The 57,671-nt window shown below is 32.2% G+C and carries 53 protein-coding genes (1 of these 53 running past the window's edge); 22 read left to right on the plus strand and 31 right to left on the minus strand.

The window, feature by feature from the left end:
• Positions 1–313: 313 nt before the first annotated feature.
• From HMPREF2897_RS09675 to HMPREF2897_RS09695, 5 genes are all read right to left on the minus strand, one after another.
• Entirely contained in the window at positions 314–850 is a 537-nt protein-coding gene (locus HMPREF2897_RS09675) for a GNAT family N-acetyltransferase (RefSeq protein WP_058703029.1), read from the minus strand.
• A 442-nt stretch (positions 851–1,292) separates the two neighbouring features.
• A complete protein-coding gene (locus HMPREF2897_RS09680) occupies positions 1,293–2,114 on the minus strand; it encodes a formate/nitrite transporter family protein (RefSeq protein WP_058703030.1) in 822 nt (273 codons plus the stop codon).
• Positions 2,115–2,348: 234 nt separating this feature from the next.
• The gene (locus HMPREF2897_RS09685; protein WP_002490658.1) at positions 2,349–2,819 is read right to left on the minus strand and encodes an SRPBCC family protein; all 471 of its coding nucleotides are present in this window, start codon (positions 2,817–2,819) and stop codon (positions 2,349–2,351) included.
• 278 nt (positions 2,820–3,097) lie between these two features.
• Positions 3,098–3,694, minus strand: coding sequence for a DsbA family protein (locus tag HMPREF2897_RS09690; RefSeq protein WP_070593077.1), 597 nt, complete (start codon positions 3,692–3,694; stop codon positions 3,098–3,100).
• A 23-nt stretch (positions 3,695–3,717) separates the two neighbouring features.
• Positions 3,718–4,080 carry a DUF4467 domain-containing protein gene (locus tag HMPREF2897_RS09695; RefSeq protein ID WP_002447187.1) on the minus strand — a complete coding sequence of 121 codons (363 nt, stop codon included), beginning with the start codon at positions 4,078–4,080 and terminating at the stop codon, positions 3,718–3,720.
• 360 nt (positions 4,081–4,440) lie between these two features.
• Between HMPREF2897_RS09695 and HMPREF2897_RS09700 the strand changes: the two genes are divergently transcribed.
• Entirely contained in the window at positions 4,441–5,688 is a 1,248-nt protein-coding gene (locus HMPREF2897_RS09700) for an aminoacyltransferase (protein ID WP_002447186.1), read from the plus strand.
• A 170-nt stretch (positions 5,689–5,858) separates the two neighbouring features.
• Here the strand turns inward: HMPREF2897_RS09700 and HMPREF2897_RS09705 are convergent, their stop codons facing one another.
• From HMPREF2897_RS09705 to HMPREF2897_RS09715, 3 genes are read right to left on the minus strand one after another with little or no spacing between them, the layout of a single operon-like run.
• Positions 5,859–6,590 carry an amino acid ABC transporter ATP-binding protein gene (locus tag HMPREF2897_RS09705; RefSeq protein ID WP_002468189.1) on the minus strand — a complete coding sequence of 244 codons (732 nt, stop codon included), beginning with the start codon at positions 6,588–6,590 and terminating at the stop codon, positions 5,859–5,861.
• On the minus strand, positions 6,587–7,306 hold the full coding sequence (locus HMPREF2897_RS09710) for an amino acid ABC transporter permease (protein WP_002468258.1): 720 nt from the start codon (positions 7,304–7,306) through the stop codon (positions 6,587–6,589). The genes HMPREF2897_RS09705 and HMPREF2897_RS09710 overlap by 4 nt, the downstream gene beginning before the upstream one ends.
• Positions 7,287–8,075: a transporter substrate-binding domain-containing protein gene (locus HMPREF2897_RS09715; protein ID WP_001831492.1), complete on the minus strand. Its 789-nt coding sequence runs from the start codon at positions 8,073–8,075 to the stop codon at positions 7,287–7,289. Before HMPREF2897_RS09715 ends, HMPREF2897_RS09710 begins: the two co-directional genes overlap by 20 nt.
• A 214-nt stretch (positions 8,076–8,289) precedes the next feature.
• On the opposite strand from HMPREF2897_RS09715, the gene HMPREF2897_RS12575 reads away from it, so the two are divergent.
• Positions 8,290–8,394 carry a putative metal homeostasis protein gene (locus HMPREF2897_RS12575; RefSeq protein ID WP_002438284.1) on the plus strand — a complete coding sequence of 35 codons (105 nt, stop codon included), beginning with the start codon at positions 8,290–8,292 and terminating at the stop codon, positions 8,392–8,394.
• A 185-nt stretch (positions 8,395–8,579) separates the two neighbouring features.
• On the opposite strand, the gene HMPREF2897_RS09720 is transcribed toward HMPREF2897_RS12575, so the two are convergent.
• The 4 genes from HMPREF2897_RS09720 to HMPREF2897_RS09735 all read right to left on the minus strand — a co-directional run bounded on the left by HMPREF2897_RS09720 (position 8,580) and on the right by HMPREF2897_RS09735 (position 12,593).
• Positions 8,580–9,266: a 2,3-diphosphoglycerate-dependent phosphoglycerate mutase gene (locus tag HMPREF2897_RS09720; protein ID WP_001831569.1), complete on the minus strand. Its 687-nt coding sequence runs from the start codon at positions 9,264–9,266 to the stop codon at positions 8,580–8,582.
• Between the two features lie 275 nt (positions 9,267–9,541).
• Positions 9,542–10,423: a cation diffusion facilitator family transporter gene (locus HMPREF2897_RS09725; protein ID WP_002456052.1), complete on the minus strand. Its 882-nt coding sequence runs from the start codon at positions 10,421–10,423 to the stop codon at positions 9,542–9,544.
• 290 nt (positions 10,424–10,713) lie between these two features.
• Positions 10,714–11,100 (minus strand): GtrA family protein, encoded by a 387-nt coding sequence (locus HMPREF2897_RS09730; RefSeq protein ID WP_002470207.1) that lies wholly within the window; start codon positions 11,098–11,100, stop codon positions 10,714–10,716.
• A gap of 20 nt (positions 11,101–11,120) precedes the next feature.
• Positions 11,121–12,593, minus strand: a complete 1,473-nt coding sequence (locus tag HMPREF2897_RS09735) for a hypothetical protein (RefSeq protein ID WP_002470204.1) — start codon at positions 12,591–12,593, stop codon at positions 11,121–11,123.
• Positions 12,594–12,876: 283 nt separating this feature from the next.
• Between HMPREF2897_RS09735 and HMPREF2897_RS09740 the strand changes: the two genes are divergently transcribed.
• The 4 genes from HMPREF2897_RS09740 to HMPREF2897_RS09755 all read left to right on the plus strand — a co-directional run bounded on the left by HMPREF2897_RS09740 (position 12,877) and on the right by HMPREF2897_RS09755 (position 17,132).
• Entirely contained in the window at positions 12,877–14,028 is a 1,152-nt protein-coding gene (locus HMPREF2897_RS09740; RefSeq protein WP_002470186.1) for a glycerate kinase, read from the plus strand.
• Between the two features lie 30 nt (positions 14,029–14,058).
• Entirely contained in the window at positions 14,059–14,760 is a 702-nt protein-coding gene (locus tag HMPREF2897_RS09745) for a membrane protein (RefSeq protein ID WP_001831448.1), read from the plus strand.
• 257 nt (positions 14,761–15,017) lie between these two features.
• Positions 15,018–16,217, plus strand: coding sequence for a putative multidrug effflux MFS transporter TcaB (locus HMPREF2897_RS09750; RefSeq protein WP_046044597.1), 1,200 nt, complete (start codon positions 15,018–15,020; stop codon positions 16,215–16,217).
• A 306-nt stretch (positions 16,218–16,523) separates the two neighbouring features.
• Positions 16,524–17,132 carry a C39 family peptidase gene (locus HMPREF2897_RS09755; RefSeq protein ID WP_002447176.1) on the plus strand — a complete coding sequence of 203 codons (609 nt, stop codon included), beginning with the start codon at positions 16,524–16,526 and terminating at the stop codon, positions 17,130–17,132.
• 62 nt (positions 17,133–17,194) lie between these two features.
• Here HMPREF2897_RS09755 and HMPREF2897_RS09760 read toward each other — a convergent pair whose 3' ends face one another.
• Positions 17,195–18,004, minus strand: a complete 810-nt coding sequence (locus tag HMPREF2897_RS09760) for a metallophosphoesterase (RefSeq protein ID WP_070593078.1) — start codon at positions 18,002–18,004, stop codon at positions 17,195–17,197.
• Positions 18,005–18,320: 316 nt separating this feature from the next.
• Between HMPREF2897_RS09760 and HMPREF2897_RS09765 the strand changes: the two genes are divergently transcribed.
• Positions 18,321–19,697, plus strand: a complete 1,377-nt coding sequence (locus tag HMPREF2897_RS09765; protein ID WP_002458150.1) for an amino acid permease — start codon at positions 18,321–18,323, stop codon at positions 19,695–19,697.
• A 148-nt stretch (positions 19,698–19,845) separates the two neighbouring features.
• Here the strand turns inward: HMPREF2897_RS09765 and HMPREF2897_RS09770 are convergent, their stop codons facing one another.
• The gene (locus tag HMPREF2897_RS09770; RefSeq protein ID WP_002447173.1) at positions 19,846–21,675 is read right to left on the minus strand and encodes an APC family permease; all 1,830 of its coding nucleotides are present in this window, start codon (positions 21,673–21,675) and stop codon (positions 19,846–19,848) included.
• Positions 21,676–21,960: 285 nt separating this feature from the next.
• Here HMPREF2897_RS09770 and HMPREF2897_RS09775 point away from each other — a divergent pair, with 285 nt between their 5' ends.
• Positions 21,961–23,496 (plus strand): serine hydrolase domain-containing protein, encoded by a 1,536-nt coding sequence (locus HMPREF2897_RS09775; RefSeq protein ID WP_070593080.1) that lies wholly within the window; start codon positions 21,961–21,963, stop codon positions 23,494–23,496.
• Between the two features lie 140 nt (positions 23,497–23,636).
• Positions 23,637–24,473, plus strand: coding sequence for a membrane protein insertase YidC (gene yidC / locus HMPREF2897_RS09780; RefSeq protein ID WP_002475833.1), 837 nt, complete (start codon positions 23,637–23,639; stop codon positions 24,471–24,473).
• Between the two features lie 123 nt (positions 24,474–24,596).
• On the opposite strand, the gene HMPREF2897_RS09785 is transcribed toward yidC, so the two are convergent.
• Together HMPREF2897_RS09785 and HMPREF2897_RS09790 are read right to left on the minus strand one after the other, a co-directional pair.
• Positions 24,597–25,529, minus strand: a complete 933-nt coding sequence (locus tag HMPREF2897_RS09785) for a 2-dehydropantoate 2-reductase (protein WP_070593082.1) — start codon at positions 25,527–25,529, stop codon at positions 24,597–24,599.
• Positions 25,530–25,947: 418 nt separating this feature from the next.
• The gene (locus HMPREF2897_RS09790) at positions 25,948–27,348 is read right to left on the minus strand and encodes an MFS transporter (protein WP_070593084.1); all 1,401 of its coding nucleotides are present in this window, start codon (positions 27,346–27,348) and stop codon (positions 25,948–25,950) included.
• Positions 27,349–27,769: 421 nt separating this feature from the next.
• On the opposite strand from HMPREF2897_RS09790, the gene HMPREF2897_RS09795 reads away from it, so the two are divergent.
• From HMPREF2897_RS09795 to lrgB, 4 genes are all read left to right on the plus strand, one after another.
• A complete protein-coding gene (locus HMPREF2897_RS09795) occupies positions 27,770–29,545 on the plus strand; it encodes a sensor histidine kinase (RefSeq protein ID WP_002495949.1) in 1,776 nt (591 codons plus the stop codon).
• A complete protein-coding gene (locus HMPREF2897_RS09800; RefSeq protein ID WP_002447167.1) occupies positions 29,526–30,284 on the plus strand; it encodes a response regulator transcription factor LytR in 759 nt (252 codons plus the stop codon). Before HMPREF2897_RS09795 ends, HMPREF2897_RS09800 begins: the two co-directional genes overlap by 20 nt.
• Positions 30,285–30,427: 143 nt before the next feature.
• Positions 30,428–30,877, plus strand: a complete 450-nt coding sequence (gene lrgA, locus HMPREF2897_RS09805; protein ID WP_001831627.1) for an antiholin-like murein hydrolase modulator LrgA — start codon at positions 30,428–30,430, stop codon at positions 30,875–30,877.
• A gap of 3 nt (positions 30,878–30,880) precedes the next feature.
• Complete coding sequence (gene lrgB / locus HMPREF2897_RS09810) at positions 30,881–31,582, plus strand: antiholin-like protein LrgB (RefSeq protein ID WP_001831408.1); 702 nt, start codon at positions 30,881–30,883, stop codon at positions 31,580–31,582.
• Between the two features lie 181 nt (positions 31,583–31,763).
• Here lrgB and HMPREF2897_RS09815 read toward each other — a convergent pair whose 3' ends face one another.
• From HMPREF2897_RS09815 to HMPREF2897_RS09830, 4 genes are read right to left on the minus strand one after another with little or no spacing between them, the layout of a single operon-like run.
• Entirely contained in the window at positions 31,764–32,459 is a 696-nt protein-coding gene (locus HMPREF2897_RS09815) for an ABC transporter permease (protein ID WP_002447165.1), read from the minus strand.
• On the minus strand, positions 32,459–33,403 hold the full coding sequence (locus HMPREF2897_RS09820; protein ID WP_070593086.1) for an osmoprotectant ABC transporter substrate-binding protein: 945 nt from the start codon (positions 33,401–33,403) through the stop codon (positions 32,459–32,461). Before HMPREF2897_RS09820 ends, HMPREF2897_RS09815 begins: the two co-directional genes overlap by 1 nt.
• Before the next feature lie 16 nt (positions 33,404–33,419).
• On the minus strand, positions 33,420–34,055 hold the full coding sequence (locus HMPREF2897_RS09825) for an ABC transporter permease (RefSeq protein WP_001831629.1): 636 nt from the start codon (positions 34,053–34,055) through the stop codon (positions 33,420–33,422).
• A gap of 2 nt (positions 34,056–34,057) precedes the next feature.
• Complete coding sequence (locus tag HMPREF2897_RS09830; RefSeq protein ID WP_002447162.1) at positions 34,058–35,314, minus strand: betaine/proline/choline family ABC transporter ATP-binding protein; 1,257 nt, start codon at positions 35,312–35,314, stop codon at positions 34,058–34,060.
• A 489-nt stretch (positions 35,315–35,803) separates the two neighbouring features.
• Here HMPREF2897_RS09830 and HMPREF2897_RS09835 point away from each other — a divergent pair, with 489 nt between their 5' ends.
• Positions 35,804–36,856 (plus strand): 2,3-butanediol dehydrogenase, encoded by a 1,053-nt coding sequence (locus HMPREF2897_RS09835; RefSeq protein WP_002447161.1) that lies wholly within the window; start codon positions 35,804–35,806, stop codon positions 36,854–36,856.
• A 62-nt stretch (positions 36,857–36,918) separates the two neighbouring features.
• Here HMPREF2897_RS09835 and HMPREF2897_RS09840 read toward each other — a convergent pair whose 3' ends face one another.
• Entirely contained in the window at positions 36,919–37,515 is a 597-nt protein-coding gene (locus tag HMPREF2897_RS09840; protein ID WP_070593088.1) for a YdeI/OmpD-associated family protein, read from the minus strand.
• A gap of 183 nt (positions 37,516–37,698) precedes the next feature.
• Here HMPREF2897_RS09840 and HMPREF2897_RS09845 point away from each other — a divergent pair, with 183 nt between their 5' ends.
• Both HMPREF2897_RS09845 and HMPREF2897_RS09850 read left to right on the plus strand, forming a co-directional pair.
• Positions 37,699–39,381, plus strand: coding sequence for an APC family permease (locus HMPREF2897_RS09845; protein WP_002499888.1), 1,683 nt, complete (start codon positions 37,699–37,701; stop codon positions 39,379–39,381).
• A 315-nt stretch (positions 39,382–39,696) separates the two neighbouring features.
• Complete coding sequence (locus HMPREF2897_RS09850) at positions 39,697–41,052, plus strand: carboxylesterase family protein (RefSeq protein WP_070593090.1); 1,356 nt, start codon at positions 39,697–39,699, stop codon at positions 41,050–41,052.
• 82 nt (positions 41,053–41,134) lie between these two features.
• On the opposite strand, the gene HMPREF2897_RS09855 is transcribed toward HMPREF2897_RS09850, so the two are convergent.
• From HMPREF2897_RS09855 to lnsB, 5 genes are all read right to left on the minus strand, one after another.
• On the minus strand, positions 41,135–42,313 hold the full coding sequence (locus HMPREF2897_RS09855; RefSeq protein ID WP_070593091.1) for an MFS transporter: 1,179 nt from the start codon (positions 42,311–42,313) through the stop codon (positions 41,135–41,137).
• A gap of 138 nt (positions 42,314–42,451) precedes the next feature.
• The gene (fetB, locus tag HMPREF2897_RS09860) at positions 42,452–43,228 is read right to left on the minus strand and encodes an ABC transporter permease (RefSeq protein ID WP_002458165.1); all 777 of its coding nucleotides are present in this window, start codon (positions 43,226–43,228) and stop codon (positions 42,452–42,454) included.
• On the minus strand, positions 43,221–43,883 hold the full coding sequence (locus HMPREF2897_RS09865) for an ABC transporter ATP-binding protein (protein ID WP_002495950.1): 663 nt from the start codon (positions 43,881–43,883) through the stop codon (positions 43,221–43,223). Before HMPREF2897_RS09865 ends, fetB begins: the two co-directional genes overlap by 8 nt.
• A 295-nt stretch (positions 43,884–44,178) precedes the next feature.
• On the minus strand, positions 44,179–44,643 hold the full coding sequence (locus tag HMPREF2897_RS13175) for a CPBP family intramembrane glutamic endopeptidase (RefSeq protein ID WP_002475847.1): 465 nt from the start codon (positions 44,641–44,643) through the stop codon (positions 44,179–44,181).
• A 334-nt stretch (positions 44,644–44,977) separates the two neighbouring features.
• Positions 44,978–45,760: a CPBP family lipoprotein N-acylation protein LnsB gene (lnsB, locus tag HMPREF2897_RS09875; RefSeq protein ID WP_002447153.1), complete on the minus strand. Its 783-nt coding sequence runs from the start codon at positions 45,758–45,760 to the stop codon at positions 44,978–44,980.
• A gap of 144 nt (positions 45,761–45,904) precedes the next feature.
• Between lnsB and HMPREF2897_RS09880 the strand changes: the two genes are divergently transcribed.
• Positions 45,905–47,482 (plus strand): FMN-binding glutamate synthase family protein, encoded by a 1,578-nt coding sequence (locus HMPREF2897_RS09880; protein WP_002495091.1) that lies wholly within the window; start codon positions 45,905–45,907, stop codon positions 47,480–47,482.
• Positions 47,483–47,534: 52 nt separating this feature from the next.
• Here the strand turns inward: HMPREF2897_RS09880 and HMPREF2897_RS09885 are convergent, their stop codons facing one another.
• Positions 47,535–48,002: a YehR family lipoprotein gene (locus HMPREF2897_RS09885; RefSeq protein WP_002447151.1), complete on the minus strand. Its 468-nt coding sequence runs from the start codon at positions 48,000–48,002 to the stop codon at positions 47,535–47,537.
• Positions 48,003–48,185: 183 nt separating this feature from the next.
• On the opposite strand from HMPREF2897_RS09885, the gene HMPREF2897_RS09890 reads away from it, so the two are divergent.
• Positions 48,186–49,262, plus strand: coding sequence for a M42 family metallopeptidase (locus HMPREF2897_RS09890; RefSeq protein WP_002475837.1), 1,077 nt, complete (start codon positions 48,186–48,188; stop codon positions 49,260–49,262).
• Positions 49,263–49,278: 16 nt separating this feature from the next.
• Positions 49,279–49,467 carry a hypothetical protein gene (locus tag HMPREF2897_RS09895; RefSeq protein ID WP_002447149.1) on the plus strand — a complete coding sequence of 63 codons (189 nt, stop codon included), beginning with the start codon at positions 49,279–49,281 and terminating at the stop codon, positions 49,465–49,467.
• Between the two features lie 191 nt (positions 49,468–49,658).
• On the opposite strand, the gene HMPREF2897_RS09900 is transcribed toward HMPREF2897_RS09895, so the two are convergent.
• Positions 49,659–50,477 (minus strand): SDR family oxidoreductase, encoded by an 819-nt coding sequence (locus tag HMPREF2897_RS09900; RefSeq protein ID WP_002490675.1) that lies wholly within the window; start codon positions 50,475–50,477, stop codon positions 49,659–49,661.
• Between the two features lie 318 nt (positions 50,478–50,795).
• Between HMPREF2897_RS09900 and ppx the strand changes: the two genes are divergently transcribed.
• Positions 50,796–52,328, plus strand: coding sequence for an exopolyphosphatase (ppx, locus tag HMPREF2897_RS09905; RefSeq protein ID WP_002490615.1), 1,533 nt, complete (start codon positions 50,796–50,798; stop codon positions 52,326–52,328).
• A gap of 62 nt (positions 52,329–52,390) precedes the next feature.
• Positions 52,391–54,556 (plus strand): RNA degradosome polyphosphate kinase, encoded by a 2,166-nt coding sequence (locus HMPREF2897_RS09910; RefSeq protein ID WP_070593093.1) that lies wholly within the window; start codon positions 52,391–52,393, stop codon positions 54,554–54,556.
• A gap of 166 nt (positions 54,557–54,722) precedes the next feature.
• Here HMPREF2897_RS09910 and HMPREF2897_RS09915 read toward each other — a convergent pair whose 3' ends face one another.
• Positions 54,723–55,979 (minus strand): acetylornithine deacetylase, encoded by a 1,257-nt coding sequence (locus tag HMPREF2897_RS09915; RefSeq protein WP_002447145.1) that lies wholly within the window; start codon positions 55,977–55,979, stop codon positions 54,723–54,725.
• Between the two features lie 88 nt (positions 55,980–56,067).
• Complete coding sequence (locus HMPREF2897_RS09920) at positions 56,068–56,760, minus strand: SDR family oxidoreductase (RefSeq protein ID WP_070593095.1); 693 nt, start codon at positions 56,758–56,760, stop codon at positions 56,068–56,070.
• Positions 56,761–56,972: 212 nt separating this feature from the next.
• Here HMPREF2897_RS09920 and HMPREF2897_RS09925 point away from each other — a divergent pair, with 212 nt between their 5' ends.
• Complete coding sequence (locus tag HMPREF2897_RS09925) at positions 56,973–57,272, plus strand: DUF1413 domain-containing protein (RefSeq protein WP_002447143.1); 300 nt, start codon at positions 56,973–56,975, stop codon at positions 57,270–57,272.
• Between the two features lie 282 nt (positions 57,273–57,554).
• On the opposite strand, the gene HMPREF2897_RS09930 is transcribed toward HMPREF2897_RS09925, so the two are convergent.
• Positions 57,555–57,671 carry the 3' portion of a hypothetical protein gene (locus HMPREF2897_RS09930; protein WP_001831457.1) on the minus strand. It continues 75 nt past the right edge of the window, so 117 of the gene's 192 nt are visible here — the last part of the coding sequence; its start codon lies beyond the right edge, outside the window; its stop codon occupies positions 57,555–57,557.

Raw genomic sequence — 57,671 nt, forward strand, 5'->3', positions numbered from 1 at the left:
AAACGAGACTTTAAATTAATATGAATGTGATGATGGTTCAGAATGTCCTCTAAAACAACAATGTATGAACTTCAAATCAAAATCAAATAAAAAAATAATAAAAAAAAGACAATTTCTATATTATTTCAATAGAAATTGTCTTTTTTTATTTATCTTGGAACTTTATGTTCCAGCCTCTTTTTGTTAGTCAAATAACTTTATGCCCCAAACTCTATAGATTGTTATCAAGTATTGTACAAATTATACAATTAGGGTCACTAAGACATTAGAATTCTATTTCATTAAGTTATCATTCTAGAACACAAAAATATTTCTAAAATGGCGGTCGGCCCAAAATGTCCTCATTAAATTGTTCTGGTATTAAAATTTTACGCATTATGACTCCTAAATCACCATCATCATTTTCATGTTTAGCGTATATTTCATAACCCCGCTTTTCATAAATGTTTAATAACCAAGGGTGCAAACGTGCTGATGTTCCTAAGGTTACCGCAGCAGCTTTTAAAGTATCGCGTATAAAGGTCTCCTCTACATATTTTAAAAGTTGACTACCATACCCTTGTCCATCATATGTTGGTCGTGTTGCAAACCACCAAACGAACGGATAACCTGAAATGGGTTTTACACTACTCCATGAATAACAGACCGTAATCGTTGAAATAATTTCTTTTTCATTTTCAAGTACAAATGTAGTATTTTGTCTTAAATTATCCCTAACCATTTCAAGATCAGCGTGAACTGATGGCCAATCAATACCAAGTTCTCTTAAAGGGGTAAAAGCAACTTGCATGATGCTATGTAATTCTTCAGCATCTTGTTCATGTGCCACCCTAATATTAATATTCGACATATTTTTCACTCCTTAAGTACTGAACATCCACATGAACAATAGATTAAATTTTTTATAAGTGCGCGTCAATAAATGTTTATTATCATTTTTATAAAGTGTCAAGATTCTATTACTGATAAAAAAACCTGGAATATCTGTAAATATCCCAGTTTTATAAACGTATAGAAGCATAAGACAGAATTCTAAATATAATAACTTTATTTTTTAAAATCTAAAATAGATTTCGAGTTTGAAGTAGGGCAACGTAACTACAGAACTAAAGCCTCACTCATCTTCTCTATTTCGAGATTTCATCTCTTTAATCTATATATCACTTCAATGATGCAATGATACTTTATAATTTAAACACTTTCAACATGAAGCAAGACATCCATTTCTATCACACTTGAAGATGTCAATATGATAAAGACTAGTGATTAAATCTCAATTACTTAATAGTCCCCTATGGTTGAAGACTGTCACGTTTACCGTTCAAATATGCATACATTAATCCAATAAAAATGCCTCCACCGATATAGTTTCCAAGGAATGCAAAAACAATATTTTTCAGCACACCCAACCAAGATAATCCATCCATATTAAAGAACATCATACCTGCATATAATCCAGCATTAAAAACAACGTGTTCATAACCCATAAATACAAAGACTATCACTCCACAAGCTATAAAGAATGCTTTGGCTAATCCTTCTTTAAACTGCATTGAAATAAAAATACCGATATTAATAAAGAAATTACAAAAAATACCTTTAATCAAAATGTTTAACCAAGTCGATTCTACTGTTTTTTTATGTACTAATGCTGTTAAGCTATCTGTCATTTCTGGCGTCATAACATGTGCATATTTCATTAGGAAAAATAAAATAAATCCACCTAAGATATTACCTATAAAACAGAAAATAAAAATCCATATCATTTTACTTACACTAATTGCTCTATAATACCAACCAACAGTCAGATACATAAAATTACTTGTTAATAATTCAGAGTTGGTTAACACAACTAATACGAGACCTAAACTAAACGCAATAGCTCCCATCAGATTGATTAAACCGTCGTTATGCGTTGAAGCGAATTGTGTTTTAATTGCTAACATAAAAACTGTAACGATTGATAATAGAAACCCAGCCATGATTGCTTTCAACGTATATCTCATGGGTGTTTGTTTTGCCATCACTTGTTTGATTTGTGCCTGACCAACGATATTCTGAATAATAGATTTTGTTGCATAAGTATCTTCAATACTTTTGTTGTTCTTGAACATGTCTTCTCATCCTATCCACATTGTTATTTTCACACTTATTATATAAGTAAGAATGACATATGTGTATATTAAATTTTATTTATAGGATATAGAAATTTTAAAAAAAGTTTATATACATAGCATTTTCAATAATTAAACAATATAACTGAAAACTTTATGACATTTCATCAAAGTGTAACGATTTACTCAAATTTTTTCACGTTTCTTTGGTTAGGTATACGATCGAGATGTATGTCACTTTTGATTTAGTAATTTCTCTAACTGATTAAGAGTTGAATTCATACCTTGTTCTACACCCATATCTATCGCTTGCTGGGCAGCACCTTCAGTTGGAAAAGTCGATGTCGATGTTACAGTAGTCTTTCCTTTTACTTCTTCAAAATTCAAAGTAATATGCATACCAGGCATACTTGTGTCTTTTTCCCCTTTTGAGTTAGCAAAATAGTCTAAATACTCTATATAATATGGTGCATCCACTTGCAGATATTCAGCAATAGTATAACTTGTCATCTGAGGCGCTTGAATAGCATAAAAAGCGCTTCCACCTTTCGTAGCATTAAAATTATAAACTGTGACAGATGCGTCTTGAGGATGAAACCATTGTTCAAATAGTTCCCGCTTTGTATAAGCATCAAATACCTTATTAATTGGTGCACTAAAAGTTCTAGTAAAAATAATCTTATTTTTCTTTTTTTCTATCGTCATATATGTACCTCACATTTTAAAAAATCAATTGCCTCTATATTAACAAAAATAATACGCTTAAGATAATTTCATTAATTCTAAAATATCGAAGAAAATTCAGGAAAACATCACGCTTAATTTGTAGTTCTTGTTGCTAAAAACAAATTAAATATGATTAATACACGCCCGTTTTTGATTAGCAAGCGACTGTCAAAATTAAAAAACACCCGAGACAATGATTAGTCTCAGGCATTTTAAATAAATAAAGATTAATATATTAACTAATATTACAGATACTTTCACTTTTCGTTTTCTAGCAACATCTCGTAGCTAGAAAAGTCATATGGATCTTCAACCTTGGTATCATTAACAAACGCTGTAGGTGTTTGCTTGATGTGATTTTTTTTCGCAATTTGTTGATCTTCCTTGGCTTTTTTCCACGAGATGGAACCTTTAGTTTTATAATCAGTCTTTATTTTTTTCTTTGTGTCATCACTGATACTTAATTCATCAATTTGCTTATCAACAAGACGTGTTGTAATCCATTGCTTATGCTCATCTTTTTGTTGATTAAACATTAACTTCTGAAATTCAAGTGACTTCTTGGGAGCATAATGATTTACCGCATGCTGCGCTCTTGAACCTACAATTGAATCTTTTCCTAAGAATGCCAAATTCACATATTGATATTTAATTTTGTTTGTATCAATATACTTCTTCTTAAGCTTTGGCATTACGCGATCTTCTGTTTTTTTACAATAAGGGCACTTATAATCACCGTATATTACCACTACAGGTTTGCTATTATTAGAATGCTTTGGAGAGTCCATTGGACCTGAGCAACTGTATAGCAAAACCATACATAAAATCATCAATAATACGATTAATTTTTTCATCGTTTCTCCTTTTCCTAAAACGATTAATACATATTCTCTTCTTTGTAGTCAGGCTCATGAGATTGGTAGTATGCTTTTGCATTAAAGTCTTTATTATAATATGCTTTTTTATCTTTAAATTCATAAGTATAGTAACGCGCTTCAGCATCATCACTAAGTGGTTTATACTCCAATACAACATATTTTCCTTTGTCAAACACATAAATATTGGCATCTTTTTTATCAAAATGTTTAACTTCATCACCTGAATCGTTTTTGGCAATTTTTTGTTGCTTTTTCTCTTGTAGTTTAACCGCTTTATCTATTTTGTCTGCGTACTCGTGGCTCATGCAACCTGCTAATAATAAAGTTAGTACACTAACCCCGACTAATAACTTCCTCAACATACTCACTCCTACTCACGCTATCTATATCTATGTCATAGAACTTCAAGTTAATCTCTTTTTACACTTAACATATCAAACAATGTCAATATATCTTTAGCTCTACGTTTACAATTAGCATGTTATTTAATCTAAGCAATTCTTTCAACTTAAATTTTATCACATTCTCTTTAAAGGTACGATCTTCATTAACTTATTTTTTTATACCTCTTACTTTTTAAATCTATTCTCTTTTAAATAAAACGGCCTCATACGAAAGTATGACACAATTTTTTATGTTATGATGTGTAAGGATGTTTAGGGTTTGGTAATATATATCATGACGATAAAACATGGAAATTGACTTAGAGGTGAAGAAATATAATGAAATTTGTAAATTTAACTTCTGAAGAATTCGAGCAATTTACTTCAGAAAATTTCTCGCATTACACACAATCCAGTATACATTATAATAATAGATCGAAAACAAAAGGTGACGTACATTTAGTAGGAGTTAAAGATGATCAAGAAGATGTCATTGCTGCGTGCTTATTAACAGAGGCACGTTCTCTAAAATTCTTTAAGTATTTCTACACACATAGAGGACCAGTCATGGACTTTAACAATTTAGTTTTAGTTCGCTTCTTTTTTAAATCACTTACTGCTTATTTAAAAAAACACAATTGTTTATATGTACTCGTTGACCCTTATGTATTAGAAAATTTACGTCAACCTAATGGAGAAATCATTGAATCCTTTGATAATCGCGCATTGATTAAAACAATGGAAGAATTAGGCTATAAACACCAAGGATACACTGTAGGTTATGATACAATGAGCCAAATCCGCTGGTTATCAGTACTTAACCTTAAAGATAAATCTGAAGATCAATTATTAAAAGAAATGGATTACCAAACACGTCGAAATATTAAAAAGACTTATGAAATGGGTGTTAAAGTTAAAACATTACCCATTGAAGAAACAGATACATTTTTTGAATTATTCAAAATGGCTGAAGAAAAACATGGCTTTAAATTCCGTGAAGAGCCTTATTTTGTTGAGATGCAAAAAACGTATGAAGATCATGCTATGTTAAAACTTGCTTACATCGATTTACAAGATTATTTAGATACGTTGCAAACTAAACATCAAAACCTTAATCAACAACTAAAAGATGTTGAAAAAACATTAGAAGAAAATCCAAATTCTAAGAAAAATAAAACGAAACATACACAAGTCAAGCAACAATTCGATAGTAATGCGCGTAAAATCAGACAAACTAAAGAGAAAATAGCAGAAGAAGGTCAAGTTCTTCATCTTGCTGCAGCATTATATATATATAATGATCACGAAGTGTATTACTTATCAAGTGGCTCTAACCCTAAATATAATGCTTATATGGGAGCATATCGATTACAATGGGATATGATTCAATTTGCAAAAGAACATAATATCGATAGATATAATTTCTATGGTGTTACCGGAGACTTTAGTGAAAATGCTGAAGATGCTGGCGTTCAAAAATTTAAAGAAGGATTTAACGCTAAAATTTATGAATATATTGGTGATTTTATTAAACCAATTAAACCACTTTTTTATAAAGTTAAACAAGAGTTAGAAAACCGTAGATAATTATTAATTAGCAAATAGGAATCGAATTCTAATCAATTCGATTCCTCCAACCTAGATAAAAAACTAAATATCAATGCACACGAGTTTAAGTCATTGACTTTCTATACATTCAAAGGAGCCTGAGACATTGCAATTAATGTCTCAGGCTCCATTTCTATAATATTACTATTCTATTTTTCATTAATCACATTTAAAAATCGCTGAAGCTCTTCTGTTTTGGGGTGATTAAATATATCTTCAGGCGTACCTTGTTCTGCAATGACGCCCTCATGAATAAAAGCAATTTGATTGGAAACTTCTTTGGCAAAACGCATCTCGTGAGTCACAATGACCATTGTCATCCCTTCGTCAGCCAATTCTTTAATGACTTTTAATACATCATTGACCAATTCAGGATCAAGTGCAGATGTTGGCTCATCAAATAACATCACTTTAGGATTCATAGCTAATGCACGTGCAATTGCGACACGTTGTTGTTGCCCTCCTGATAAAGCATGTGGCCGTTGATCTTTAACATGTACCAATCCAACCTTAGCCAATAAATTCATTGCTTCTTCATTAGCCGTTGCTTTATTCATCTTTTTAACTGTTATAAGACCTTCCATAACGTTTTCTAATGCAGATTTATGTGGAAATAAATTATAATTTTGAAAAACCATTCCTGATTGTTGTCTTACTTTAATTTGAGATTTCTTATCTTTAGTGTTATATGTCATGCCATTAACATACACTGTACCTTCAGTAGGTATCTCTAAAGCATTAATCATTCTAAGTAAAGTTGTTTTACCTGAACCTGAACGTCCAATTAGTGTCACAACTTCACCTTGATTAATTTTCAAATCAATACCTTTAATCACTTCAGTTTCATTAAAAGACTTATGGATATGAGACAATTCAATCATGAGCGATACCCTCTTTCAATGCGTGATTCATACCATCCTTGGATAATTGAGATGATAAAACATACGACCCAATACATTAAAGCTACTAACAAATAAATAGTTAGATACTCATACGTTGTCGAAGCAACTTCTTGTGCCTTTCTAAACATCTCTGCAACAAGAATAAATCCAAGTAATGATGTATCTTTAATTAAACTTAAAAATGTGTTTCCTAGTGCTGGTATAGATACACGAATAGCTTGTGGTAAGATAATACGTTGCACAGTTTGTCTATAGTTCATACCTATAGAATAAGCCGCTTCTGTTTGTCCTTTAGGAATAGACAATATACCTCCTCGTATAATTTCAGAAGCATAAGCACCAACATTTAAAGATAAACCAATGACTGCAGCAATAACAGGTGCAAGTGTCCATTGATTATCAGCATTGTTAGTTACCAATCTTCCAAGCTCCGGTATACCATAAAAAATAATAAATAACTGTACAATCATAGGTGTACCACGAATAATTGATACATAGACACGCGCAATACCTCTAAGCAATTTACTGGTTGATATACGCATAAGTGCAGTAAACAATGCAATGATTAAACCTAGAATGAAAGTGACCAAAGTAATAGGGATTGAGTATTTCACCAATCCCTCTAACATTGGACCAAATGCTTGTTTGGCTGCATCTAATGCATGTTGTTGTTCATTATTCAGGTTTAGAAACATCTTGACCAAACCATTTCTTACCAATTTTAGCTAATTCACCATTATCTCTAATTTTTTCTAAGCCTTTATTAAATTTCTCAATCGTTTTTTCATCAACCTTCTTAGAGAATGCAAATGCTGATTTATTTTGCTCTGCATGTCCTTTGATTGCTTTAATTTTAGCATTAGGCTTTTGTTTTCTGTAATCTAAGTAAGATAAACTGTCGTTAAATGTACCATCTACACGTTTAGATAATAGTAAGTCCATTGATTGATTAAATCCATCTACCTTAGTAACGTCCGCACCCTTATCTTTAGCCAATTGACCATAATTAGACGTAAACGTTTGTGCTAACTTTTTACCTTTTACATCATTGAATGATGTAATATCTTTTTCATTTTCACGAACAACAAGTACAGCACTTGAATATGTGTAAGGTTCAGAGAATTTATATTTTTTCTCTCTATCTTTATTCACACCCACTTGATTTGCAATAACATCAAAACGACCAGCATCTAATCCTGCAAACATTGAATCCCATGACGTTTCATTAAACTTAAGTTTAAGATTTTCTTCTTTTGCAACTGCTTTAATCACATCAATATCATAACCTGTTAATTGATCTTTTTTATTATGGTAAGTAAAGGGCGCATATGTACCTTCCGTACCAACTCTTAACGTATCCTTGTCTTTACTGCTTGATTGATTATCTTTATTGTTAGATGAATTGTTGCCACAGGCTGCTAAAACAAAAACAAGTGCAACAATGCAAAGTAAAAGTCTTTTCATTTAATCAAACCCCTTATTCTTATTATTCTAATCGGAATAAAAATATTTTATCCCGTTATTACATAATAGTCAATAAAGAGTTACTTGCTAACAAGTGTTCAGAAAGTTCAAACTCTATTAACTATTATTTTAAACGATTTACAAATCGTAATAATTACTATTTACAAATAACTTAATTTCTTTCATAATAGTGTTATACAAGGAGGAAGATAAAATGAAACAGAATTTACAAACAGCAAGACGCAACCTCAATAGTCCTAACATCAAAACACGAAAACGTGCTTTAAAAATAATAAAACAGCATCAACGTTCGAAATAAATGTAACATTCGTCAATTATTTTAATTTAATTCGCTCAATAACTTAGGTTTCATAAATTTATCTATAATTTAATTGTTTTAAATATCACTTCACGCAAAAAACAAGCCATTCAATGAAATCAATACTGACCATTGAATGGTTTATTTATTATGATATGAAAATGTTTTAAACTATATACATCTTGTTATAAATAATATTTATCCTTAACAACTAAATCATCTGTGAGTTCATATACTAGCGGTGCACCCGTTTTAATTTCATATCCGACGATATCTTCTTCTGATAAACCTTCCAAATACTTAATTAATGCGCGAATGGAATTTCCGTGGGCCGAAACAAGTACAGTTTTATCATCTAATAGGTGTTGTGAAATATGATCAGTCCAGAACGGAACAACTCGTTCTAATGTATCTTTCAAACTTTCACAATAAGGCATCATACGGTGATCAATATGTTGATAACGACGATTTTTTAAATATGCTTCTCGTTGTTCTTCACTTTCTCTAGGCGGACGTACATCATATGAGCGTCTCCATTGATGCACCTGATCTTCCCCCCATTTTTTTCTCGCATCATCTTTATTTAAACCTTGTAAACCACCATAATGTCGTTCATTTAAACGCCAACTTTTATAAACAGGAATCCACTGTTGGTCAGAACCTGCTAAAATATATTGTGTTGTTTCTAAAGCTCTAGTGAGTAAAGAGGTAAACGCAATATCAATTTCAATTTGATTGTCGTAAATTTTTTTACCTGCTGATTGCGCCTCTTCAATTCCTTGTTTTGATAGTTTGACATCGGCCCAACCTGTAAATAAATTTTTCGCATTCCATTCACTTTGTCCGTGCCGACATAGTATTAATTTTGGCATAAATAAAAACTTCCTTTCTATAATCTAAATTTAGTTACAATGAATTAACTACAAATCCATTTAAATATCAGTCAATGTAGTAATTCCATTAAAATAGTACAAGTAATAAATTGTTTCTTTTTTCTCTCTCCTTATTTTTATTATAGAACTATAATTCTTAATTTCTCAAATGATAATATGGCTATTTTAGTAATTTCCCGGTAATGATTCTGGTTTAAAATAAAAAAAGTCAACCACTACCTTATGGTCAGGTAATGATTGACTTCTTATATATTTTATTTTACTTCGTCTTTTGTAGTATAGGGTTCTGGATGTACATATACAGACGAAATTCCTTTATTATGCAAATGAATTTCAACTTTATCACAAATCTGATGTGCTTCATAAAGTGAAAGATAAGGATCTACTACAATGGTCACATCAATAAAGATACTACTTCCATGATATCTACCTTTAATATTATTAACATCAATTACATCTTCAACTTCTAATATGTCTAGTCTGTATTCTTCTAAATCTTGTTCATTGAAACCATCACTTAGGGTGAAAATCGACTCTTTAAAAATTCCAAAACCTGTATACACGATTAATAAACCTAAAATATTTGCCAATATAATATCGATAATTGGAAATCCAATTTGTGTGAACATTAGACCAATGGCAGTGCCAATACTGACTAAACTATCAGATAAATTATCTTTAGCTGCTGATTTTAATGAGCTACTTTTCGTTCTTTTAGATAATCGATAATTAATAGCAAAGACACATAACATCACAAGTCCACTGATCATACTTATAATAATAGTAATAAAGTTAGGAATATGTGAATCATGTGTAAATAATCTCGGAAAGTTTTCTATAATAACTTGTATTCCCACAAACATGATAATGAATGATACTAGCAATGTGGAAATATTTTCAGATTTTAAGTGCCCATATGGGTGGTTTTGATCAGCAGGTTTAATAGAGATTTTAAGTCCGACGATAACTGCTACTGAAACTAAAATGTCTGTCATGTTATTTAAAGCATCCGCTCTAACTGCCGCCGAATCATAAACATATCCAGTCATATATTTCGCAATAGAAAGTATAATATAGATGACTAAACTAAGAAATGCACCTCGTTGCGCTAACTTCAAATTTTCATTTTGAGTCACCTTCACTTACCACCTTTATTTTTTGCTAATATTAGTATGAATTATCAGTTCCACAATGACAACGTTTTTTTATTTCTACATTTTTTATATTTCTCATCTAATTATTTCATTAGATATGCCTAAAAAAATACTTTCCTTCACTTCATTATTTATTTATTTAAAAATAAGCCTTGTACATATATGAATATGTAAAGACTTATATACATTAAATTTTTCTAAATACGAATTGGTAAATATTTGAAAAAGAAATTCAATTCATCTTAAAGGAAAAAATAGTGCTTATGATTACGTTAAACTTTATCTCTAAGTAACCACTTAGAAAGTATGAATGTCACTGGGATTGTAATGATTAGACCCGCAAAAGGTGCAATTTCTGAAGCGATATTCAACCACTTTACGAATATATATAATAATAACGTTTGCATTACCATATTAACTATCTGAGTGATAGGAAATCTTAAAAACTTTTCTATTGTAGGTTTTACTTTATATACAAAATAACAATTTAAATAATATGAAATAATAAAACTTACAATAAATCCAACAATGTGACTAACCATATAATTCACATGTAACACCTTTAACAAAAATAAGTATGTTATATAGTAGTTAAAGGTATTAATTCCACCAACTATGATAAACTTTATAATCTCATAATGTATTCGGGTTAACTTCATAATATTTCCCCTTTGAACAGTTATTGTTTTGTACCATATGGGACTACTTTAAATGTGATGTCTTTGGGCAAATCATAATAGTGTTTGAAATCTTGAAGTTGTTCCTTCGACTTTGGTGTAGTCATATGAGTATATCGCTCAAATGGTAATCTTTCCAATGTTATTTTCTGATAGCGATGATGTTGTGTTATTTGTTCTTTAATGAAGTCTATTCTGTGCACACTACTAATATGTATAAAAGTAAATCCAATCATCATAATGATGCTGATGATAATCGCAAATATTTTAATTATATGTTCAAGTTGTTTAAATAGCACATCACATTGCTGAATTAAACAAAGTAATATCACGATCCATAAAGTATAAATAAAATAAAAATTTCTATAACTTATAGGCGTCACAAATAAAAGTGGCAAAACAGATGAAGCCATAGCTATAAAACTCCCCATCACAATCATTCTTATGTATCTTTGCTGTATCATTTTAAACACAACGTATATCACACTTATCATGTAAATGAAGCAAATCGTTGTATTCAAAACGGCTATAGAAAATGAAGCTTTATATAATTCAAAATGAAATTGATTGTAAACGAAGATCTTATAAATAGGTAAAGTAATTAAACCTAAGAGTAGTGGTATTTTAATATAAACTCTCATATGCTTCAGGCTTTTATTTTGCTTAAGTAAAACTATACTTACTATTGATATCACGGTAAGAATAATCATTTGATTAATAAACATATATTCTGGTACAAGCTTAAATAACGTCACACCTGCTTTATGTATCATTCCATGACTATCGGAAATTGAATAATGCGTATTTAATCCATCCTTAATTAAAAAATAATTGAAGTTTAAAAACATTATAATGTTACCTATACAACTAAGCATAAATCCTACAATTAAGAAATAACTGAGTCTTTTTTTAACAAAGAAATAGACTACCATTCCTATTAAAATAATTAAGCTATTAGCGATGGAAAGATTCTCCAAGAAGAATTGTCCAAACAAACTTACTAATAAAAATACCCATAATTGCATTTCAGAAACTGTATCGTGCGACTCAATCATTTTAACTACAGTAAAAAGAATAAAAAGTGATAGGACTGTAGCAGGTATATAACTAAAAAATCCAGTAAACCACCCGTAAGTTTCGCTATAAATTGTATTAGGTACAGTAACCATTAACACAAAACTCAAAATAAAATAAAAACGATTCGTATGTAATTGAACCATATAAGCAACTAAATAGATAACTAAAAACGAAGTTATCGCATATATTAAAGCTCTTATTATGATATTATGTACGGCAACCCATTCAAATAAATGTCCTAAATAACGACCATTTTCTTGAGTCAAATATTGACTTAGATTAACTTTATATGCATGCCAATCCGTAGTTGATAATGGTGTTAGAATTGCCATTATAAGATAAAAGATAAAAATTCCTATTAACCAAAAAAATGATTCATATTGTTTTAAGTAATTCATTGTTGACCTCTCTGTTCTTCATGATGTAATTCAAAACTAACATTTAAACGATTATCATGTTTATTCTCTTTTTATGTGATTCATTCAATTATCTACTGAAAATATATAGACATTTATTGAAGCTTTAATCATATTAATATATACATATTGCTCATCGTCAATTTTATATTCTTATTATTATACAATTCACGTATGATTTCCATTTTAATTATCAAGATTTCTTTAGTTTAATTTCATTTTTGGATAGAATAAATATAAACCAATTGTTTAGGAAGTGATATAAATGTCACCATATAAAGTTATCATTGCACCTGATTCTTTTAAAGAAAGTATGTCGGCAAAGGAAGCTGCTTTAGCTATTAAAGATGGATTCCAAGAGGTGTTCGATTCCAGTACTATATATGACATTATTCCTATGGCTGATGGTGGCGAGGGAACAACCGAAGTATTGAAAGAAGCCTTAAATGCTACCTCTTATTGCGTAGAAGTAAAAGATCCACTTAATAGAAATATCATGGCTAGTTATGCGAGAAGCGACGAACACCAAACAGCTATCATTGAAATGGCAGCTGCTTCAGGACTAGCATTATTGAGTAAAGATGAAAGAGATCCATCTATTACAACTTCGTACGGTACCGGCCAACTCATTAATGATGCACTTAATCACGATGTTAATAAAATTATTTTAGGAATAGGTGGAAGTGCCACGAATGATGGTGGTGTAGGAATGTTAAAGGCTTTAGGTGTCTCTTTTAAAGATAAAAACAATCAAGAGATTCGCGATGGAGGTTTAGCCCTATCTCAAATAGAATACATTGATATTACTCGTATAAACCCACGATTGAAAGATGTGAATATTAAAGTAGCCTGTGATGTAACTAATCCATTATTAGGAGACAATGGAGCAACAATAGTTTATGGTCCACAAAAAGGCGCTCAACAAAAGATGATACCAAAGTTGGATTCCGCATTACGTCACTATCATGATAAAATTGAAAGAGAATTAAATATGAATGTAAAAGATATCCCGGGCGCTGGTGCTGCAGGAGGCATGGGAACAGCGTTAATTGCGTTTCTAAACGCTGAATTACGTCCTGGAATTGATGTAGTTCTTGAAGAGACTCAATTTAAACAAAGAATAAAAGATGCGAATTTAGTTGTTACTGGCGAAGGTAAAATGGATAAACAAACAATCTATGGCAAAACACCCATTGGCGTAGCTAAAGTTGCAAAATCATATGATATACCCGTCATTGCTATTTGTGGTAGTTTAGGAAAAGATTACGAAGTAATTTATCACCACGGTATCGATAGCGTGTTTAGTATCATGGAACGTCCATGCCACCTTGACGAAGCTTTGAAAGAAGGCGCACTTCATGTTAAACATACAACAACAAATATCGCACGACTTTTACAATTAAAAATTGAAAACTGATTGAGCGTAATTATTAAATGAGGTGACAATATGAAAAGAACAGATAAATATAGAGATTCATACAAATATGATGACCAATATCAAAATCATCGTAAACGTTCAGAAGAAGATATGTATCGACAACATCAAGAGTCCCAACAGAGAGCAAATTCAAATCGTGCAACACAAAGTGAAAATGATAGAGAGTATGAAAATCATCCTGAACGTTATTACAATGGAAGAGACTATCGACGTGAGCAGCAATTGGAAGAAGAAAATGAAAAATCAAGCAAAACTAAAAAATGGCTGATTGCAATCATAGTTATTTTACTCATTATTGTAGCTATCTTTATCACGCGTGCAATTATCAATCATAATAATGATAAAGTAAGTAATGACCCTAACGTTTCACAAAACTATAAAAAAGAAGTTGAAAATCAAAACGACGACATTAATCGACAAGTTGATTCAGCCAAAAGCGATATAAAAAATAAAAAGGACACCCAATCCCAAATTGATAAACTACAAAATCAAATTGATCAATTAAAACAAAATGAAGAAACTAATGCGGATTCTAAATTCACAAAATTTTATCAAAACCAAATCGACAAACTGAAAAATGCAAATAACGCTCAACTTAATAACGAAAATCAAAGTAAAGTTAACAACATGCTTGAAGACATCAATACAAAATTTGATAGTATTAAAGCTAAACTAGAAAATATCTTGAATGGATCAAATTCAGGAAACTAAAGGCATGAGACTTCAAACTAAATATCTACAAAATCTTAAGAATCTGGGACATAGATACTTGTCTCGGGTTCTTTTTTATCAAAGACAGTCGGTGATTGAATGACGTTTATTTACCAATTTTTTCTTTGACCAATATTACGTTGACAAAACTATCAATGCTTATTGGATAATACTCTGCTTTTTTATTTGTGTATGCTGATTACTTTTTTATGTAAAACGTATATAATAGATGCTATAACTTTTCTAGGAGGATAATGATGATGACTACAAGTTCCAAACACTTATCTAAAATATTAATCGTTATACTTGGCGTTATGACTGCATTTGGTCCTTTGACTATTGATATGTACGGACCATCTTTACCTAAAGTTCAGCATGCGTTTGGTTCATCAATTTCAGAAATACAACTTACATTATCCTTTGCTATGATAGGTTTAGCTATTGGTCAATTTGTATTTGGGCCACTATCAGATGTATTAGGTCGTAAAAAAATGGCACTCATTTTATTGATTGGATATTTAATAGCCTCATTATTATCAGTGTTTACAGTTCATTTAACAATATTTTTAATTATCCGTTTAATTCAAGGTTTAGCAGGAGGTGGTGCAATCGTCATAGCCAAAGCTTCTATTGGAGATAATTATGACGGAGACGAATTAGCAAAATTTTTAACTTCTCTTATGGTCATAAATGGTATAATCACCATTATTGCTCCACTGTTAGGTGGCCTTGCTTTATCTATTGCAAGTTGGAGAATGATTTTTATATTTTTAACAATCATTGCCTTAATAGTCATCTTAGGCATCTTATTAAAGATGCCAGTTGGGCTCCATCAAGAACAATCTCAGTTAAAATTTAAAGCAATATTTAAAGATTTTGGTCTGTTATTAACAAGACCCACCTTCGTTATTCCGATGCTATTGCAAGGATTAACTTATGTCATGTTATTCAGTTATTCGTCAGCCGCACCTTTTATTTCACAAAAGATGTATCATATGACACCACTTCAATATAGTGCAATGTTTGCTATTAATGGAGTTGGTTTGATAGTCGTTAGTCAGATAACTGCTATTATAGTAGAAAAGATAAGCCGATATACGATGCTCATATATTTAACAATCATTCAAATGTTAGGTGTTGTAATTTTAATATTTACTTTAACATTACATCTTCCATTGTATGTTTTACTTATTGGCTTTTTTATTAATATTTGTCCAGTCACTTCTATAGCACCACTTTGTTTTTCTATGGCAATGGCTGAACGTACAGGCGGAAGTGGCAATGCTTCAAGTTTACTTGGCCTATTCCAATTTATTTTAGGAGGCCTCATTTCTCCTCTAGTTGGTTTGAACGGTCAGCATGATATGTCTCCGTATCTAATTATTATTAGTGCGACAGCTGTTTTACTTATTGCATTACAAATTATATATTTCAAATTATTTATGAAAAAAACATAGTTATTCGTAAATCAAAATATAGGAGTGAAATGACAATGTAGTATAATTAAGTGCCACTCCTATTTTCTATTTTAATAGTACCCATAGACTTGTAATTCTAAATTTACGTTTAGTAGTGTTTTAATGAACGTTCCTATTTTTATTTCAATTTTCATTCACTTGACAATTTTAATACTAATTCATCCCTTTCTACTCTGAATATCTGATGAAAACGCTCATTTCAAGTTTGTCTAAATCAATTTTGTATACTAAATAAATCGCACGTTATATAATATGTTTTATCAAAGTTATTAGAGGATACATTTTATGAAGATAATTTTACCAGTAAAGCCTATAAGTCAGCTATTCCCTATCCCTTTTGTTATGGGGTGTGAGGGAGTATCCGCAGCGATGCTATTACAATTTAATCATTACGATATTAAAGCAACACAAATAATGAGTCACTGGCCTAAACATCCGACCAATCCCTATAAAGGCTATGTTGGTCATCCTTTGTTAGTTAAATTTGGTCATCATCAAACAATATTTCCTGATGCTTTTGCGCCATTTCTTAAACAATATGATTCTCGAATTGTAGATGGTACAGGTACATCATTAAATCAACTTGAAAAATTTATCGACAAAGGTCAGCCGGTCATCATTTATCATACTAGTTTAGGTTCTAAACCGCTTCGACGTGTATTTCATTTCGACAATCAACCAACAAAACTAGTCTCAAATATTCACGTCACTTTATTAATAGGGTACGATGATGACTATTATTATTATATTGATCCGTTATGGAGTCGTTTAACAAAATTTGTTATTTTCCCATCTATTATTCCTAACTCTAAACAAATCATCAAAATTAAAAAACGCACTTTGGAAAATAGTTATAATGCACCAGGAAGAAAATGCATATATATCGATAATTAATAATAAAGTCTCTAGAGACTGTTTAATTTCAGTTTCTAGAGGCTTTATTAAATAAGTTGATACTAAATATCAAAATCGACTAAAGCATGATTTATTTCATATGTTATATCGTCTGTCATCCATTGTCTTTGATATCCTAAGCACGGACATATATATATTATGTTGTTTTCAACAAGTTTTTTTCTAAAATGAACATGCCCCATTACACTAAATCGAATAGGATAATTTTTATAAATAGTATCAAAATCATGAGTACCAATAAATGCATTAAAAAAGTCAAAAATACGATGAGGCGTTGGTACTACGAATTGAGGATGTGTTACAACGTGCGTAACTAGTATAATTTGACGTGGACTTACATTGTTAATGTCTTTTTCAACCTCTTGAGCAGCTAAGAGGGATAGTTGCGGGTCTGATAATGACCAATCTGTTCTTACTTTATCTTGCCAAGTTGCACCATAATGTTTACCACTTGCTATTTTTTGCTGAGAAAAACGATTATCTGCATAGCTATAATCATACCAACCGACATGGCCTACAATTGCATATTGATCATTAATAATGATTGGATTGCCTATTAAGCATTCCTTTTTTAAACGAAAGAATGATAGTATTTCTGTTGAAGTTTTATCTACTTGGTCAGACCACAAATCATGGTTCCCAGGAACAAAATAAGTAGGTATACCACTTATTTCTTGAATGCTTTGAATAAATTTGTAACTTATCCGATAGTCATTAGATATATCCCCTGCTATGATAAGTAACTCAATAGACCTTTGTTTAATCACCTGACAAAGCTTTTCTAAATATATTTCAGGATTTAAGTGTGGATGACGGTCAATGTGTAGGTCAGAAATAGTACCTATTTTCATCTTCTCAATCCTCATTTTTCTTTATAATAACTTACATTATTACATAGAGATAAATGAAAGTTAATTCATGTGATTAATTATCATTATACTTGCTATTTGTAAAATAATGTCTATAATTAAGCATAATTTTTAATATAAACTTTTCTTTCATTGTATTTCATAATTTTTTATTACAAGGTTATAACTATTAATTTAAGATACCATATTAATACATATATCCACTTATATTTCTGAAAATTCTTGCTTTTTCAAAATATGTTGGATAAGATAAACTTAAGTAAACGCTTTCATATATGTATCCTTAAGGAGGAAGTTGATGGCAAAACAGCTACAAAGAGAATTGAATAATAGGCATATTCAATTAATTGCTATTGGTGGTGCTATAGGAACTGGTTTATTTTTAGGTTCAGGACAGACAATTTCTCTAACCGGACCTTCATTACTCTTTACTTACATGTTGATAGGTATAGTGTTATTTGCTTTTATGAGAGCTCTTGGTGAATTATTATTAAGTAACTCTAAATTTAATTCATTCGTAGATATTGCAAATGAATACCTTGGTCCGTTTGGTGGATTTGTAATTGGGTGGACCTATTGGGTTTGTTGGATTGTCTCTAGCATGTCGGATCTCACTGCGATGGGACAATATTTTGCTTATTGGTACCCACAAGTCCCACACTGGTTGACAGTGCTATTTATTGTACTCATACTTATATCGTTTAATTTGCTTGGTGCCAGATTATTTGGAGAACTTGAATTTTGGTTTTCTATAATTAAAGTCGTTACAATTATTACGATGGTTATTGTAGGTTTAGTTCTGATTTTTTTATCATTTAAAACAGAATATGGACATGCTTCTTTTGGTAATTTAATACATCATGGCGGTATGTTTCCACATGGCGTAGCTGGATTTTTAATGTCCTTCCAAATTGCTGTATATTCATTTATAGGTATAGAACTTATAGGCGTCACAGCTGGTGAAACCAAAAATCCAGAAAAAACAATTCCTAAAGCAATAAATAACGTTCCAATACGAATTTTATTATTTTATATAGGTGGTTTACTTGTAATCATGTCTGTCATTCCATGGTTTAAAGTTGATCCTGATAGTAGTCCGTTTGTTAAATTATTCACACTAATTGGTGTGCCCTTTGCTGCAGGCATAGTTAATTTTGTTGTTTTAACTGCAGCAGCATCTGCAACGAACAGCGGAATATATTCTAATAGTCGAATTTTATTTGGTTTAGCGAAACAAGGTTTAGGTCCTAAAGCATTAACAAAAACTAATTCTAATGGTGTGCCTTATCTCTCAATGTTTGTATCTTCAATAACATTGTTAATCGCCGCTTTATTAAATTTTGTTTTCCCAGATGCTATTAAATTATTTATTTATGTAACGACATTATCTACTGTTCTATTCCTTGTAGTATGGGGAATGATTATCGTCTCTTACATCGCATACGTAAAGAAGAATCCCGAACGACATCGATCAAGTGCATTTAAATTATGGGGTGGAAAGATTATTGCCTATATTGTGTTATCTTTTTTCTTATTCATCTTTATTCTACTATTCTTTAGCAAAGATACTAGAGTAGCAATTTTTATTTCACCGTTATGGTTTATCTTCTTATTCTTTTATTATAAGAAATACAAGAGCAATGCTGAATCTTTAGCCGAAAGACAGCAACATTAAAGTAAAATGTGATTAAACTTAATTATAACCTATGACTTTACAATATTAATCATCAAGATTTGCAAAATATATATTATCTAAAAGCGAATATACTCCATTATAATAAGGACCAAAATTTCACTTTAATCAAGTGTATTTGGTCCTTTTTTTATTTCATTAATTTGAATGGAATAGTACACAAAGTAACGTTTTTTTGATAAATTAAATGCAATTTTAAACGTAAACTCGTTTGATTGTGCAACAAGTGCTGCCAAGCCTTTTTAGGGATAAATTCTGGAACGACTACTGTAATTAAATAATTTTTATCATTCGCTTTTTTACGAATTTTATCTATAAATCGTGAAATCGGACGAATAATACTTCTATACTCTGAATGTAAAATCACAAGTCTTACATCAGGAAAATGTTTTTTCCACTTAGTCATAAAAGCTTGCTCATCCTCATCACCAAATGTCACATGTACTGCAATAACATCATCATTAGCTAATAATTTAGCATAATAAATAGATTTATCAACTACAGTTGTAATACTTTGAATTGGTACAATCGCTAAATTGCGATCTACAACAGGAATGTCGTGTATATCAATTTCAGATCGTAATTCACATGCTATATTCTCATAATGTACATGAATTCTAATAAAAATAAATACAACAAAAGGTAAAAATAAAAGAATTGGCCATACTTGATTCAGTTTGGTAATAAGTAAAATCATGAATACGATAAACGTAATCGTACCACCAATTAAATTGATAGTAAGCTTTATTCCCCATCGTTCAGGGCGTTCTCGAAGCCACTTTAAAACCATACCAAACTGAGCAAGCGTAAATGGAATAAAAACACCTACTGCATATAATGGAATGAGGTTCTCTGTCATTCCTTCAAATAGAATAATTAAAATGATGGCTAATACACCTAATATAATAATCGAGTTTGAATAACCGAGACGATCACCACGAACAGTAAACATACGTGGCATATATTTGTCCTTAGACATTGATGCAGCAAGCATAGGAAATGCTGTAAAACCTGTATTAGCAGCCAATACCAAAATCATAACTGTAGTAGCTTGTATAAAATAAAACGCTACATTTTCACCAAATATTTGGGACGCAAGTTGTGATAGTACGGTCGTTTCAGTTTGAGGCATAATTCCATATATATATGAGAGTACAACAATACCTACTAGTAACACTGCTAAAATTGTACCCATAGTGACTAAAGTTTTGACTGCATTCTTAGGTGCTGGATTTTTAAAATTTGTTACTGCATTGGATATTGCCTCTACACCTGTAAGTGATGATGCTCCAGATGAGAATGCTTTTAAAAGTAAAAATAACGTAACACCTGGCACAGTACTCCCTACAGTGGAATGGATATGTGGTGCAATTTGTCCAGTAGCTACGCGAAATGTTCCAACGACTATCAAAACAATTAAACCTATAATAAATAAGTAGACTGGATATGATAATACAGTTGCTGATTCAGTCAAACCTCTTAAATTCATCATTAAAATAAAGAGTACTAATAAGCATGCAATAAGCACTTTAAAATGATATAAGTGAGGAAATGCGGCAACAAAAGCATCTGCTCCTGAAGAAATACTCACTGCCACCGTTAATATATAGTCGACTAATAAAGACCCTCCAGCTAACAATCCCCATTTCTCACCAAGATTTGTTTTAGAAACAATATACGCTCCCCCACCTTTTGGATAAGCATAAATAATTTGTCTATAAGATAAAATTAAAGCTGTTAATAATATTAGAACTGCTCCAGCAATAGGCAACGTATACCAAGATGCTACAGCTCCTATCACCGATAATGTAATTAATATCTGTTCAGGACCATATGCAACTGATGACAACGCATCGGATGATAGGATAGCTAATCCTTTAAATTTTGAAATTTTCTCATTTTTTAAGTCTCTGTTTCTTTTAGGTCTACCAATCAAAAGTCTTTTAAATTGGATGAACATGACTCCTACCTCTTTAACTCATTTTGATGGATAAAACTATACTCCCATAAAACAAAATTGTATAGCTACTTCACATATCTTTAATCATTACATTTACTCTATTAGCGTTTTATTACACTTTAAAATTTATTGTTTTTCACTAAGAAGACTACTTGATTAAGATATAGCTAACCCAATATCTATTCGTTATCTGTAACTTTATACACCAAAACTGTTATAATAAATTCACTTATTGTTGCCATAACGCAGGCAATAAATTTTTAAATTTAAAGTAGAGGATGCTTAATGAAGATAAAACTGTTTGTCATTGTTGTCATTTTTTTGATGACCATTTTATCTATAATTTCAATTACAACACGAGAAATTACACATAGTAAGAATGAGACGATATTGACACATGCTTCTCAAAAACATATTGATAAAATGGTTGAGACAGCAATGAAGAAAGGAGATATCCCCGGACTAGCAATATTAATCATCAAAGACAATAAAATCTTTTTAAATAAAGGATATGGTTATGCCAATATTGAAAAAAAAGCAAAGGTAAACCCACATACTCAATTTGAAATTGCATCCAATACTAAAGCTTTTACAGGTTATGCAATTCTACAATTAGTTCAAGAAGGAAAAATAAATTTAAATGACAAAGTAAGTACATTTATACCTGGATTTAAAATGAAGTATGAAGACAAAAAAATTGATATTACTATTGAACAGCTATTAGCTCAAACTAGTGGTATACCTGGAGATATCACTGAAGAAAATCGTTATTCTAAACAGTACGATAGTATTGAAAATATCGTTAATTTTGCAAAAGGAAAACTTCTGAACCATGCACCTGGAGAAACTTTTGAATATTCGAATATGAATTATGATATTTTAGGTCTTATTATTCAAAATGTTACCCATCAATCCTATACATCATACATCCAAAAGCATGTTTTAGCCCCTTTAAAAATGAAACATACCACTTTTAAAGTAAATAATACGAAAGCTAATAACGAAGCATTAGGTTACATATGGGAAGATAATGAAAATAAAGTTGCACAACCAGAGTTTAACATCGGTGATACGCCTGCAGCATATATGATGTCAAGTACAAGTGATTTAGCAAAGTGGGTCCAACTACAGATCCACCCTACTTCAAAATCACAAGTCCAGTTAATTCGTCAATCGCATCAGGTATTATCTAACTCATTAAATAGTGAGCTTAACGCAGATAGCTACGGTTCAGGATGGTTTATAAATACTGATGACCATCTCGTATTACATACCGGCGTTTTAGATAATTTCTCGTCACAAATTTTATTAAATATTCGTAAATCTTATGGCATTGTCGTATTAGCGAATACAAATTCAAGTCAAGTGACTCGTCTAGCGGAACATTTAAATACTCAAATTATGAATAATCGTCATTACACAACCATAGAAGAAAAAGTGAACCAAACGAAAAATATGCAACTTATCATTTCCACACTGGCCGATATATTCATGGTCATATTTAGTATCTTAGTTTTTAGTAAAATCTTAAAATTACGTGATGGTCACATCTTCATCCGTAAATGTTTACGAACTTCAATCATGTTCAGCATCATTTTGTTGGGATTTGTAGCAATAAATATTCTTTTTTACCTACTTCCTTTGATAATATTAGGAGATGCAACTTGGGGGTTTGTTTTATCATGGTTACCTTTACATTCGAAATATTTAATTGTAAGTGTATATCTAGCCATAACCATGTTACTAATTTGGTTATCTTTATTAAGTATAACTTACCATTCTGATGAAAATAAAAAACATAAAACAACACCTAAGCATTAAAAAGCCACATTTAAGACATGCGATACACACCTAAGAATGACTTTGTTATTTTTAAATCATGCAATATTATACTATTTTGATGAACTTGAACATCATTTATCATAAAATTAATATAATTATTAACAAAAGGAAGTATCACTATGCATAAACGACTTTTCATCACTTTATTAGGTTTTATCATTTTACTAGCTGGATGCGATTATTCTAAAGAAGAGAACCAAACTGGTATATTTTATAACGTTTTTGTAAAATCTATGGATGAATTTCTTCATTTTCTTGGCAGAGTTTTTCAGGATAACTATGGCTTTGCTATTATTTCTATTGTACTCATAGTTCGTTTCATCCTATTACCTTTCATGTTAATACAAGTTAAGAATATGCATATGATGCGCGAAAAAACAAAAGTCGTCCAACCAGAATTGGATGCTATAAGAGATAAAATGAAACACGCAACATCACAAGAAGAACGCAATGCAGCCAATCAATTGCTTTTGAAAAAGTATCAATCGTATGGGATTAATCCATTAAAAAATATGTTAGGGTGTCTGCCTGTTCTTATACAAATGCCTATATTAATGGGGCTTTATATGAGTTTGAAGTACCCTTCGAGTCACGGAATTACTGAATACCCACACTTCTTATGGTTTGATTTAACGCAACCTGATTTGATTATGACAATAATCGCAGCAATCATGTATTTTGTTCAACCACTTGTAAACTCAATCCATTATCCAAAAGATCAAAGAAAAACTTATTATTTTATGATGGTATTTTCACCGATATTCATAACATATGCATCTCTACATTCTGCTGCAGCTTTGGGCTTATATTGGAGTATAAGCGCTGCTTTTCTAATTGTGCAAATGCATTTTGCCCACTCTCACTATAAGAAAGTGGCACTACATGAAGCTAAAAAACTCAAACAAAAATTAGAGCATCATAAAGACAATAGTGAGTTATTAACTGAAGAGTCATAAAAAAGCACGCTATAAACAATCTTGTAAAAATTGTTTATAGCGTGCTTTTCGTTCTCCACTATTAAATATGCCATGTTAATAATTTAAAAAGAGCTTGTAACTCAAACGATCCATATTGTTTTATCATTGTGCACCACGTTGATTTTCTTTAGCATGTACAAGATTTGTTACAAAATCATTTACAGGTGTAGCAATATGATTCTCTTTCCCTAATTTACTAACTGCTCCATTAATATAATCTATTTCAGTTGTTCGATTATCTTTAATTAAGTCTTGGTACATAGAAGGATAGTGTGGGCCTACTTTATCATTTAAAGCAATTAAGTAATCAAAAATCTCATCAACATTAAGATGAACATCATCAACTGTTGCAACATGAACAATTTCTTGTGTAATTTTATAGATCAAATTTTTAGCGTCATCACTATTATTCAGTGCTGCCAAATTACATTCAAGTATAGTACATAAAGAATTAGCTGTTCCATTAACACATATTTTTTTCCAAATTGATTGATGTAAATGTTCACTTTTCACACCTTTTAATTCTGCATTTTTTAGCAGATTAAGAATAATATCTACGCTTTCTTTTCCCTCGGGCACGAGACACCCAATTTCAACAGGACCTTGCCCCATTAAGTGCGTGTGACCAGGTTGATCAATACCGGCAGTCCAAGTTGTTACTCCACGTACAATTCTATCTATAGAAACATATTGTTGTATAAGACGTTCATGTTTCAAACCATTCATAGTGCACACAACAATAGTATTATCATGAAGATGGGGTTGAATATGACTAAGCACCTCTTCTAATTGCATAGATTTAGGAAATAGAAAAACAATATCATAGGACGTTGCTTTAGGAATTTCCGTTAGTCTATACATAGGTAGCCTGAAATGATGCGCTTCACCATTAATATCTATATGTAGACCGTCCTGTTGTATTGTAGTAACTTGAGGTTCCCAATTATCAATTAAAGTGACGTCATAACCATGTTGAAACAACTTAGCACCAAATCCACTACCTAATGCGCCAGAACCTGCAATTGCTATTTTCATATATTCCATCTCCTTACAATTCTATATTGTTTTTAAAATACTACTTTACTACATACCAGTCAATATAATACGGTTAATTTGTAAGAATTTTCTGTTAATTACGAATAAGTATTATCCTCTCAAACGTACATTGCTCACTCAACATTTTATTAGCACAGTAAATCGTTTCTTTGTTAATTTATTATTCAATTTCAGTTGCGTTTTTAAAATATGAGTAGAAATAGTTTCATATTGACTGGATTATCTCTTTTCTCTTTAACAAGAATTAGAATTTATAGACTTCTTCATACCTTTATTTTTACTGAGTTCTCGATGTCAATATATCAAAATGTCTGAGACACCAGTGATGTCCCAGACACAAATTCATATTTTTCCATTTCAATATTAAAGATGAATTTAAAAGTTGATGACTATATTCTTATACATTAGATTGTTTTTTCGGTATTAAGAACAAAATAGATAGGAATGCTAATAATGCTATAAGCGCATTAAACATTACTCCAGTAAAACCACCTAAAGTCAGATTCAGTTGGGCCGCAAGTACGCTGTAAACTGTACTTGAGATGGCCACACCAAATGCATTTCCTAAGGATGATGCCATCTTATATACACCGGATGCGACGCCTACTTTATCATCTGGTGCTTGTGCAACAGCTGTATCCGTGGATGGTGTTGCATAAATACCTAAACCGGTACCAAATAATAAATAACCAATGACACTTGACGCTATATACCAAGCATTAGGTAAAAACGTCAAAGATAATAATATTAATCCTATGACGGTCAACGCACTTCCGAGTAACAATGGTCTTTTAGGTCCTAGCGATTGTAATATCATTTCACCCACACGTATCATAATTAATACTGCAATTAGGTATGTAAGTGAAATATATCCAGTTTCCTGAGAGTTAAAATCTAATTTTTGCTGATAAAAAGTATTTACTACAATCAATGTACCACCAGCTACACCATTCAACATAAAGTTTGAAATCGTTGCACCTGTATAACCTTTGTTTTTAAAGATATCAAAATCGACAAGTGGTTGTTTGATTTTATTTTCGTAAATCACGAATATAATTAACGATATAACAAAAATTGCAATAAGTCCCAAAATAAATGGTGAGAACAAACCAAATTGAGAGGTTTGAGTTATTATCACATTAATACTTAACATGCTGACCACTAAGATGATTAAACCAACAACATCAAATTTCTTTGTCTCTGTCGGTTGATCTCCTATAGGCTCTGCTTTTGTTTCGGGTGTATGTTTAATGAGAAACATGGATAATATTGTCAGAATAATTGAAACAATAAAGATTGAGCGCCATCCAAGGTTAGTTGCCATTAAACCACCAAACAAAGTACAAACACCACTACCTCCCCATGAACCGATAGACCAGTAGCTTAATGCACGTTGTCGTGCTGTCCCGATATAATATTCATTAATGATTGCGAGTGTCGCTGGCATTATACACGCCGCTGACAATCCTTGAATAGCCCGTCCAATAATCAATAAACTTGGTAATGGCGTAATAATGATTAAAACTGACCCAACAATATTAAGTGCTAAGCCTATGTATGTCATTTTTACTCTACCAATTTTATCTGCAATATCTCCTGCACCTACAATAAACAAACCAGAAAATAGTGCCGATAAGCTAACTGCTATATTAATGGTGCCAATATCACTATTGTATGATGATTGTAATGGCACAACTAGATTTACAAGTGATTGTGCAAATAACCAAAATGTAATAACCCCTAAAATAATCCCTAATAATAAGCGATTATCTCCCCTAAACTTTTGTGATGTATTCATCTATCACTTACTCCTTCACAATTAATTAGAAATCTCTAATAAGACTTATTTAATTACAATATCCATTTCTTATTTTACAAATCTTTTATTTGTTTTCCTCTAATATCATTTTTACATTAAGAAACTTTATCATATTTAGAACAACTTTTTAACTAAAATAAATATATGACTAAATCATTTATCATGTTAATATTCATTCATCCTAGATATGTTTCTTTTTTAATTTCTTGTAATTTTTAGAAAATTTGTAAATATAGAAACATATTCTACACTATCTAGTTTCAATTTTCCATACTATAATTGATTTAATCGTGTTTTCATATAAACTATAAATATATGAAACAAGCCAATGTAAGTGCTTTTATTTTTAAAAAAATATATTTCTTTTTATGATATTTAAAATTAAATGAGGATTGACGTTATGCTTAATTTATTTATTTTATTACTTGAACGCGTGGGATTAATTATTTTACTCGCATATATACTCATGAATATTAATCATTTTAAAACAATGATGAGCGAACGTGACAAATGGCGTTCAAAATTCCAACTAATCATTATTTTTGGTATATTCTCTATGATTTCTAATTTTACAGGAATTGAAATAGAAAATGGCCATATCGTATCTGGTGATATTTATTACCACTTAAGCAAAGACGCCTCAATGGCCAATACACGTGTATTAACTATTGGTGTTTCTGGTCTAATAGGTGGACCGTGGGTAGCTATAATTGTAGGGATTATTTCAGGATTATGTCGTTTATATATTGGCGGGGCTGACGCATATACCTATCTCATTTCATCCATAGTTATCGCTATCATATCTGGTTACTTCGGTCATCAAACAATAAAACAAAATACATATCCGTCCATTAAAAAAGGTGCTATTATCGGTGCAATAACTGAAATTATTCAAATGAGCTGTATATTATTATTTACAAATAACTTACATCACGCAATTACATTAGTCAGTTTTATAGCACTACCGATGATTATCATTAATAGTTTGGGTACAGCCATATTTTTAACCATCATTTTGTCGACCATCAAGCAAGAAGAACAAATGCGTGCAGTCCAAACGCATGATGTATTACAACTCGCTAATGAAACACTACCTTACTTTCGATCTGGACTTAATGAAAAATCAGCCCAACAAGCTGCTGAAATTATTTTAAAATTAATGCAAGTGTCGGCGGTAGCTATTACAAATAAAAAAGATATTTTAACACATATTGGTGCAGGCAGTGACCATCACGTAGCACGTAAAGAGATTATTACAGATTTATCTAAAGAAGTGATTCAATCAGGAAAATTAAAAGTCGCTCATACGAGAGAAGGAATTGGATGTCACCATCCTAATTGCCCTCTTGAAGGAGCCATTGTCGTCCCTCTTTATATACATAACGAAATCGCAGGGACTTTAAAATTTTACTTCACTGATAACAATATTATTTCAACTTCAGACCAACAACTCGCAAAAGGCCTCGCTAATATATTTTCTTCACAGCTAGAACTAGGCCAAGCTGAAATGCAGGGACAATTGTTGAAAGACGCTGAAATTAAATCATTACAAGCACAAGTCAATCCACATTTCTTTTTTAATGCTATTAACACTATATCAGCACTAGTACGAATTGATAGTGAAAAAGCACGACGTTTACTGATTCAACTCAGTCAGTTCTTCCGCTCTAATCTTAATGGTGCACGTAATAATACAATTACTTTACAAAAGGAATTACAACAAGTAGCAGCATATTTATCCTTAGAGCAAGCACGTTATCCAAATAGATTTAACATACATTATCGAATTGATGATCAGTGTCAAGATGCGCTTATCCCACCTTTTATAATTCAAATATTAGTGGAAAATTCTATTAAACATGCATTTAAAAATCGTAAAGTGAATAATCATATTGATGTGAATGTTAGCATGAAACAAGACTACTTAAGTATATCTGTTCAAGATAATGGGCAAGGCATACCAGCTGATCAATTAGATATCATTGGATATACGACAGTGACGTCTACCACTGGTACTGGTAATGCCTTAGTCAATCTTAATAAAAGACTTACTGGACTATTTGGAACAACATCGGCACTGAACATTCAATCTTCTCAATCAGGCACGACTGTAAGTTGTTTAATTCCGTACAAATCTTCTAAGGAGGAACACTTTAATGAAAGCGTTAATCGTTGATGATGAGCCACTTGCAAGAAATGAATTACAATATCTTTTAAATCTTAATGATGCTATAGATGAAATTGAAGAAGCAGAAAACATAGAAGAAACATTGGAGAAGTTACTCTACAACACATTTGACTTAATATTCTTAGATATAAATTTAATGGATGAAAGTGGTATTGATTTAGCTCAAAAAATTAATAAAATGAAGCAATCACCACATATTATCTTTGCAACCGCTCACGAGAAATTCGCAGTCAAAGCTTTTGAATTAAATGCAACCGATTATATACTAAAACCTTTTGAAAAAGATCGTATTAATCAAGCTGTAAATAAAGTTGGCATGGCTAAAGATAAATCAAAAAACAAAGATAAAACTATCACACCTAAATATATTGATTATAGTGATGATGAGCACGCTCAAACACATGTACTACCAATTGAAGTGGATGAACGTATTCACATCTTAAATTTCACAGACATTATCGCATTATCTGTTAATAATGGGATTACTACGATAGATACAACAAAACAAAGTTATGAAACGACCGAAACACTTAATCATTACGAGAAAAAACTACCTTCCTCACTATTTATTAAAATACATCGCGCTACTATCGTTAATAAAGAACATATCCAAACAATAGAACATTGGTTTAATTATACATATCAGCTGACGTTAACCCATGAATTTAAATATCAAGTTAGTCGTTCTTATATGAAGACTTTTAAACAACAACTCGGTCTTCAATAAAATTTAAATCATGCTTTATGAATTTCACCTTTAAAATGGTGCACCTCACCCTAAAATATTTGTAAGTGAGCTATGAAACTACATATAGTAAACGCTTTCATTCTATAATATAACCATGAAGAAAACAGAGGGGAATGGTTATTTTGGAACAAACGCATCTCGTTAAAAACAAAGCGGTTGATAACAAGAAGTCAATGAAATACAGTATTTTTCAACAAGCATTAACGATTGCAGTGATTTTACTTATATCAAAAATTATTGAATCATTTATGCCTATACCAATGCCAGCTTCAGTCATTGGACTCGTACTATTATTTATCGCATTGTGTACAGGCATTGTGAAATTAGGTCAAGTTGAGACTGTGGGAACTGCATTAACCAATAATATTGGATTCCTATTCGTACCAGCTGGTATTTCAGTCATTAACTCTTTACCAATCCTTAAGCAAAGCCCTATTTTAATTATTTTACTTATTATTATTTCAACACTTTTATTATTAATTTGTACTGGCTTTGCGTCACAATTATTAGTGACGAAATCACTTTTCCCTTCTAAAGAGAAAAATGAAGAAACAAGTCACATAGGAGGGTAATCAATGATTGAACATTTAGGAATCAATACACCTTATTTTGGGATATTAGTATCATTAATACCATTTGTCATAGCGACTTATTTTTATAAAAAAACGAATGGTTTCTTTTTACTAGCACCTTTATTCGTAAGTATGGTTGCAGGTATTGCTTTTTTGAAATTGACTGGAATTAGTTATGAGAATTATAAAATCGGTGGCGACATTATTAATTTCTTTCTAGAACCAGCTACAATATGCTTTGCGATTCCTTTATATCGCAAGCGCGAAGTATTAAAAAGATATTGGTTACAAATATTTGGTGGTATAGCTGTTGGTACAATTATTGCCTTGTTATTAATTTATCTTGTTGCAATAACATTCCAATTTGGCAATCAAATTATAGCATCTATGCTACCTCAAGCTGCAACGACAGCAATTGCATTACCTGTATCTGACGGTATCGGTGGTGTCAAAGAATTAACCTCACTCGCAGTTATTTTAAATGCAGTTGTCATTTCTGCTTTAGGTGCTAAAATAGTTAAATTATTTAAAATATCTAACCCTATTGCCAGAGGACTTGCACTAGGGACAAGTGGACACACTTTAGGTGTCGCGGCAGCTAAAGAATTGGGTGAGACTGAAGAATCAATGGGAAGTATTGCAGTTGTCATCGTTGGCGTTATTGTTGTAGCAGTAGTTCCTATCCTTGCTCCAATCTTATTATAATTACCCAAAACTATAAATATATCTAAAATACCCCTGAAAACTAAATATATTAAACAAACAATGCCTGGAACATTATTTTGTGTTCCAGGCATTGTTAATGTATAAGCAACTGTTGACTAAAATAATCTCTGTTTCAGTCACTGTCTATGCTTTTTATATTAATTAAGTTTATTGATATCTATTAACGTAATTTTTGTACTTGATGTTTTTGCATTGAATCTTTTTTGTTTTTACGAGTAGGATCTAAACGTTTTTCTAGATAACGTAATCCTATATCTATAATAATTGCTATTAAAGCAATTGGTATGGCACCTGCTAAGATGAATGTTGTTCCATCTGTTGAATTTGTACCACGAATAATAATATCACCTAGTGTTGGAGCACCGATAAATGACCCAATCGCTACTATTCCGATAGCAACAACAAGTGCAATTCTAACACCACCAATAATAACAGATAAAGATAATGGTAACTCTATCATTCTTAATATTTGATTCCCCGTCATTCCCATACCTTTACCAGCATCTTTAATATTTTCATCAACTTCTACAATACCAGTATAAGTATTTTTAATAATAGGTAATAACGAATACAGGAATACAGTTACAACAACAGTTGTTGGTCCTAATCCCATAGCCAACATAAGTATGGCCAACATAGCGATTGCTGGAACAGTTTGTATAATATTTGCAATTGTAATCACCGGCCACGATAAACGTCTATACTTAGCTATGAAAATACCAATAGGAATTCCAATTATACAAGCAAACAACACACCATATACCGACATTAATAGATGTTTGAAGAACAGTTCTAGAAGAAAGGCCCAGTTCAGTGAGTAATATTCGATGATTGAATGTAACAAATTACCTTTCATTACTTATGACCACCTTTCTTTTCTTCAAAGTAATGATGTTTCTTTAAATATTCTTCAGCTATCACTGCAGGTTCCTTACCTTTTCCATCCGCTTCATAATTTAACTTCTGCATTTCTTCTGTTGAGATTTTACCTTCTAATTTTTTTAGTGCCTTATCGATTTCTGGATTATCCTTTATTAATTGTTCATTTGCAAGTGGACTACCGTCATAAGGCGGGAAGAATTTACGATCATCTTCCAATATTTTCAAATCATAAGCTGCAATACGTCCATCTGTTGAATACCCAACTGCTACATCTAATTTATTATTTTTTAATGCATCATATACTAAACCAATTTGCATTGGAAGCGCACTATCAAATTTAAATCCATAATCTTTAACAAAAGCTGGATATCCATCACCTGCACGGTTCATCCATTGGGTATCCATTCCAAGACGTAGTTCATCTTTATATTTCTCTAAATCTGATACTTTTTCTAAGTGATACTTTTTAGCCGTTTCTTTTGTCACCATGAATGCGTATGTATTCGCAAACCCAAGTGAATGATAAAACTTTTCATCATATTTCTTTTTAAATAAGCGTTGTGTTTCAGACATGGCTTTTTCAGGATCTTTAGTAGGTTTAGCTGCTAATACACTCGTCAATTCAGTACCTGTGTATCGTACAGCTGACATATTTGCATCTCCTCGTTGTAACGCATTATGTTGAATAATGCTAGAACCTAGGTTCCCAATCAACGTCGGTTTGATTTTTCCATCAGTTTCATGTTCAATTAATAATTTTTCCATATGACCTATAATCTTAGTTTCACTTGTTTCAGTCGTTGTAATTTTCACATCATCTTTTGCATTTCCATCACCTAAGCCTGGTAAACTGCATCCAGATAACACGATGAGAGATAATGCAACCAGAATCAGTGTATAGTTAAAATACTTCTTCAATGTCAATTCCTCCCATTTATCTAGATACTTTTAATCCTTTAGGTACAACCCATTTTTCAACTAATGAAAGTATAAAGTCAATAACTAATGCTAATAAAGTAACAACAATCGCTGCACTAATAATCATAGGTGGTTGATAGAGATTTAATCCATTAAATACAAGATCCCCAAGTCCACCCGCACCTACATAACTTGCGAGTGTTGCCCAACTAATGACGTATACACTTGATAGACGAATACCACTAATAATAAGTGGTAAAGCTAAAGGCATCTCAACATCTTTCATTAATTGAAATTTAGTCATTCCCATACTTTGACCAGCTTGAATAACATTTTTATCGATATTTTTAACACCTAATACTGTATTATTTAAAATTGGTAAAAGTACATAGATAAATAATGCAACAATAGCTGGTGTTTTTCCTACTCCAAATATTGGAATCATGATGGCTAGCACAGCCAAAGTAGGAATGGTTTGAAGCACGCCAGCAACTGTTAATACCACATTAGCAGTGCGTTGCGTTTTTGATAATAAAATACCTAAAGGGACAGCTACTACAATCGCTAACAATAATGCAAACATAGAAATATAAAAATGTTCTACCGCTTTCGATAAAAGTTGGCTACCGTATTCTTGTAAGAATGCTTTCATTATTAATCCTCACCTCTATGTTGGGCATCATGATAATCATTCACATCTTCATTTACGTTTGTTCGTGCATCAGTTTGATTTTGCGGTAAATCATGATTATTTTCATCTGAGCTTTCAATTGGGCTCTCATGACTATCAGAATCTTCTTCGCCCCAAATTGAGTCATACACAATATCGACTAAGTTTGCACGCGTAATTAAACCAATGAGATGTTCATCATTATCGACGACAGGTACATTTCTAACATTACGTTTTAGAATTGTACGCACAGAGTCTTGTAATTTTGAATTGATATGTACTTTGTAAACATCCCTTTGCATGGTATCAATTAATTCTTTACGCGCACGTAATCCTTGATTGATATCTTCAATATCTAAAAATCCTAATAATTTATTTTGATTATTGACTACAAAAATAGTGTCTACACGACGTGTTCTCATAATATCTACAGCATCATTCAATGAATCATCTGCTTTAACAGTGACGGGTTTGATCATAGCACTTTCTACAGATTTCATATTAGGACGATCCTGAATCAAGCGATTTTGCCCAATAAAATCTCTAACAAAGTCATTTGCAGGATATCGTAAAATATTGTCAGGTGTATCGTATTGAACGACTTTTCCCTTAGACATAATACATATTTTGTCAGCTAATTTGATGGCCTCATCCATATCATGAGTGACAAAAATAAATGTTTTTCCTAATTTTTGTTGTAATTCCTTTACTAAATCTTGTAATGTATCGCGTGTAATAGGGTCTAATGCACCGAAAGGTTCATCCATTAATATAATATCTTGTTCAGCTGCTAAAGCGCGTACAACACCAATTCGTTGTTGTTGCCCTCCTGATAATTCAGCTGGATAACGATCTAAATATTCTTCAGGTAAATCTACCAGTTTAATAAGTTCTTTAGCTTTTTCATCTTTCTTCTCTTTAGACCATTTTAAAAGTTTAGGTACTAAAACAATATTTTCTCGAATAGTCATATGTGGCATCAAACCAATTTGTTGAATGACATAACCGATACTTCTCCGCAATTCAACAGGATTCATATTACGGACATCTTTTCCATTCATCATAATCTGGCCATCTGTCGCCTCAATCATACGATTAATCATGCGTAGTGCAGTTGTTTTACCACTACCACTCGTCCCAATAAAAGCGATAAATTCACCAGATTGAATATCCAAAGAAATATTATCTACCGCTTTTTTATTCCCTGAATAAATCTTGGTTAAGTTTTTAATACTTAACATAATTGTCTTCCCCTTCCTATATAAAGAATGTCTTGTTCCATGACCTAAAAAAAGACCTCTGATGCAATTGTTAAACAAATAATGACTAAAGTTAAACAAAAGACAAAGGCCTTTGCTTATATATTTTTACGTTAAATTAATAGTCTTAAACATTAACCATTAATATGCTATACATGAAAACAGAGACAGATACTAATATATACCCAATGAGTTGAAAATAAACACTTTTCACAGAATTTTTATAATTATTTCTATGTTAAAAAAATTATAAATTAAGAAATCTACGGTTGTTTATGTAAATGATTCACTATCTACGAATTAAAAGTTTAATTTTTATAATATTGTGAAAAATATCACATTATATGTCGGTGTTCTCTTGAAAACAGAGCATTTTAGTATTATGCTCAAAATGTAATAAGAATTATTACATCACATTAAAGACTGATATTCATATTTTGCAGTCAAATTTATATTTAAGGGGTTTTTATTATGAAAGCAGCAGTATGGTATGGACAAAAGGATGTACGCGTTGAAGATCGCGAACCCAAAGTAATAAAAGACAATGAAGTTCAAGTTAAAGTCTCTTGGGCTGGTATCTGTGGTACAGATTTACATGAATATTTAGAAGGACCTATTTTTATTTCAACTGATCAACCGGACCCACTACTTGGTCAAACTGCACCTGTGACTCTAGGTCATGAATTTTCTGGTGTCGTAGAAAATGTTGGTAAAGACGTATCACGTTTTAAAAAAGGGGATCGTGTGGTAGTTAATCCAACAGTGTCTAGAAGAGAAAAGCCGGAAAATGTTGACTTATATGATGGTTATTCATTTATAGGACTAGGTTCTGATGGTGCGTTTGCCGAGTTTACCAATGCTCCTGAAACAAATGTTTACCATCTACCAGATAATGTTTCAGCACGAGAAGGTGCTCTTGTAGAACCAACAGCAGTTGCTGTCCAAGCAGTTAAAGAAGGCGAATTATTATTCGGTGATACTGTAGCGGTATTTGGCGCTGGGCCAATTGGTTTGTTAACTATCGTTGCAGCAAAAGCTGCTGGTGCAAGTAAAATATTTGTCTTTGACTTATCAGAAGAACGTTTAGCGAAAGCTAAAAGTGTAGGTGCGACTCACGTGTATAACTCAGGTAACGTTGATCCAGTACAAACAGTTTATGAACACACTGACAACGGTGTAGATGTGTCATTTGAAGTTGCTGGTGTAGGTATTACTTTACAACAATCTATTGAAGTAACACGTCCACGTGGTACTGCTGTCATCGTATCAATCTTCGGTCATCCCGTAGAATTCAATCCATTATTACAAATGAATAAAGGTGTCAAATTAACAACTACAATTGCTTATACACCAACTACATTCCAACAAACAATAGATTTAATCGCTAATGGTAGCTTAAATGTTAAAGATGTCGTAACAGATCAAATTGAATTAGAGAATATTGTTGAAAGTGGCTTCAATCAACTTGTAAACGATAAATCTCAAGCTAAAATTTTAGTGCGTTTAAATGGAGACCAAAAATAATTCTAAACAGAATATCATTCATTTTATACGAAAGGTTGGGTAATCCCAACCTTTTTGTATATCTATTTATCGTTCATGCCCTTACCTTGTAGTATAGCGTTCATATATTTATCAATACGATTATATCGCGTCTGACTACGTTTAGCCTGTGAAAAATAATATAGATATTGATGTTGACGTCCTGGCGTTAATTGATAAAATGCTTCTTTTAAACGGGGGAACTCTTCAAATTTTTGTTGTAGCTCCTCAGGTACTTCATAATCTTCATTCTTTTTCATTGGTACATTTTTACCAGCTTTTTCAGTTTTAATTGCTTCATTCAAGTAGTATTTTATTTCATCTTTACGCTTTTCTATTTCTTCTAAACTGTTAAAACGTAATTGTCGTGCTGCCTGTACTCTTTCAGTTTGTTGAATCAATGTATGATACTTATCTTCAAGTATTGCTCCTTTTTGAAAAAGCAACGCTACATAATCTTTAAATCCATGTATTAGCACAACATTTTTATTGTTTATCGTATAACAAGGATGCATCCATTTATAATTTTCTTCAAGTTCAGTTTCATTAAAAATTAAATTTCTCAAAAATTTATAACAATCTTGCCATTGGCTTTCTTTAGCTAAAAATTGATCAACTTGCTCATTTTTTTGTTTATTCATTCATTACTACACCTCTTTTAATTAACATTACCTTCTCATATTATATATTTGTTATTTATTCATATTTAATTAAACAATATTAATTGTATTATTACAAAAATTTAGTTTGACTAATGTTTTAACTAGCGTATAATTATAGCGTAATATTTTTGTTGATTATTCAACATATATAAAGGAGTATTTATGAAAAATAAAAACAAATCAAAAAGTAATAAGATAAGCCTTTCTCAACTTGTCCTCCTTGGTCTTGGTTCATTAATAGGATCAGGTTGGTTATTTGGAGCGTGGGAGGCATCTTCAATGGCCGGTCCAGCCGCCATCATTTCCTGGGTTATCGGTTTCTTAGTAATTGGAACGATTGCCTATAACTATATTGAGATAGGAACTATGTTCCCTCAATCAGGCGGTATGAGTAACTACGCACAGTATACTCACGGCTCATTACTTGGTTTTATTGCAGCTTGGGCGAACTGGGTATCATTAGTAACAATTATCCCTATTGAAGCTGTGTCTGCTGTTCAATATATGAGTTCTTGGCCATGGGATTGGGCTAAACCAATGGGATCTTTAATGAAGGATGGCTCAATCAGTACTTACGGTTTGATCGCTGTTTACATCATTATTGCAATCTTTTCATTATTAAACTATTGGTCAGTAAAATTATTAACATCATTTACAAGTTTAATTTCCGTATTCAAATTAGGTGTCCCTATTTTAACCATAATTATGTTAATGGTTTCCGGTTTTGATACAGGTAATTATGGACACTCTATCGGTACATTTATGCCATACGGAAGTGCACCTATTTTTGCTGCAACAACAACATCTGGAATTATCTTCTCATTTAATGCATTCCAGACAATTATTAACATGGGATCAGAGATTAAGAATCCAGAGAAAAACATCGCACGTGGGATTGTTATTTCACTTACATTAAGTGCTATATTATATATTGTTTTACAAAGTACGTTCATTACATCAATGCCAAGTTCGATGTTGCATGAACATGGATGGAGCGGTATCAATTTCAATTCACCATTTGCAGATATGGCAATTTTATTAGGTCTTAACTGGTTAGCAATATTACTTTATATGGAAGCAGTTGTGTCACCGTTTGGTACTGGAGTTTCTTTTGTTGCCGTTACTGGACGTGTGTTACGCGCTATGGAAGAAAATGGGCATATTCCTAAATTCTTAGGTAAAATCAATAAAAAGTATAATATCCCACGTGTTGCCATTGCATTTAATGCAATTATCAGTATGATTATGGTGACATTGTTCCGCGACTGGGGTACACTAGCTGCAGTTATTTCTACTGCAACATTAGTTGCATATTTAACTGGTCCAACAACGGTTATTTCATTACGTAAAATGGCTCCAAAAATGACTCGTCCATTCAAAGCTAATATTTTAAAATTTATGGCACCTTTATCCTTTGTTTTAGCATCATTAGCTATCTATTGGGCAATGTGGCCAACGACAGCAGAAGTTATTTTAATTATTATTTTAGGTTTACCTATTTATTTCTTCTATGAATATAAAATGAATTGGAAGAATACTAAAAAACAAATTGGCGGAAGCTTATGGATTATTATCTACCTTATTGTTCTCGCATTCTTATCATTTATTGGAAGTAAAGAGTTCAAAGGCTTAAATTGGATTCACTATCCATGGGATTTCTTAGTCATCGTAATCGTTGCATTAATCTTCTATCAACTTGGTACGACAAGTTACTTTGAAAGTATTTATTTCAAACGTGCAAACAAGTTGAATAAAAAAATGGGCGACAAATTGCGTAAAACACGAAAAAAAGCGCGTCATAAAGATTGGAAAGAACGCGATAGACAAGAACAACAAAATCAATAAGACGACAGCTTATAGAACATAAAATATTTATAATAAAAGCTTGGGACTATCATCATTGTCTCAAGCTTTTTAATATACCAGTAAATATGAATTAAATTCAAAAGTTTATATAATTCTATCTGATATCATTCGTTAAATATTCAGTTATACACTTAATATCATTTTTACTTCGTTTGTAAATTTAATTTTTTAACACATTATTCAAGTCAATCATCAACAGTTCTTTTCACTTTGTTACTTGGTCACATTTCATCTAAATATTATTTTTCATGTTATAGTTAAGCTACGACTTTATATGTAAAGGTGTGTTCAAACATGGTTCAAGTCAAGATAGGTAACTGTACCATCAATGGCTTACACAAAAAGAATATTGATGTATTCTTAGGTATCCCGTATGCCAAACCATTCAATAAGATATCTCGATTCCAACATTCAAAGCTTATGGAACTAAGCAAACCAATGATTGATGCAACTCATATTCAATCCATCCCACCACAACCCTACAATTTACTTGAAGACTTTTTTTCGACGACAGATTCATCGTTTAATTCTTTTAAACAAAATGATTATTGCCTGTTTTTAAATATTTGGAAACCATCATCCAATCAAAATCATTTACCTGTAGTGATTTACTTTTATGGTGGTAGTTTTCTTCAAGGACATGGTACAGCTGAACTATATTGTCCTGAACACATAGTAGAACAAGAAAATATAATAGTAGTTACTTTTAATTATCGCTTAGGTGCACTCGGCTACCTAGATTGGTCTTATTTTAATCAACATTTGAACTATAATAATGGGATTTCTGATCAAATTAACGTTTTAAAATGGGTACATCAATATATCGAACATTTTGGCGGTGATCCAAATAACGTGACACTAATAGGTCAATCTGCGGGTAGTATGAGTATCATGACATTAATGCAAATGCCCGAACTTGATGATTATTATCATAAAGTAATGTTATTAAGTGGAACGTTAACAACTGATACACCACTCAATGCACATACTAAAGTACAACATTTTTCACAACTCATGAGACATTATTTTCCTAATAAAACACTTAAGACACTTACCAGTGATGACATTTTATATCTAATGGAGTCTCAAAAAATAGAGCGCGGAAGATCTCGTGGACTTGATTTGATTTATCAACCTATTAAAGATCATCATATGTCACGATCCATTAAAAAATTCTCCAAGCCGACATTCATGAGTTATACACACGATGAAGGTGATATTTATATTGAAGACGCAACACGCACCTTACCTTCTGAACGTTTTATTCACTTGATGACTCAATATGGTGCACACGTCGAAAAAATTGATGTCATCACAATGAAACAACAAAGAAATTTAATAACAGAGTATTGTTTTGTTCGTCCGACTTATCTATTTTTAAATCAAATGAATAGTTGCGACACTTGGCTAGCACGTTTTGATTGGCATCAACCCCATACCTCCTACTTTAAAAGTGCATATCATATATTGGATTTAGTATTTTGGTTTGGTCACCTCTCTATTTTGACTAAAAATCATTATTCTGTAACCCAACATGATATGAATTTAAGTCGTAACATGATATCTGACTTAGCTTATTTTGCCCGAAAAGGTAGGATGCCATGGAAATGTTATGAACCTCATCATCAAGCGTTACATATCTATAAATAAAGACTGGAAAAGGCACTGATAACATACGCAAAACTAATATCATAAAGATACTTCTATGTGCTATCGTGCAAACCTTTTCCAGTCATATTTTTTTAGCATAGTGTCTATTTTTTAAAGTGAATACAATGATAAGACTAATTAAACCTATCAATGCACTAGTATAAGTAACATATTCCACTGATAAATGTGTCATAACGAGTCCACCTACGATTCCGCCAACGCCAATACCGGCATTGAGACTCGACATATTCCAACTCATCACTTGGCTTGTATCACCTTCGACGTGTTCAATAATACCGCTTTGAATAGCTGGATTTGTACTCCACTGCATTAAATTCCACATAAATAAGCCGACTAATAATAATCCTGTTCCTGGTAATAATAAGTTAAGAATTATCATCATTAATATAAATATTGAAATCGAAATTATTAACCAACGCTTACTAGTAAACTTATCAGATAAAACACCGCCTAATGAAGTACCTATCACACCTGCTACACCATTAACAAGCAGTGCTAAAGACACAAAAGACATTTCATGTCCATTGGATAAAATTAATGGATTAATAAAGACGAATGTTACAGAATTAGCAACCAGTACTAAAAATGTAATCATCAGATATTTAATAACCTCACGAGGTCTTATGACGCTTGAGCCAGTTTGTGATTCAATACTAGCTGAACGACGTGTTTGATTAGGATGTGACAATTCATCTTCTTTTGGTAGATATATTAACATCAAAACACCAACAAATACACTTACAACAATAATAAATAAAAATGTAAATCGCCATCCTACCCAGTCGCCAATCACTGTACCGATGGGAACACCAAAGACATTCGCCCCACTAAAACCTGTATAAACAATGCCAATCATTTTACCTCTGTTTTTTGCTGATGTGAGCATCGCCGTGAGTGCTAAAACTTTCACAATAATGAGTGAAGCTGCGGCAGAAGATAAAATACGTCCTACAACTATTATTGCAAAATGAGGCGCAATGGCAATCATACCATTCCCGAAGATAAAGATAATTAACGTCCATAATAATACTGATCGCGAAGCAAACCGATGAGTCAATTTCACTAATAACGGACCACATATCGCAAAAGTAAGCGCGTACAACGTCACCAGTTGCCCGACCACCGCTTCAGAAACATGAAGATCTTGACTCATTAAATTCATAATACCTGCAACCATCATCTCAACCATACCTACGATAAAAACACTTAATATAAATGTTGTTGTGCGTGCGACAGTCATAATATCTAGATGCCCCTTTCAAAGTAATGACGTAACTATTGATTTTGACTAAAATAAAACAGCTACAAACTTATCATTGTTTATAACTGTTTTATTATATAATATTTAAAGCTGTACTGTGTAGGTTAACAACGATATTTAACTACTTTGTCTTGTGCGTTGCGTTCTAGCAATGAGTTGATGACGAGCATTAAAGAACTGACCGTAACTCATATACGTTGCAATGAGCGCAGACATAATCGTCGCTGTTGTATGAATAAACACGACAAGCAATTGAAATTTAATTGCTTGAAGTGGGTCAACGCCTCCGATAATCAATCCCGTCATCATACCTGGAATTGAAACTAAACCATATGTTTTTACAGAATCAATTGTAGGAACAATCGCTAAGCGTATACTTTCTCTAATAGATGATTTTGATGCGAGCTTAGGTGTCGCTGCTAACGTAAGTTTGGATTCAATATCAGAAACATCTTGAACAAATGCTCTTTCTAAATTCTGGTAAGCGAGATTAATCGCGATTAAACCATTATTAGCTAACATACCTCCAATTGGAATCACTTCATTCGCTGTAAATTTAATTGCACCTGTAGCAACAGTTGCTGCCAATGGTAGTGCTGTTCCCACAAATATAGCCACAAATGATATCCAAAAAACATGATGCATGACAGGTGAAGCACGACTTATTGTATTCCAAGATGCATTAATAATAATGACTAACACACAAAGCACTAATAACCATTTTTCATTAATTTCGAAAATATAATGTAATAAAAAACCTAAAATCAATAATTGTATGGTTGCTCTAATTGTAGCAATAACTAAATCTTTGATAATATGTAATCCTTCTTTATAAGAAATAAAGATAGGGATTAGTAATAAAAGTGCTGTCAGACAAAGTGCTGTATTACTCATTACCATTCAACTCCTCATCACTCGATATCTTACCGTCAGTAATTGTGATTCTACGCTTAAAATGACGCATACTTTGGTCATCACTATGTGTAATCCACAAAATGGCAATCCCTTTATCCGCTAGTTTAAATATAATTTCTTCAATTTTCTTTTTATTATGTGTATCTAAAGCGCTAGTAGCTTCGTCCAATAATAAAACTTCAGGTTCATACATGAGTTGCCGTGCGATGGTAATACGTTGTTGCTCTCCCCCAGACATGTGCTCAAATTGAGCATCTAACTGATAATTACCTAGTCCCACTTGAGAGATGAGCTGTTTCGCTTTATCACGGTCATAAGCTTCATTTCTAGCCTCAGCAGGAAATTTCATATTATCTTCAATTGTATAACCAATTAACTCACTTTGTTGCATTAAATAACTCACACGTGTTCTTATCTCTTCCGGCTTATAATCAAAGTAAGATTGATCATTCAAATATAAATCTCCACTCGTAGGACTAATTAAATGATTCAATTGTTTGAGTAAAGTACTCTTACCGCTTCCAGAAGGACCTACGATAGCAATCGTGTCTCCTTTATTAATATTCAAATTAATATCATCTAAGATCGTACGATTATCAACCTTGTATGTAAGATGTTCAACCTTAAGTAGCAATTTAAACACATCCTTATATCGACATTACTAAACTCTATTCCCTATTTTGACTATTTTATTATTATTAAATTTAAGTTTGTACCTGTTAAATTATAGTACTCAATCATTCACTTATATTATAGATGTATATATACTTATAAATGCAACCACACTTAAAATCATATGCATTAGTATAGCAACTGCTAAATTTCTACCACTAGAATACTTATTATCTGAACTAGTTTATTTGAGAGTGTTGGGTTCTAATATGAAGTAATAGTTTACTTAAACGCAATCGTATAAGTAGAAGCACTGTTCAAAATGCTATTAAATTTGTAATCATGTGCAAAGCAATTGGTACTGCTAAATTACGGTGGCTAAAATGGTAACCTATAACAAATACGACTGCTGCAATAAAGTAAGGTCCTGCTTCAAATGGTGAAACTGCATCGGTACAATGAAAATATGTAAATCCCACTACTGACACAATATACATCAAACCATAAGTTAATTTTTTACCTAGTTCATGAATGATTAAATGACGAAATAAAAGTTCTTCAATGATTGGTGTAAAAATAACAATATCTATAAATAGTATGGGTGTTATCCACGTATGTGTAAATAACTCTTCAATTCCCTCTTCATTAACTGTCTCATAATATTGATACTGTTCAGGTAAAAAATCAATTGAATATTCCCAAAGACTTGTAAAAATCTCTGTACTTAACGCACAAATAATAAGTAAAGGTATATATTTTTTTAATTCTTTAATTTTAGTCATTGCAGTCGTTATCATCGTTCTTTTATGTAATAAATAAAAAATAAGAATAACAACTGCCTCTCCGACAAACGCATATACAGTACTTGCATCATTATAAAAGCTATTTAAATAATCTTCAGATAAATAACCATTAACTATAGCTAATATCTACGTTGTAATATTAGCGAACAAATCAGGTAAAATAAAAATTGCCAAAACATATAAAAGAACAAGCAAAAAATCCCTTTTGACTATTTTCTTTAATTTAAATTTCCCCTCAACGGTAGTTTGAGTTTGACAATAACAATGTTGTACTTCCTTTGACATAATAAACTCCTATTTCGAACTTTTCTTCTTAAAAGTTGGTATACTTACTTAATATTTCTATAAAAAGGATACATTGCAAAATCACTTGAAATATATAAGCGACAATTAAATTATCCCGCGATTTAATATATAGTATTGTAGCTGCTGAAGCAATAACGATATATGGAAGAATTTCAAAAATCGATGCCATGTCGTAAACATGTACGATCGTTTCAATAACAATAGACAAACCAATTACAAATTGTCTATTCCATACTTTTCCTAATTCATGGATGATGAGATATCTATAAATGATTTGTTCTACCATTGGACGTAAGAATACCATGGATATAAAAGTAACTAACAACACATAAGGTGATTTAAATAGTCCTAATGTACGTTGTTCGTATTGCGTGAGATGATAACTTAAATGATTAGGTAATGCTGTTCCAATCACCCGAACTATAAGTAATAATAAATATACGACAATCGCAACTATTACAATTTTAATTATTTTATTCTTTGCAACTATCCATTGTTGCTTCATCACATCATTTATTACAGATTGATGCATTTTATAAAAGATAACTAATATTAGACCTTGAGCAATCACAAAACTTAAACTCAATGAAAAATGATACAACCATTGTGGTGGTGCCTGTTGTGTTATCATTGCAGTGATTCCTAATGAGCCGAAAACAACAATGATTGGTACGATACTTTGTAATAAAATATAAGCTGGTATTAATATAAAATTTCTTTTTAAAACTGTCCCACTGTCTGATAAATGATACGGTCGACCTTGTTTCTCTGAAGATTGTTTAATATCCATATTGTCCCTCTTCTCGCATAAAACATATATTTTTATCTTAATACAGCCGCACAATAATTTTAATGTTTTTCTATTAGACTTTCATTGTAAAACGCATACAGTGTTGTATCATAATATTGAAAACGTTTTTAGGGGGTATTGTTTATGTCAGTTTTAACTGTCATGCAATTCATAGTCAATATTATCATCATGATTGTGTTATTAACGATTATGATTCTTGGGGTTATTTGGTTATTTAAAGACAAAGGTCAAAATCAACACAGTGTACTAAGAAATTTTCCTGTTTTGGGTCGAATACGTTATATTTCTGAAAAAATCGGTCCCGAATTAAGACAATATTTCTTCGCAAACGATAATGAAGGAAAACCTTTTTCACGAAGTGATTATAAAAATATTGTTTTAGCTGGAAAATATAAATCACGAATGACTAGTTTCGGTACAGGTAAGGATTATGAAGAAGGGTTTTATATTCAGAATACGATGTTTCCACTTCAAGCGACTGAATTACATATCGATCATACTGAATTCATTTCTACATTCTTATATCATATTGAGAATGAGCGCCTATTTAGTAGAGAAGAACACAGAAAAAGCGCTCAGGTTGATCCATTTTTCTTAACTGATGAACATGCAGTCATATTAGGCTCTAACCTTAAGCATCCCTTTAAAATTAAACGATTAGTTGGTCAATCTGGGATGAGTTATGGCGCTCTAGGTAAAAATGCAATTACTGCACTGTCAAAAGGATTAGCTAAAGCTGGTACTTGGATGAATACAGGTGAAGGCGGACTATCTGAATATCATTTAAAAGGCAATGGCGATATCATTTATCAAATAGGTCCGGGACTCTTTGGTGTCAGAGATCATGATGGTAATTTTAATAAAGATATGTTTATCAATCTTGCTGAACACGACAATGTACGTGCGTTTGAAATCAAGTTAGCACAAGGCGCTAAAACACGTGGTGGACATATGGAAGGCAATAAAGTCACAGAAGAGATTGCACGCATTAGAAATGTGAAACCATATGAAACTATTAATTCACCTAATCGTTTTGATTTTATTAAAAATCCAACAGATTTACTGAATTTCGTTAATCGATTACAATCAATAGGTCAAAAACCGGTAGGCTGTAAAATTGTTGTTAGTAAAGTTGAAGAAATAGAGACGTTAGTTAAAACAATGGTAGAGATAGACATCTATCCAAGCTTTATCACTGTTGACGGTGGCGAAGGTGGTACAGGCGCTACTTTCCAAGAGCTTGAAGATGGTGTAGGTTTACCATTATTTACAGCACTTCCTATCGTTTCAAGTATGTTAGAAAAGTATGGTATAAGAGATAAAGTTAAAATTTTTGCGTCTGGCAAATTAGTGACTCCAGATAAAATCGCAATTGCATTAGGATTAGGTGCAGATCTCGTCAATATTGCTAGAGGGATGATGATAAGTGTAGGATGCATCATGAGCCAACAATGTCATTTAAATACATGCCCAGTCGGAGTAGCAACAACCGATCCTAAAAAAGAAAAAGGACTTATTGTTGATGAAAAACAATACCGTGTTACAAATTATGTTACAAGTTTGCATGAAGGATTATTTAACATCGCTGCAGCTGTAGGCGTTCATAGTCCAACGGAGATTACTTCCGATCATATTATCTATAGACAATTAGATGGCACTACAACGTCCATTCAGGATTATAAACTTAAATTAATTTCTTAAATCACAACATCGAAAAGGAGCGAGACAGAATGCTGTCTCACTCCTTTTCAATTTAATTATCTTCATTCATTTTACTTTTATCTTTTAAACCATTACGTTTGAGTTGTTTAACAACCCTATCCATACTCACATGGTCACCTTTTTTGGCATCGGATGATATGAAACCTAAATTTTTCTTAAGCTGATCGATATCCGCATCTTTATAATCAATATCGATATGTTCGATGGCCTTTCGATCTTTAAAATCAGCTTTATATGTGACACCTTCTATCCCTTTAAAGGCTTGCTCATCATTTTTAAACATTTGTTTCGCTTCATCTTTAGTAATGCCTAAATCATCATATTTAACTGTTGCTATAGTAGATTGTTTGAGAACTTCATCATCTTTGTATGTCAAAGATGTAATCACTTGCTTTCCGTTGACTTCGCCTTCATAAGTTTTTGTGCGTTCCTTCCCACATGCTGAAAGAGATACAGCACTTATCACTATTACTACTAAAAGCGATATGACTTTTTTCATAGTAGTCGCCTTCTCTCATCTTTAATCATGTTAATTATATCATCTTTAATTTGAATATGTTACTTATATGAAGATAAATATCTTTTTATTTTGAAAATTTAAACATCTATAAACATGGGATTCAGAATTTCACTATTTAGAATGTTATACTACTTTTAAAGACTTATTAATGGAGGAATGACTATGCCAGAATCTAAAGCATTACTTAAATCTTTAACAGATGTTAATGGCATTTCTGGACATGAAATGCAAGTTAAATCATTGATGAAAGATTATTTAACACCTGTCAGCGACGAGATTGTTGAAGACCGATTAGGAGGTATTTTTGGTAAAAAGAATGCTACTCATGGAACTAAATCTTTAATGATTTCCGGTCATTTAGATGAAATTGGCTTTATCGTTACACAAATTGATGAACAAGGATACATTTATTTCACGCCCATTGGTGGCTGGTGGAATCAAGTCATGTTATCTCAAAAAGTGACGATTACTACTGAAAATGGTAAAGAGATACGTGGAATTATTGGTTCTAAACCACCACATGCCCTCTCACCAGAAGAGCGTAAGAAGCCTGTTGATATTAAAAATATGTATATCGATATTGGTGTAGGTAGTAAAGAAGAAGCGAAAGAAGCAGGAATTGAATTAGGTAATATGATTACACCTTATAGCGAATTCGAATCGCTAGCCAATGATAAATACTTAACAGCTAAAGCGTTCGATAATCGATATGGATGCGCACTTGCTGTTGAAGTACTTCAACAACTTAAAGATGAAAACATAGATATCAATCTATATGCCGGTGCAACTGTACAAGAGGAAGTAGGTTTACGTGGTGCTAAAGTTGCAGCAAATTTGATTAAACCTGATTTAGCAATCGCTGTGGACGTCGGGGTTGCATACGATGTTCCAGGTATGACGAGTGAAAAAAATGAAGGTAAGTTGGGTGATGGCCCGTTAGCAATATTGATGGATGCCACTAGTATCGCTCACGATGGTTTGCGCAAACATATTAAAGATGTTGCTGAGCATCATAATATTCCTGTACAGTGGGCAACAACACCTGGTGGTGGTACAGATGCAGGTAGCATTCATGTAGCCAATGAAGGTATCCCAACAATTACAATCGGCGTGCCATTAAGATACATGCACTCTAATGTATCAGTGCTCAACATTGATGATTATACAAATTCAGTGCGCTTAATTACTGAGATTGTTCGCTCATTAAATGATGACAGTTATCAAGCACTTATGTGGTAAATGAAGGAGGTATATCATGTTTTCTACTGGTAATAAAGCTAAAAAGACTATATTTGGAGCTATGACTTGTTCAAAATGTGGTAAGACACTCAATAATGATGAAAACATTACCATTAAAATCAATACTAAAGAATTAAAAGGTTATACTCACTTATCAAGTTGGGCTGATGCACAGTATAAATTGTGTGAAATCTGCTCAGAATAATCATTACCAGAGCACAAATGAATTAAGTTAACATTCATATTAGAATTTACTGCCACATCTCAATAACAAAAATTAAATTTGTTAAAATGCTTCAATAAAAATAAACCTTATTTCGGTGATTGCCCGACAATATATTAAAACATGCCTGAGACAAGAAATGATGTCTTAGGCATGCTTTATTTTCAATAATTTTATTTAGTAGAGTTTTTCCAACTTTCATCACTTAACATTTCTCCAGGCCATGTATAAGCCATCACGCCACCATCGATACGAATAGTTTCACCAGTTATAAATGAACTATCATCAGAAGCTAAAAATGCTACAAGTTTCCCGACTTCATCCGGTGTTCCTAGTCGACCTAATGGTGTTACCCATTTTTGATTTTCTCGGAATGTTTGTCCGTCCTCTTCATCTGATGTACCTGCTAAATTATCAACAAGTGGTGTTTCGATTGTTCCAGGTGCTATGGCATTAGCACGAATATTTTCACGTCCATATTCTATAGCGATAGATTTTGTGAAATTAATGACACCACCCTTTGCAGCATTATACCCTGAACGGTATAAATCGGCAGCTTGTCCAGAGAATGAAGCTGTATTAATAATAGAACCACCTTGTTTCATCATTAAAGGTAATAAAAATTTAGTTACTAAAAACGTTCCTCTCATATCAACAGCCATAATTTTATCAAACACTTCAACTGGATACTCATGAATACGTCCGGCGCCATTATCTACACCCGCATTATTAAAAATAACATCTACATGTCCAAAGTCTTGTGCTATTTTTTCTGAGAATTGTTTGACTTGTTTATCATCTGAAATATCTACGCGATATGCAGTTGCTTTCCCACCATTATCATTAATAGACTGTACAGTTTCTTCTAATTGATCTGATATATCAAGCGCTAACACATGTGCGCCTTCTTTTGCTAACGCCACGGCTGATGCTTTCCCAATACCAGTACTCGCACCAGTAATCACTGCGATTTTGTTTTCTAAACGTTCCATCCAAAGTCACTCTCCTATCACTTGTACATACTTAATACAATTAAGTATCATGTTAGTTTAATTTTTCCACGATGTGAATCAACTTAAACAGTGATAAAAATAAGACACACGAAAAAAATAAATAGCTGAGTTAAGTTATACACTTATGTACTTTTCTTTTTACTAAAATTATATTTTTAAAAATTATAATTACTAATCAATCATCTTAAATATTTCAGAAAAATTAACTGTAAGTTCTTTTCAATTTATCTATATCATGTACAATAAAATTAAATAGGGATTATTTTAAACGCATTGTTTGAATAATAGGAGGCACACATGGAAGAAAGAATTGGTTTGATAGACATTGGTTCCAACACGATTCGACTTGTTATATTTGGCTACAATAAAAAAACTGGACTCAATGAAATACTGAATATAAAAACACCTGCACGATTAAGTCAATATCTCACAAAGTCCAATGAAATGAATGATGAAGGTATTCATGTTTTAAAAGAGACATTAAGCAGTTTTAGAAAAGTTGCAGATAAATTTAACGTTGATGCATTATATCCCATCGCAACAGCTGCTATTCGTCAATCTAAAAATCGTGAAGCTATCATTAAAGAAATTAAACAAGATATTCATATCGAAATTCAAATTGTACCTGAAGAAGATGAAGCATTTTACGGTTACTATGCGATTACACATACTACCGATATTGAAAATGGAATTTCTGTCGATATCGGTGGCGGTTCTACCGAAGTTACCCTTTTCAAAGATAAGCAACTTAAAGAGTCTCACAGCTTTCCATTCGGCGTGGTATCACTTAAGCGTCAGTTTTTTGGTGATAAAGAACATAATGACAAAACAGCCATTAAAAATATGGAACAGTTTTTACGTGAGCAATTTAGTCAGCTAGACTGGCTATCCAATCAACATATTGCGCTTGTAGGAGTAGGTGGTTCTGCACGTAATGTTGCACGCATTCATCAATCAGCACATGCATACCCTATCGGTGGCGTTCATAACTATACGATGACTTCGAAAGATATTAACAATGTTTATGATTTAATCCGTAAAAGTTCTCGCGATGAACTAACAAATCTAGACGGTTTAAGTCGCGACCGCGTCGATATTATTCTGCCGGCTATCTCCGTCTTTAAAACGCTTTTCAAAAAAATTGACGCCACACAATTCACCTTCTCAAGAAAAGGGATTCGTGAAGGATTTATTATGAACCACATCAGCAAACGATATCCTGATGAGTTTAATAAAAGTCACGTACGTAAAGATGCATTACGTCATTTAGCTAACGAATATCATATTGAAGAAACGAGTGCTAATCGTCGTGTGAAATTAGCACAATCCTTATTGAATCAAATTATAAGTGAACGATCACTTAATATTTCAGAAATTGAAAAAGAATTATTTATTGAAGGTGCCTACATTTATTATCTAGGTAGTTTTATTGATTCAGACTCAAGTTCACCACATACGTATTACTTAATCGCAAATTCAATGATTAACGGCTTTTCACATAAAGATCGTGTGAAATTAGCTTTGTTAGCTAGTTTTAAAAACAAATCTTTACTTAAATTTTATTGCAAAGAAACACAGTGGTTTAGTAATAAAGAAATAGATACAATACAAGCTTTAGGGGGGATTATTAAATTTGCAAACACCTTGAATATCTCACATACTAGTTTTGTAGAGGAAGTTAAACTAAAAGCAAAGAAAGATGACAAATACGATTTAATAGTTTATTACAAAGGATCACCTATTGCAGAAGAATACCAAGCAAATCGTCAGAAAAAGCATATTGAGAAAATTTTAAAAGGTAAGGTTTCTATTATATTTACAAAATCTTAAAATTATTATGATATTTTAGATTGGTGCATTATAAAGATTAATTAATGAGGTGTATGTATAGTATGCAAACTCGATTGGGAGAAAAAGATATTAATTTACCACAGTATTACAACAATAGGGAGTTAAGTTGGCTAGATTTTAACTACAGAGTATTACAGGAATCATATGATAAAAATAATCCGTTGCTTGAAAAACTTAACTTTATTTCGATTTTCAGTTCAAATTTAGATGAATTCTTTATGGTTCGAGTGGCTGGGTTAAAAGACCAAGTCAAAATGGGATATGACAAACCTGAAAATAAAGCACAAATGACGCCTCAAGAACAACTTGATGCTATTAAAATTAAAAATACAGACTATGTGAACACTCAATATCAACGTTATAACGAATTAATTAAAGAATTAGCCAATTACGATATTGAGATGGTAAAACCTGAAGACTTATCAGATGCATTGATAGAAAAATTAGAACAAGAGTTCAAGTTAAGTGTCTTGCCGACACTGACTCCATTAGGTATTGATGCGTATCATCCATTTCCAAAGTTAAATAATAAAAGTTTAAATATTTTTGTTGATATCGATACGGAAGATGCCATTAATTCAGCTATCGTTCAAATTCCTTCATTAATTCCACGCTTTTTAACTTTAAATGAGGGTACAAAACAATACGTTGTCATGGTCGAAGATGTGATTACGTATTTCATCAATTATCTATTTACAGGATACGAAGTACTAAATACTTTTACTTTCCGAATAACACGTAATGCAGATTTAACCATTCATGAAGATGGTGCTGAGGATTTGCTTATAGAAATTGAACGTTTCTTAAAAGAACGTAAGAGTGGTTCCGCTGTACGTTTAGAATTAGATTGTCGCACTTCTGAAAAAGAGAATGTAGAATGGTTAATCAATCAATTAGAAATTGAAGATAATGATATTTATTATTTGGATGGGCCACTGGATTTAACATTCTTATTTGGATTGGTTGATCATCTATCTCATAAACTCAAGTATTTAACGTATGATAAATATACCCCTCAACCACCTAGATCATTAGGTAACAAGAATATCTATCAGTTATCATTAGAAAGAGATATATTCTTCCACCATCCGTATGAATCTTTTGAACCAATAGTTGACTTTATTCGACAAGCAGCAGATGATCCAAATACAATCGCTATCAAACAAACCTTGTATCGAGTGAGTAAGGATTCGCCGATTATTAACAGCTTAAAAGAAGCTGCTGAAAACGGCAAGCAAGTAACGGTGCTCGTAGAATTAAAAGCACGCTTTGATGAAGAAAATAACGTACATTGGGCACGTATGCTTGAAGATGCTGGCTGTCACGTTATTTATGGTATGACACATTTAAAAACGCATAGTAAAATTGCTTTAGTCGTTAAACGCATCAATAATGAACTGACGTCATTTGTTCATTTGGGTACAGGTAACTATAACGATAAAACTGCTAAATTATACACAGATATGGGTATCATCACGACAAATAAAGATATTGCTGAGGATGCAATTAACTTCTTTAATTACTTGAGTGGTTACTCAACAAAACCAGAATACAATAAATTGATTGTAGCACCATACGATATTCGAGACGTCTTCATTGATCGTATCGATAAAGAGATACGTAGTCATTTACAACATGGTAATGGTAAAATTATGATGAAAATGAACTCTTTAACCGATAAAACGATTATCGAAAAGCTCTTCGAAGCATCCCAAGCTGGTGTTAAAATACAACTCATCATTCGTGGTATCTGTTGTCTTAAACCAGGCATTCCAGGTATTAGCGAAAATATAGAGGTTGTTAGTATTGTGGGTCGTTTGCTTGAACATTCACGTATTTATTACTTCCATAATAATGGCGAGGCGCATATTTATTTATCTTCAGCTGACGTTATGACACGTAATATGATTAAACGTGTCGAAATATTATTCCCTGTTGAAGATAAATCAATAGGACAACGATTAGTTAACTATATGAATTTACAATTATCTGACAACCAAAAAGGTCGTTACCAAGATGCACAGGGCGTTTATCATTACGTCGAAAACAATTCATCACCTTTAAACTCTCAATCTTACTTGATGCAAGAAGCAATTAAGTATGGAGAAGAACTAAAAAAACAATCGGTACAACCTTCAGGACAACCCGTTCATTCTAGACGTGGTGGTAGTTGGATGCGAAAATTAAAAAACACATTTAAAAGATAAACTCACCTTGACAATTGTATTTTATATGAAATGAACACGAAAATAATAAATATCTTTTTATAACTATTCAACTTGTTATTCTTTATAATAATTAAGAGGTACAGAACACATCACTTTAACTCAACATTTTGAGAGTATAAAAGTCGTTCTTGTACCTCTTTTTTATCTATGATGATTTATAGGATTGTGGGTGTGCATACCACTCTTTTAAAAATGTATATAAAACATCACTATATTGTGCTAATTCCCTTGCTTTTATTTTCTCATCTACGCTATGTGCTTCTTCTAAACTACCTGGGCCATATAGTATTGTGGGAATGCCAAAATGTGCTGTCCAACCTCCATCAGTTACAGTTGTACTCATACCATGTTCAAGCTTTTTATTATGAATATATTCATGTGCTTTTTCTAATTGCTTAAAACCTGGATGATGTGTCGGCACAGTGAAACTTGGGAAGATTTCTCCTTTATCCTCAATCATGGATGTACCACCCCATTCAAATTCAAGTGGATTCTCTCTGAGCCATACATCTGCTTCTGCAACCTTATTTAAATATTTCTCTATTTCATCAACTACAGATTCATAACTTTCGTTCGGTAAGTAATGAACAGTAATCCATAATCGACATTCATCTGCAATAAATGCAGGATGACGTCCACCTTCTATGACAGCTGGGTTAATTGTATTCGCACCTGGCGGCATTCCAGGGCTCTTCTTCATGACAGCCCAATGTCTTTCAAGTTCATTAAGCGATTGAATCACCTTTGTCATTTTTTCAATGGCACTTGCACCAAACAAGCCCCCACCGGCATGTATCGTTTGACTACGCGCACCATCATGTATTGTATTCTTACTTTTAACTGTAATCCATCCAGTAATCACGCCACCTTGCCCAAGTGCTTGATTCTCACTCGTATCTAAGACAAGAGCTAAGTCACCTTTAGGTCCTATTTCACACGCACGTTTAGTCCCTGCTTCACCTACTTCTTCACCGACTACTGATTGAACAATAATATCCCCTTCTGGGCGTAGTCCTTCTTGATGTAATTGCTCCAGGACGTAGAATAACGAAGACATACCACCTTTCATATCGCTAACACCACGACCGTATAACCATTCATCTTTGTTGGTAAGTTTAAAAGGTGGATACTGCCAATATTGATCGTCATCTACAGAAGCTACATCAACATGCCCATTCAATATCAGTTTTGGCGCTTGAGGATTGTGTCCTTTTAAGGTTGCTACTATCACACTATCATTGTCATATAACTGTTCTCTTTGTATTGAAAAATCCAGTTGTTTAAGTAACGTTTCAATTTCATCTTGCAATGGATCTGTATTACGTCCAGGTGGACTTTCAGTATTAAATTTAACTAGCATATCTAAAATTTCAAATTGACGTTTATCCAATTGATATCCCATCCTTTGTATAAAGTGGTTGAATTCAAACGTAACAATTTAAGTGTAACATGAAACGAAAATGCTATTTTAAATAAAGAAATGTCACCATTTAAACAGGTCTTATCGTTACTTCATTAACATTAACGCGACTAGGTTGTGTTAAAGCATATACTACAGCATCAGCAATGTTCTGTGCTTCAAGTTTTTTACGTTCTCCAAAATCAGTACCTTCCGTCATAGGGGTATCAACCATTCCTGGTGAAATACTAGTCACTTTAACACCTGTACGTGCTAATTCTTTTTCAAGAGACTGTGTGATTGCATGTATTGCTGCTTTTGTCGCACCATAAACGGCATTCGTCTTTGTTGGTTCAAATCCTGATACCGATGCAAGATTGATGATATGCCCACTAGATTGTTTTAACAAATAAGGCAATGTTGCTTGTAAAACATGGAGTGTACCTTTAATATTTACATCTATCATAGTATCCCACTGCTCAACATTATAGTCTGTAATTTTAGATGATAAACTTTGACCTGCGCTATTCACAACAATATCGATATGACCAAAATGGTCTATTACAGCTTTTAACATATCATCTATGTTCGATTTTACAGTGACATCCGCTGAAACAACTTTAGCTGGGGTATTTAATTGCTGGGCTATTTCGTTTAAGCGTTGTTCGTTACGACCAACCAGAACTATTGATGCACCTTGTTGACTTAACTTTTTGGCAATCGCCTCTCCTATACCGCTACTCGCACCTGTAACGACTGCAACTTTCTCTTTTAACTTTGTCATACATCACTACTCCTTATCATAGAATTATTTTGAATATCTTTATCATAACGTTTTGTTAGAGAATAGGACATTAATGTGATTTATAGATCAACTTTAAACAAAAGGAATCAATCATATATTTAATTATAAAAATCATTTTATATTTAGTCATTTTCATTATAAAGTAAACATAGTAACTAAAGAATAAAAGTCAAGTTTTAGGAGGAACAGTAATGTCGTTTTATGAACGGGTATTAAAACTAAGTGAAAATAATCATCGTACTGCTTTTGAATTTCGTTTTGAAGAATTATTTTCAAAGGAAGAATGGTGCGCATTATCGCTAGCTGAACGTCAGGAACAAGAAAAAGCATTTAGATGCGAAGTGAACAAGCGAGACGATATACGTATACCATTTTCAAGTGAAAACGATGCTAAAAATAAGTTATATAATATTGTTTATGCTTACAATTCCGTAAAAAAGAACTTTAAACAGGCTGAACACTCTAGAAATCCTAGAGGTCGAAACGTTTAATAATTATCAAGACAGTTTGCATTGTGATGATTAAAATATGTTGGGAAATGAAAGATTCGATGTAATCATAGGATACTTCGTGTGAGACAATATGACACATTAAAAGAAATGTAAATCATCGTTGAATCACAGATCAAAAATGAAGACCATAACTCACAGGGGTAGTAAGTTACGGTCTCCTAACACATTAATTAAGATTTTAGGGGTATATAGAGTGTCAATTTTGCCCTCAATTACTCTTTGAGAGCAAGCGAGTTCAACATTGTGGGAGTGCGTCAAAAATCAACTTGTAACGAGGGCTTTGCGCTCTAAACTATAATAGTATAATCTTTCAGCATCAATATACGGGATAGAATCAATCGTCAAATAACCATCCTTGATGTCTCCAACCAACCCTTG

Origin of the sequence: Staphylococcus sp. HMSC065D05, assembly GCF_001813195.1 — a bacterium.
GTDB classification, from domain to species: Bacteria; Bacillota; Bacilli; order Staphylococcales; family Staphylococcaceae; genus Staphylococcus; species Staphylococcus epidermidis.

Bases quoted from the DNA above. Each gene is read 5' to 3' on its own strand.
- HMPREF2897_RS09765 (WP_002458150.1), top strand. From the start codon at position 18,321: ATGGCAAAACAGCTACAAAGAGAATTGAATAATAGGCATATTCAATTA.
- HMPREF2897_RS09675 (WP_058703029.1), bottom strand. From the start codon at position 850: ATGTCGAATATTAATATTAGGGTGGCACATGAACAAGATGCTGAAGAA.
- HMPREF2897_RS09825 (WP_001831629.1), bottom strand. From the start codon at position 34,055: ATGAAAGCATTCTTACAAGAATACGGTAGCCAACTTTTATCGAAAGCG.
- HMPREF2897_RS09690 (WP_070593077.1), bottom strand. From the start codon at position 3,694: ATGAAAAAATTAATCGTATTATTGATGATTTTATGTATGGTTTTGCTA.
- HMPREF2897_RS09700 (WP_002447186.1), top strand. From the start codon at position 4,441: ATGAAATTTGTAAATTTAACTTCTGAAGAATTCGAGCAATTTACTTCA.
- HMPREF2897_RS09850 (WP_070593090.1), top strand. From the start codon at position 39,697: ATGGTTCAAGTCAAGATAGGTAACTGTACCATCAATGGCTTACACAAA.
- HMPREF2897_RS09785 (WP_070593082.1), bottom strand. From the start codon at position 25,529: ATGAAAATAGCAATTGCAGGTTCTGGCGCATTAGGTAGTGGATTTGGT.
- HMPREF2897_RS09815 (WP_002447165.1), bottom strand. From the start codon at position 32,459: ATGAAAGGTAATTTGTTACATTCAATCATCGAATATTACTCACTGAAC.
- HMPREF2897_RS09680 (WP_058703030.1), bottom strand. From the start codon at position 2,114: ATGTTCAAGAACAACAAAAGTATTGAAGATACTTATGCAACAAAATCT.
- HMPREF2897_RS09685 (WP_002490658.1), bottom strand. From the start codon at position 2,819: ATGACGATAGAAAAAAAGAAAAATAAGATTATTTTTACTAGAACTTTT.
- fetB (WP_002458165.1), bottom strand. From the start codon at position 43,228: ATGAGTAATACAGCACTTTGTCTGACAGCACTTTTATTACTAATCCCT.
- HMPREF2897_RS09800 (WP_002447167.1), top strand. From the start codon at position 29,526: ATGAAAGCGTTAATCGTTGATGATGAGCCACTTGCAAGAAATGAATTA.
- HMPREF2897_RS09775 (WP_070593080.1), top strand. From the start codon at position 21,961: ATGAAGATAAAACTGTTTGTCATTGTTGTCATTTTTTTGATGACCATT.
- HMPREF2897_RS09745 (WP_001831448.1), top strand. From the start codon at position 14,059: ATGAAAAGAACAGATAAATATAGAGATTCATACAAATATGATGACCAA.
- HMPREF2897_RS12575 (WP_002438284.1), top strand. From the start codon at position 8,290: ATGAAACAGAATTTACAAACAGCAAGACGCAACCTCAATAGTCCTAAC.
- HMPREF2897_RS09715 (WP_001831492.1), bottom strand. From the start codon at position 8,075: ATGAAAAGACTTTTACTTTGCATTGTTGCACTTGTTTTTGTTTTAGCA.
- HMPREF2897_RS09735 (WP_002470204.1), bottom strand. From the start codon at position 12,593: ATGAATTACTTAAAACAATATGAATCATTTTTTTGGTTAATAGGAATT.
- HMPREF2897_RS09720 (WP_001831569.1), bottom strand. From the start codon at position 9,266: ATGCCAAAATTAATACTATGTCGGCACGGACAAAGTGAATGGAATGCG.
- HMPREF2897_RS09710 (WP_002468258.1), bottom strand. From the start codon at position 7,306: ATGTTTCTAAACCTGAATAATGAACAACAACATGCATTAGATGCAGCC.
- HMPREF2897_RS09845 (WP_002499888.1), top strand. From the start codon at position 37,699: ATGAAAAATAAAAACAAATCAAAAAGTAATAAGATAAGCCTTTCTCAA.
- lrgB (WP_001831408.1), top strand. From the start codon at position 30,881: ATGATTGAACATTTAGGAATCAATACACCTTATTTTGGGATATTAGTA.
- HMPREF2897_RS09795 (WP_002495949.1), top strand. From the start codon at position 27,770: ATGCTTAATTTATTTATTTTATTACTTGAACGCGTGGGATTAATTATT.
- HMPREF2897_RS09830 (WP_002447162.1), bottom strand. From the start codon at position 35,314: ATGTTAAGTATTAAAAACTTAACCAAGATTTATTCAGGGAATAAAAAA.
- HMPREF2897_RS09880 (WP_002495091.1), top strand. From the start codon at position 45,905: ATGTCAGTTTTAACTGTCATGCAATTCATAGTCAATATTATCATCATG.
- HMPREF2897_RS09770 (WP_002447173.1), bottom strand. From the start codon at position 21,675: ATGTTCATCCAATTTAAAAGACTTTTGATTGGTAGACCTAAAAGAAAC.
- lnsB (WP_002447153.1), bottom strand. From the start codon at position 45,760: ATGGATATTAAACAATCTTCAGAGAAACAAGGTCGACCGTATCATTTA.
- HMPREF2897_RS09835 (WP_002447161.1), top strand. From the start codon at position 35,804: ATGAAAGCAGCAGTATGGTATGGACAAAAGGATGTACGCGTTGAAGAT.
- ppx (WP_002490615.1), top strand. From the start codon at position 50,796: ATGGAAGAAAGAATTGGTTTGATAGACATTGGTTCCAACACGATTCGA.
- HMPREF2897_RS09740 (WP_002470186.1), top strand. From the start codon at position 12,877: ATGTCACCATATAAAGTTATCATTGCACCTGATTCTTTTAAAGAAAGT.
- HMPREF2897_RS09925 (WP_002447143.1), top strand. From the start codon at position 56,973: ATGTCGTTTTATGAACGGGTATTAAAACTAAGTGAAAATAATCATCGT.
- HMPREF2897_RS09895 (WP_002447149.1), top strand. From the start codon at position 49,279: ATGTTTTCTACTGGTAATAAAGCTAAAAAGACTATATTTGGAGCTATG.
- HMPREF2897_RS09900 (WP_002490675.1), bottom strand. From the start codon at position 50,477: ATGGAACGTTTAGAAAACAAAATCGCAGTGATTACTGGTGCGAGTACT.
- HMPREF2897_RS09890 (WP_002475837.1), top strand. From the start codon at position 48,186: ATGCCAGAATCTAAAGCATTACTTAAATCTTTAACAGATGTTAATGGC.
- HMPREF2897_RS09695 (WP_002447187.1), bottom strand. From the start codon at position 4,080: ATGTTGAGGAAGTTATTAGTCGGGGTTAGTGTACTAACTTTATTATTA.
- HMPREF2897_RS09915 (WP_002447145.1), bottom strand. From the start codon at position 55,979: ATGGGATATCAATTGGATAAACGTCAATTTGAAATTTTAGATATGCTA.
- HMPREF2897_RS09755 (WP_002447176.1), top strand. From the start codon at position 16,524: ATGAAGATAATTTTACCAGTAAAGCCTATAAGTCAGCTATTCCCTATC.
- HMPREF2897_RS09750 (WP_046044597.1), top strand. From the start codon at position 15,018: ATGATGACTACAAGTTCCAAACACTTATCTAAAATATTAATCGTTATA.
- HMPREF2897_RS09855 (WP_070593091.1), bottom strand. From the start codon at position 42,313: ATGACTGTCGCACGCACAACAACATTTATATTAAGTGTTTTTATCGTA.
- HMPREF2897_RS09790 (WP_070593084.1), bottom strand. From the start codon at position 27,348: ATGAATACATCACAAAAGTTTAGGGGAGATAATCGCTTATTATTAGGG.
- HMPREF2897_RS09730 (WP_002470207.1), bottom strand. From the start codon at position 11,100: ATGAAGTTAACCCGAATACATTATGAGATTATAAAGTTTATCATAGTT.
- HMPREF2897_RS09885 (WP_002447151.1), bottom strand. From the start codon at position 48,002: ATGAAAAAAGTCATATCGCTTTTAGTAGTAATAGTGATAAGTGCTGTA.
- HMPREF2897_RS09760 (WP_070593078.1), bottom strand. From the start codon at position 18,004: ATGAAAATAGGTACTATTTCTGACCTACACATTGACCGTCATCCACAC.
- HMPREF2897_RS09910 (WP_070593093.1), top strand. From the start codon at position 52,391: ATGCAAACTCGATTGGGAGAAAAAGATATTAATTTACCACAGTATTAC.
- yidC (WP_002475833.1), top strand. From the start codon at position 23,637: ATGCATAAACGACTTTTCATCACTTTATTAGGTTTTATCATTTTACTA.
- HMPREF2897_RS09705 (WP_002468189.1), bottom strand. From the start codon at position 6,590: ATGATTGAATTGTCTCATATCCATAAGTCTTTTAATGAAACTGAAGTG.
- HMPREF2897_RS09840 (WP_070593088.1), bottom strand. From the start codon at position 37,515: ATGAATAAACAAAAAAATGAGCAAGTTGATCAATTTTTAGCTAAAGAA.
- HMPREF2897_RS09920 (WP_070593095.1), bottom strand. From the start codon at position 56,760: ATGACAAAGTTAAAAGAGAAAGTTGCAGTCGTTACAGGTGCGAGTAGC.
- HMPREF2897_RS13175 (WP_002475847.1), bottom strand. From the start codon at position 44,643: ATGACTAAAATTAAAGAATTAAAAAAATATATACCTTTACTTATTATT.